The sequence below is a fragment of the Paenibacillus sp. FSL L8-0436 genome (assembly GCF_038593025.1).
Classification (GTDB): Bacteria; Bacillota; Bacilli; order Paenibacillales; family Paenibacillaceae; genus Paenibacillus_AQ.
In genome coordinates, this window is record NZ_CP151955.1 from 7,141,350 (window position 1) to 7,198,286 (window position 56,937).

Annotated in this window: 59 protein-coding genes (2 of these 59 running past the window's edge); 21 read left to right on the top strand and 38 right to left on the bottom strand. The window is 49.0% G+C overall.

The window, feature by feature from the left end; translation table 11 throughout:
• The 4 genes from NSS79_RS32960 to NSS79_RS32975 form a co-directional block, all read right to left on the bottom strand.
• Window positions 1-393: the 5' end (the start) of an ABC transporter ATP-binding protein gene (locus tag NSS79_RS32960; protein WP_342437649.1), read on the bottom strand. The gene continues 522 nt to the left of window position 1, outside the view; 393 of the gene's 915 nt are visible here — the first part of the coding sequence; the start codon lies at window positions 391-393; the stop codon falls past the left edge of the window.
• Window positions 378-1,472, bottom strand: coding sequence for a radical SAM protein (locus NSS79_RS32965; RefSeq protein WP_342437650.1), 1,095 nt, complete (start codon window positions 1,470-1,472; stop codon window positions 378-380). The genes NSS79_RS32960 and NSS79_RS32965 overlap by 16 nt, the downstream gene beginning before the upstream one ends.
• Window positions 1,462-2,883, bottom strand: a complete 1,422-nt coding sequence (locus tag NSS79_RS32970) for a radical SAM protein (RefSeq protein WP_342437651.1) — start codon at window positions 2,881-2,883, stop codon at window positions 1,462-1,464. Before NSS79_RS32970 ends, NSS79_RS32965 begins: the two co-directional genes overlap by 11 nt.
• 131 nt (window positions 2,884-3,014) lie before the next feature.
• Window positions 3,015-3,206: a hypothetical protein gene (locus tag NSS79_RS32975; RefSeq protein WP_342437652.1), complete on the bottom strand. Its 192-nt coding sequence runs from the start codon at window positions 3,204-3,206 to the stop codon at window positions 3,015-3,017.
• A 274-nt stretch (window positions 3,207-3,480) separates the two neighbouring features.
• Here NSS79_RS32975 and NSS79_RS32980 point away from each other — a divergent pair, with 274 nt between their 5' ends.
• Both NSS79_RS32980 and NSS79_RS32985 read left to right on the top strand, forming a co-directional pair.
• Entirely contained in the window at window positions 3,481-4,233 is a 753-nt protein-coding gene (locus NSS79_RS32980; protein WP_342437653.1) for a LytTR family DNA-binding domain-containing protein, read from the top strand.
• Window positions 4,234-4,678: 445 nt separating this feature from the next.
• A complete protein-coding gene (locus NSS79_RS32985; protein WP_342437654.1) occupies window positions 4,679-5,506 on the top strand; it encodes a GHKL domain-containing protein in 828 nt (275 codons plus the stop codon).
• 109 nt (window positions 5,507-5,615) lie between these two features.
• Here NSS79_RS32985 and NSS79_RS32990 read toward each other — a convergent pair whose 3' ends face one another.
• On the bottom strand, window positions 5,616-6,482 hold the full coding sequence (locus NSS79_RS32990) for an SDR family oxidoreductase (RefSeq protein WP_342437655.1): 867 nt from the start codon (window positions 6,480-6,482) through the stop codon (window positions 5,616-5,618).
• 636 nt (window positions 6,483-7,118) lie between these two features.
• Window positions 7,119-8,102, bottom strand: a complete 984-nt coding sequence (locus tag NSS79_RS32995) for an IS110 family transposase (RefSeq protein WP_342437656.1) — start codon at window positions 8,100-8,102, stop codon at window positions 7,119-7,121.
• 257 nt (window positions 8,103-8,359) lie between these two features.
• Between NSS79_RS32995 and NSS79_RS33000 the strand changes: the two genes are divergently transcribed.
• Window positions 8,360-8,908: a hypothetical protein gene (locus NSS79_RS33000; RefSeq protein ID WP_342437657.1), complete on the top strand. Its 549-nt coding sequence runs from the start codon at window positions 8,360-8,362 to the stop codon at window positions 8,906-8,908.
• Between the two features lie 68 nt (window positions 8,909-8,976).
• On the opposite strand, the gene NSS79_RS33005 is transcribed toward NSS79_RS33000, so the two are convergent.
• Window positions 8,977-9,564, bottom strand: a complete 588-nt coding sequence (locus NSS79_RS33005; protein WP_342437658.1) for an NAD(P)H-dependent oxidoreductase — start codon at window positions 9,562-9,564, stop codon at window positions 8,977-8,979.
• A 120-nt stretch (window positions 9,565-9,684) separates the two neighbouring features.
• Here NSS79_RS33005 and NSS79_RS33010 point away from each other — a divergent pair, with 120 nt between their 5' ends.
• Together NSS79_RS33010 and NSS79_RS33015 are read left to right on the top strand one after the other, a co-directional pair.
• On the top strand, window positions 9,685-10,113 hold the full coding sequence (locus NSS79_RS33010; RefSeq protein WP_076113526.1) for a MarR family transcriptional regulator: 429 nt from the start codon (window positions 9,685-9,687) through the stop codon (window positions 10,111-10,113).
• 95 nt (window positions 10,114-10,208) lie between these two features.
• Window positions 10,209-11,255: a stalk domain-containing protein gene (locus NSS79_RS33015; protein WP_342437659.1), complete on the top strand. Its 1,047-nt coding sequence runs from the start codon at window positions 10,209-10,211 to the stop codon at window positions 11,253-11,255.
• Between the two features lie 151 nt (window positions 11,256-11,406).
• Here NSS79_RS33015 and NSS79_RS33020 read toward each other — a convergent pair whose 3' ends face one another.
• Both NSS79_RS33020 and NSS79_RS33025 read right to left on the bottom strand, forming a co-directional pair.
• Entirely contained in the window at window positions 11,407-11,556 is a 150-nt protein-coding gene (locus NSS79_RS33020; RefSeq protein WP_342437660.1) for a hypothetical protein, read from the bottom strand.
• A gap of 77 nt (window positions 11,557-11,633) precedes the next feature.
• Complete coding sequence (locus NSS79_RS33025) at window positions 11,634-11,900, bottom strand: hypothetical protein (RefSeq protein ID WP_342437661.1); 267 nt, start codon at window positions 11,898-11,900, stop codon at window positions 11,634-11,636.
• 317 nt (window positions 11,901-12,217) lie between these two features.
• Between NSS79_RS33025 and NSS79_RS33030 the strand changes: the two genes are divergently transcribed.
• Window positions 12,218-13,426 carry a MerR family transcriptional regulator gene (locus tag NSS79_RS33030; protein WP_342437662.1) on the top strand — a complete coding sequence of 403 codons (1,209 nt, stop codon included), beginning with the start codon at window positions 12,218-12,220 and terminating at the stop codon, window positions 13,424-13,426.
• A gap of 39 nt (window positions 13,427-13,465) precedes the next feature.
• Complete coding sequence (gene nudK, locus NSS79_RS33035) at window positions 13,466-14,428, top strand: GDP-mannose pyrophosphatase NudK (protein WP_342437663.1); 963 nt, start codon at window positions 13,466-13,468, stop codon at window positions 14,426-14,428.
• Window positions 14,429-14,447: 19 nt separating this feature from the next.
• Here nudK and NSS79_RS33040 read toward each other — a convergent pair whose 3' ends face one another.
• Together NSS79_RS33040 and NSS79_RS33045 are read right to left on the bottom strand one after the other, a co-directional pair.
• Window positions 14,448-14,993: a methyl-accepting chemotaxis protein gene (locus NSS79_RS33040; protein WP_342437664.1), complete on the bottom strand. Its 546-nt coding sequence runs from the start codon at window positions 14,991-14,993 to the stop codon at window positions 14,448-14,450.
• Window positions 14,994-15,013: 20 nt separating this feature from the next.
• A complete protein-coding gene (locus tag NSS79_RS33045) occupies window positions 15,014-15,151 on the bottom strand; it encodes a hypothetical protein (RefSeq protein WP_342437665.1) in 138 nt (45 codons plus the stop codon).
• Between the two features lie 252 nt (window positions 15,152-15,403).
• Here NSS79_RS33045 and NSS79_RS33050 point away from each other — a divergent pair, with 252 nt between their 5' ends.
• Window positions 15,404-16,363 (top strand): catalase family peroxidase, encoded by a 960-nt coding sequence (locus NSS79_RS33050; RefSeq protein ID WP_342437666.1) that lies wholly within the window; start codon window positions 15,404-15,406, stop codon window positions 16,361-16,363.
• Window positions 16,364-16,431: 68 nt separating this feature from the next.
• On the opposite strand, the gene NSS79_RS33055 is transcribed toward NSS79_RS33050, so the two are convergent.
• Window positions 16,432-17,190 carry a MerR family DNA-binding transcriptional regulator gene (locus tag NSS79_RS33055; protein WP_342437667.1) on the bottom strand — a complete coding sequence of 253 codons (759 nt, stop codon included), beginning with the start codon at window positions 17,188-17,190 and terminating at the stop codon, window positions 16,432-16,434.
• A gap of 225 nt (window positions 17,191-17,415) precedes the next feature.
• On the opposite strand from NSS79_RS33055, the gene NSS79_RS33060 reads away from it, so the two are divergent.
• Both NSS79_RS33060 and NSS79_RS33065 read left to right on the top strand, forming a co-directional pair.
• Entirely contained in the window at window positions 17,416-18,273 is an 858-nt protein-coding gene (locus NSS79_RS33060) for an alpha/beta hydrolase (protein ID WP_342437668.1), read from the top strand.
• A 101-nt stretch (window positions 18,274-18,374) separates the two neighbouring features.
• Entirely contained in the window at window positions 18,375-19,271 is an 897-nt protein-coding gene (locus NSS79_RS33065) for a YegS/Rv2252/BmrU family lipid kinase (protein ID WP_342437669.1), read from the top strand.
• Window positions 19,272-19,304: 33 nt separating this feature from the next.
• On the opposite strand, the gene NSS79_RS33070 is transcribed toward NSS79_RS33065, so the two are convergent.
• Window positions 19,305-19,847 (bottom strand): hypothetical protein, encoded by a 543-nt coding sequence (locus NSS79_RS33070; protein WP_342437670.1) that lies wholly within the window; start codon window positions 19,845-19,847, stop codon window positions 19,305-19,307.
• A 96-nt stretch (window positions 19,848-19,943) separates the two neighbouring features.
• On the opposite strand from NSS79_RS33070, the gene NSS79_RS33075 reads away from it, so the two are divergent.
• Window positions 19,944-20,858 (top strand): phosphatidate cytidylyltransferase, encoded by a 915-nt coding sequence (locus NSS79_RS33075; protein ID WP_038601130.1) that lies wholly within the window; start codon window positions 19,944-19,946, stop codon window positions 20,856-20,858.
• A 68-nt stretch (window positions 20,859-20,926) separates the two neighbouring features.
• Here the strand turns inward: NSS79_RS33075 and NSS79_RS33080 are convergent, their stop codons facing one another.
• The 3 genes from NSS79_RS33080 to NSS79_RS33090 are packed head-to-tail and all read right to left on the bottom strand — an operon-like array spanning window position 20,927 to window position 24,480.
• Entirely contained in the window at window positions 20,927-23,038 is a 2,112-nt protein-coding gene (locus NSS79_RS33080; protein WP_342437671.1) for a carbohydrate-binding domain-containing protein, read from the bottom strand.
• Window positions 23,039-23,060: 22 nt separating this feature from the next.
• Window positions 23,061-23,744 carry a DUF4956 domain-containing protein gene (locus tag NSS79_RS33085; protein WP_038597940.1) on the bottom strand — a complete coding sequence of 228 codons (684 nt, stop codon included), beginning with the start codon at window positions 23,742-23,744 and terminating at the stop codon, window positions 23,061-23,063.
• On the bottom strand, window positions 23,737-24,480 hold the full coding sequence (locus NSS79_RS33090; RefSeq protein WP_342437672.1) for a polyphosphate polymerase domain-containing protein: 744 nt from the start codon (window positions 24,478-24,480) through the stop codon (window positions 23,737-23,739). Before NSS79_RS33090 ends, NSS79_RS33085 begins: the two co-directional genes overlap by 8 nt.
• A 254-nt stretch (window positions 24,481-24,734) precedes the next feature.
• On the opposite strand from NSS79_RS33090, the gene NSS79_RS33095 reads away from it, so the two are divergent.
• From NSS79_RS33095 to tlp, 3 genes are all read left to right on the top strand, one after another.
• Window positions 24,735-25,412: a response regulator transcription factor gene (locus NSS79_RS33095; RefSeq protein WP_076113538.1), complete on the top strand. Its 678-nt coding sequence runs from the start codon at window positions 24,735-24,737 to the stop codon at window positions 25,410-25,412.
• Entirely contained in the window at window positions 25,412-26,704 is a 1,293-nt protein-coding gene (locus NSS79_RS33100; RefSeq protein ID WP_342437673.1) for a HAMP domain-containing sensor histidine kinase, read from the top strand. The genes NSS79_RS33095 and NSS79_RS33100 overlap by 1 nt, the downstream gene beginning before the upstream one ends.
• Before the next feature lie 139 nt (window positions 26,705-26,843).
• The gene (tlp, locus tag NSS79_RS33105) at window positions 26,844-27,068 is read left to right on the top strand and encodes a small acid-soluble spore protein Tlp (protein WP_342437674.1); all 225 of its coding nucleotides are present in this window, start codon (window positions 26,844-26,846) and stop codon (window positions 27,066-27,068) included.
• A gap of 66 nt (window positions 27,069-27,134) precedes the next feature.
• Here the strand turns inward: tlp and NSS79_RS33110 are convergent, their stop codons facing one another.
• On the bottom strand, window positions 27,135-27,506 hold the full coding sequence (locus NSS79_RS33110) for a RidA family protein (protein ID WP_342437675.1): 372 nt from the start codon (window positions 27,504-27,506) through the stop codon (window positions 27,135-27,137).
• 705 nt (window positions 27,507-28,211) lie between these two features.
• Window positions 28,212-28,646, bottom strand: a complete 435-nt coding sequence (locus tag NSS79_RS33115) for an Lrp/AsnC family transcriptional regulator (protein ID WP_342437676.1) — start codon at window positions 28,644-28,646, stop codon at window positions 28,212-28,214.
• A gap of 158 nt (window positions 28,647-28,804) precedes the next feature.
• Here NSS79_RS33115 and NSS79_RS33120 point away from each other — a divergent pair, with 158 nt between their 5' ends.
• The gene (locus tag NSS79_RS33120) at window positions 28,805-29,260 is read left to right on the top strand and encodes a VOC family protein (protein WP_342437677.1); all 456 of its coding nucleotides are present in this window, start codon (window positions 28,805-28,807) and stop codon (window positions 29,258-29,260) included.
• 5 nt (window positions 29,261-29,265) lie between these two features.
• Here the strand turns inward: NSS79_RS33120 and NSS79_RS33125 are convergent, their stop codons facing one another.
• The 12 genes from NSS79_RS33125 to NSS79_RS33180 form a co-directional block, all read right to left on the bottom strand.
• Window positions 29,266-29,925, bottom strand: coding sequence for a response regulator transcription factor (locus tag NSS79_RS33125; protein ID WP_038597966.1), 660 nt, complete (start codon window positions 29,923-29,925; stop codon window positions 29,266-29,268).
• Window positions 29,903-32,278, bottom strand: a complete 2,376-nt coding sequence (locus NSS79_RS33130) for an ATP-binding protein (protein WP_342437678.1) — start codon at window positions 32,276-32,278, stop codon at window positions 29,903-29,905. The genes NSS79_RS33125 and NSS79_RS33130 overlap by 23 nt, the downstream gene beginning before the upstream one ends.
• Window positions 32,279-32,304: 26 nt before the next feature.
• On the bottom strand, window positions 32,305-32,478 hold the full coding sequence (gene comX / locus NSS79_RS33135) for a competence pheromone ComX (protein ID WP_342437679.1): 174 nt from the start codon (window positions 32,476-32,478) through the stop codon (window positions 32,305-32,307).
• A gap of 177 nt (window positions 32,479-32,655) precedes the next feature.
• Complete coding sequence (locus NSS79_RS33140) at window positions 32,656-33,573, bottom strand: polyprenyl synthetase family protein (protein ID WP_340896000.1); 918 nt, start codon at window positions 33,571-33,573, stop codon at window positions 32,656-32,658.
• A 249-nt stretch (window positions 33,574-33,822) separates the two neighbouring features.
• Window positions 33,823-34,023 carry a DUF4177 domain-containing protein gene (locus NSS79_RS33145; protein ID WP_342437680.1) on the bottom strand — a complete coding sequence of 67 codons (201 nt, stop codon included), beginning with the start codon at window positions 34,021-34,023 and terminating at the stop codon, window positions 33,823-33,825.
• Complete coding sequence (locus NSS79_RS33150; RefSeq protein ID WP_342437681.1) at window positions 34,024-34,761, bottom strand: hypothetical protein; 738 nt, start codon at window positions 34,759-34,761, stop codon at window positions 34,024-34,026.
• A gap of 95 nt (window positions 34,762-34,856) precedes the next feature.
• Window positions 34,857-35,699 carry an SDR family oxidoreductase gene (locus tag NSS79_RS33155; RefSeq protein WP_342437682.1) on the bottom strand — a complete coding sequence of 281 codons (843 nt, stop codon included), beginning with the start codon at window positions 35,697-35,699 and terminating at the stop codon, window positions 34,857-34,859.
• A 13-nt stretch (window positions 35,700-35,712) separates the two neighbouring features.
• The gene (locus tag NSS79_RS33160) at window positions 35,713-36,948 is read right to left on the bottom strand and encodes an ABC transporter permease (protein ID WP_342437683.1); all 1,236 of its coding nucleotides are present in this window, start codon (window positions 36,946-36,948) and stop codon (window positions 35,713-35,715) included.
• Window positions 36,945-37,841 carry an ATP-binding cassette domain-containing protein gene (locus tag NSS79_RS33165; protein WP_342437684.1) on the bottom strand — a complete coding sequence of 299 codons (897 nt, stop codon included), beginning with the start codon at window positions 37,839-37,841 and terminating at the stop codon, window positions 36,945-36,947. The genes NSS79_RS33160 and NSS79_RS33165 overlap by 4 nt, the downstream gene beginning before the upstream one ends.
• Window positions 37,842-37,978: 137 nt before the next feature.
• Window positions 37,979-40,435 (bottom strand): hypothetical protein, encoded by a 2,457-nt coding sequence (locus NSS79_RS33170; protein ID WP_342437685.1) that lies wholly within the window; start codon window positions 40,433-40,435, stop codon window positions 37,979-37,981.
• Window positions 40,436-41,371: 936 nt separating this feature from the next.
• Window positions 41,372-42,700 (bottom strand): Imm51 family immunity protein, encoded by a 1,329-nt coding sequence (locus tag NSS79_RS33175; protein ID WP_342437686.1) that lies wholly within the window; start codon window positions 42,698-42,700, stop codon window positions 41,372-41,374.
• 16 nt (window positions 42,701-42,716) lie between these two features.
• Window positions 42,717-43,175, bottom strand: a complete 459-nt coding sequence (locus NSS79_RS33180; protein WP_038597981.1) for a RidA family protein — start codon at window positions 43,173-43,175, stop codon at window positions 42,717-42,719.
• A 139-nt stretch (window positions 43,176-43,314) separates the two neighbouring features.
• Here NSS79_RS33180 and infC point away from each other — a divergent pair, with 139 nt between their 5' ends.
• Complete coding sequence (infC, locus tag NSS79_RS33185) at window positions 43,315-43,830, top strand: translation initiation factor IF-3 (RefSeq protein WP_342437687.1); 516 nt, start codon at window positions 43,315-43,317, stop codon at window positions 43,828-43,830.
• Between the two features lie 107 nt (window positions 43,831-43,937).
• On the opposite strand, the gene NSS79_RS33190 is transcribed toward infC, so the two are convergent.
• The 3 genes from NSS79_RS33190 to NSS79_RS33200 all read right to left on the bottom strand — a co-directional run bounded on the left by NSS79_RS33190 (window position 43,938) and on the right by NSS79_RS33200 (window position 46,234).
• Entirely contained in the window at window positions 43,938-44,693 is a 756-nt protein-coding gene (locus NSS79_RS33190; RefSeq protein ID WP_342437688.1) for a sugar phosphate nucleotidyltransferase, read from the bottom strand.
• A 149-nt stretch (window positions 44,694-44,842) separates the two neighbouring features.
• On the bottom strand, window positions 44,843-45,553 hold the full coding sequence (locus NSS79_RS33195; RefSeq protein ID WP_342437689.1) for a DUF421 domain-containing protein: 711 nt from the start codon (window positions 45,551-45,553) through the stop codon (window positions 44,843-44,845).
• A 99-nt stretch (window positions 45,554-45,652) separates the two neighbouring features.
• Window positions 45,653-46,234 carry a TetR/AcrR family transcriptional regulator gene (locus NSS79_RS33200; protein WP_342437690.1) on the bottom strand — a complete coding sequence of 194 codons (582 nt, stop codon included), beginning with the start codon at window positions 46,232-46,234 and terminating at the stop codon, window positions 45,653-45,655.
• 310 nt (window positions 46,235-46,544) lie between these two features.
• Between NSS79_RS33200 and NSS79_RS33205 the strand changes: the two genes are divergently transcribed.
• Entirely contained in the window at window positions 46,545-47,699 is a 1,155-nt protein-coding gene (locus NSS79_RS33205; protein WP_342440488.1) for an MFS transporter, read from the top strand.
• A gap of 62 nt (window positions 47,700-47,761) precedes the next feature.
• On the opposite strand, the gene NSS79_RS33210 is transcribed toward NSS79_RS33205, so the two are convergent.
• Complete coding sequence (locus tag NSS79_RS33210) at window positions 47,762-48,889, bottom strand: nucleotidyltransferase domain-containing protein (RefSeq protein WP_340895982.1); 1,128 nt, start codon at window positions 48,887-48,889, stop codon at window positions 47,762-47,764.
• Between the two features lie 473 nt (window positions 48,890-49,362).
• Window positions 49,363-50,232 (bottom strand): SMI1/KNR4 family protein, encoded by an 870-nt coding sequence (locus NSS79_RS33215; protein ID WP_342437691.1) that lies wholly within the window; start codon window positions 50,230-50,232, stop codon window positions 49,363-49,365.
• Between the two features lie 190 nt (window positions 50,233-50,422).
• Between NSS79_RS33215 and NSS79_RS33220 the strand changes: the two genes are divergently transcribed.
• Both NSS79_RS33220 and NSS79_RS33225 read left to right on the top strand, forming a co-directional pair.
• Window positions 50,423-51,310, top strand: a complete 888-nt coding sequence (locus NSS79_RS33220; protein WP_256718234.1) for an AraC family transcriptional regulator — start codon at window positions 50,423-50,425, stop codon at window positions 51,308-51,310.
• A 35-nt stretch (window positions 51,311-51,345) separates the two neighbouring features.
• Window positions 51,346-51,903 carry a DUF5823 family protein gene (locus NSS79_RS33225; RefSeq protein WP_342437692.1) on the top strand — a complete coding sequence of 186 codons (558 nt, stop codon included), beginning with the start codon at window positions 51,346-51,348 and terminating at the stop codon, window positions 51,901-51,903.
• Window positions 51,904-51,998: 95 nt separating this feature from the next.
• Here the strand turns inward: NSS79_RS33225 and NSS79_RS33230 are convergent, their stop codons facing one another.
• On the bottom strand, window positions 51,999-53,705 hold the full coding sequence (locus NSS79_RS33230) for an ABC transporter ATP-binding protein (RefSeq protein WP_342437693.1): 1,707 nt from the start codon (window positions 53,703-53,705) through the stop codon (window positions 51,999-52,001).
• A 419-nt stretch (window positions 53,706-54,124) separates the two neighbouring features.
• Between NSS79_RS33230 and NSS79_RS33235 the strand changes: the two genes are divergently transcribed.
• Window positions 54,125-54,922 (top strand): AIM24 family protein, encoded by a 798-nt coding sequence (locus tag NSS79_RS33235; protein ID WP_076113567.1) that lies wholly within the window; start codon window positions 54,125-54,127, stop codon window positions 54,920-54,922.
• Window positions 54,923-55,018: 96 nt separating this feature from the next.
• On the opposite strand, the gene NSS79_RS33240 is transcribed toward NSS79_RS33235, so the two are convergent.
• Both NSS79_RS33240 and NSS79_RS33245 read right to left on the bottom strand, forming a co-directional pair.
• Window positions 55,019-55,825 (bottom strand): anti-sigma factor, encoded by an 807-nt coding sequence (locus NSS79_RS33240; RefSeq protein ID WP_342437694.1) that lies wholly within the window; start codon window positions 55,823-55,825, stop codon window positions 55,019-55,021.
• On the bottom strand, window positions 55,818-56,396 hold the full coding sequence (locus NSS79_RS33245) for an RNA polymerase sigma factor (protein WP_076113569.1): 579 nt from the start codon (window positions 56,394-56,396) through the stop codon (window positions 55,818-55,820). Before NSS79_RS33245 ends, NSS79_RS33240 begins: the two co-directional genes overlap by 8 nt.
• 157 nt (window positions 56,397-56,553) lie before the next feature.
• Between NSS79_RS33245 and NSS79_RS33250 the strand changes: the two genes are divergently transcribed.
• On the top strand, window positions 56,554-56,937 hold the 5' portion of the coding sequence (locus tag NSS79_RS33250; RefSeq protein ID WP_342437695.1) for a copper amine oxidase N-terminal domain-containing protein. Its footprint extends 1,221 nt past the window's final position; 384 of the gene's 1,605 nt are visible here — the first part of the coding sequence; the start codon lies at window positions 56,554-56,556; its stop codon lies off the right edge, out of view.

Sequence of the window (56,937 nt, forward strand, 5' to 3'; positions counted from 1 at the left end):
CGATCTTTTATCATACAAGTCAACCTTTTTCAGCAGCCGTCCTATTCTTTCTGATCTTTCCGGATATTTTGCCGAAGGGTAGTAAATACGATCAAAGAACTCCAGATTATCCCAACAACTCAGATCTTTAAACAGGCCTATATTGTCCAGCAGGAAACCTATTTTTTTTCTGACTGAAGTATATTCCTTAGAAGAAACATCAACATTATTAACCAGCACTTTACCCTCGGTTGTGTTGTACAAATTTAAAATCATTCTAATAATCGTTGTTTTTCCTGCGCCATTTGGCCCTACAATAGAGAATACGGACCCCTTATGAATGTGAAGATTAATTTTGCTAATAATCTCTTGTTCGCCTATCCTTTTTGTAACATCTATTAATTTGACTTCCATAGTCCAGCCTCCAAATTGTACTCGCAGCTTTTTTCGATATTTACTTTATTGCATGCATTGCATGCGTATTTAAACTCACATCGAATGCACTTGCCAGATGTATCCTTGGTATAAACCGGCTTATTCCAGTATTCTTCTACTAGTATCTTTAATATGCTTGATATGCCCATTTTATTTACATTTCCAACCACCTCATCTTGTTTGCCTAAACAGCTTATGACATCCCCATTATGACAAATGGTTACTCTGCCGCTTAAGCACCAGTCATTCATTTTCTTTATGAAAAATTTATTCATGCCCGTTTTAATAATGGAGCTCTCTTTAATCACCGGATTTTGTACGGAAGTTCTCACACTCCTCCATGATTGTTTGATGGCCACCGGCAAAAAATCTATATCTATTAATGCAATAGTGACGTTGTCATAGGAATCGTAATTAGTCATGACTTGCCCAAGGTCTGCTGAATCAAACAAATTAATATATAAATGGGTCTCCAGTGGCAGTTCATTAATTTTAATCAGGCCATTGGTACTTATGGTGATATTGATCTGTTTATTCAATCCGTAATTAACAATGTCAACCACCTGAGGAAAAATAGCCGGTTCTCCGCCTGTTAACACTAAATTCGTTACTCCAAAAAAGTTAAGCTCGTCAATGAGTTTATACCAATCCTCAAGCCTCATGCTGTTGGTATTATTTTCTAATTTTATACACATTGGACAAAAAGCGCTACTACAAAAACTGCAGTCAAGATTACACTGATTAGTCAGTTGTAATACTGCAGAGCTGATTACCGGAGTGTCCTTCCAAAACTTCTTTTGATTAAAAACATTAACCGTTCTCAATTTATCTATAAAAATTTTGGTATCTGAGAAAAACCCCCAGCCCATATTGCTTAATTCCTTAACCAGTTTCTCATCGGTGCTAACCAATTCATTTTTTTCACATTTCAACAGTAGCTGGGTACTCTCTTCATCCAGCACTACCATTCTTTCTTGCAATAGATTGTGAATGACTGAGTTCTTCTCCCCTACTTCCAAGTAACATTCAGGGTACAAATTAAAATATTTATAGTTCAATTCGTTCTCCTCCCTTCTCATAAATTGTGTTGAAATAGTCAACAGTTATATCTTCAAAAATATCCGGTCTCTCTTCCAGGATGTTTAAAAAATGGGTCAGTCTTTCCCGGACAGAACGTTCAATGTTAGTACATAAGGATGGGGATTTCACAAAAGCTGTATCCGTTGCACACTGTACAAAGCACATGCTGCAGAACCGGGTAAAATTGCAATCCTCACAATGATCACAAATGTTCTTGTTGTATTCATTGATGATGGAAGTGATTTTCCCATAGTCCAAGCCGTCATCAACATTACCAATCCAATGCTTCTCATTAATTTTTTCGCACATGTGTATTTTCCCGTCTGCAGTCACATATATTTTTTCCCCGGGAACGCAAGTTGATGTAAATGGAAGGCACTCTGTACGTCTTTCATTAATAACTGAATGAAATGCCAGTTCAGAATAATTAATTCCGATTAGAGCATACAAAAATGAGTCCTTTTTAATCTTATTTTCGCTGGCCAAGTTATAGAATTTGTTCTGCAAGCCTGCCATCATATCATCGAAATCATTCAAATCACAGGAGGAAAACTGCTGATAGTATGTAGAATTAACCGCTTCAACCCGAGCAAGCTTAACCATGAACAGATCTTCCTCATCCAGAAACTGCTCATAGTCAAAGAGATTGCTCTTCAAGTCATAACAGGCGCTTATCCCAAATTTCGAATAATCCTTATAATCCTTTTTAAATTCACGGATGTTCGTAATTACTTCGTCAAAACTGCCTTTACCGTTAAGCTTCACTCTATTTCTGTCGTGGTTTTCCTTATTGCCATCTAAACTTACGATGATGGAAAATCCGTTTTCGACTAAAAACTTTTGTACTTCCTTATTAAAGAGCACTCCATTCGTCGTTACATTAAATAGTATTTCTCCATATTGAGTGTAAGTAGACTTTGTATATTCAACAATTTCCCTAATTGTTTTAATATTAATTAATGGTTCCCCGCCGTAAAACCCTATAACAGGTTTCCTGTTTGGATTTCTATACTGAATTGTTTTGAAATTTTCAAAGTAAAAATCTATTGCTTTTTTGCCAACCTCAAAGGTTAGCTGGGTGTTCTCATACCCTTTAGTGTATTGATAGTGGTCTGAGTATATGCAATATTTACATCTCAGATTACAACTGGAGGTGCTTTCTAGTATCAATTGTCTGAAACCATTGGCTTGCCGAAATAAATAGTCTTTCACTTGTCGGGTATCTACAGGGTATGATCTTAGATTCTGCTGAACAGGTATTATTGATTGATATTTATTGAAATGCTCTTCTTTTGTCCATGAGTCACCTATAATCGGATTAATAATGCCTGTTGTGTCGTCATAAAAATACCTGTTCCCTGCTTTACTTTCTAAAAACAAACCTTTCATTAACTACACTCCCCGTGAAACAAGATATGAAATTTAACGTTTGTGAATATTTACACTAAGGGAAGTAAACAAATTACTTCCCTCGTCAGCTACCGTCTATTATGGATATAAAAATTACGTTTAAGTATGTCCTAGCTGTTTGCTATACCGATTGCCCCGGCACTTGTAGTTGAACCGGCAATTTCCAATGTGGCTGCAGCTGTAGCAGCTTGTCCCAGAACAGGAATAATACAAGCCAAGCAAGCCAAACAAGCTATACAAGCGACACAAGCATAACAAGCTGCGCAACCAGCCATACTTTCTTCCGTTCCAATCTCCCGCATCCTTTTCGCCTCCTTTCCCTATTGCGATTAGCTCTTGTTTCAATGAGCAGCTCAATTATACTTCCAATACTTGTTAATAAATCACTTAGTGTCCCAATTGCAATAATTAGTGTCCGAGTGGCATATTATCTAAATTTTTTTAAGTGTTAACGTTTAATGGAATGAATGTAAAATCTTTAATTCTATAATAAATTTTATGTAAAATAATAGAATATTATTGTATACTATTTCTTGCCTTATTTTTGCGTATTCATTTGCAGGGAGGGATAATAAATTGATTAACATTGCAGTATGTGATGATGATATTAATGAAATTGCCCGTTTACAAAAGATGTTTGCAAGACTTGCTGTCTGCTCTTCATTTGACATACAAATACATTACTTCACGTCAGGCAAAGAACTGCTTCGAAAATACAAAGAACATACCCCCTCAACATTTCAGGTTTTATGCCTTGATATAGAAATGCCTGATATTAATGGCATTGAGTTGGCCCAAGAAATACGGAATTCCCCGGATTTTGATGTGCAGATCATCTTCCTGACAAGTTATCCGGCTTATATACTCGACAGCCTGGACACCCAGCCCTTTCAATATTTAATAAAGCCAGTTCTCTATGAGTTTTTTGAATCCAAAATGTTCAAACTGTTAAATTACCTGTATTCGCAATCCAAAAAGTATTTAACTATTAAAATTGAAGGAGAGGACTTTTTTTTTAGATATTCGGAGATTATAGCAATACAGAAAAGTAAGAAGGTAATTGGGCGAGACTATATGGAGATCATTACTACGGCAAAAGATTATTACACCACAAAAGGAATACTGTCGGAGATCCAAACAAAGCTAGAATTTCCGTTTCTGCAAGTTCACCGTTCAGTGCTTATTAACCTGGATCATCTCCGTAAGTTGACAGCATCATCGGTTATCATGATCAATGATTCTGAATTCCCTCTCAGCCGTTCTAAATCCAAGCTCGTCAAGGAAGCATTAGCACGAAATTTGGTTATGGGTCTTAAAGACAATGTATAAAGAACTTTCGATATGGTATATGGGGGCTTCTTTATTTTCCATTTTTATAGCCAAACGTTACTTTTCAACACATTTCCAGACGCTTCGGAATAACACGAGTATCCGATTATTTTGCCTATCTGTAGGAAGCATTCTATATACAATATCAAATTCACTCGTTCTCCCCATTACTTTTCACGCCTGTTTGATGGTTTCCGGGACCCTTCTATTTGCTTTTATTTATAGAGAAGAAACTTCCAGAACTCTATACTATTCATTCAAGTATCTATCTCTAATTGCCATAACATACATCGTATCAAGTTGCCTTTTTTTTCTATTCTTGAAATTTTCACATCTGTATTTATCAGAGGATGAATCCCATTTAATAGTTATCACACTGTCATTGATATTTTTATTTCTCCTCATAACTTTTAGCTCAACAATCAAAAAAAAATCTAAGCAGGGGTTGCCTAGATTACAATACTTCGTCTTTATTCTGATCCTTCTCAATAATACATTTGTCGCAGCTTATCTTTTAATCAACAACAAACACAACACACTCTATCTTCTCGCTACGATAGCAATATCATCCACTAGCTTATTTATCATTTACTATTCTGAGTTAGCTGCCAAAGCAACTAAGCTGTCTAAAATAAACACCCAACTAAATGAACAATTTCTAGCTCAAGACAACAATTTAAAACATATGACGAATACATTTAAGAATATCCAGAGCGTAATTCACGATGTCAACAAGCAATTAATATACATCGAAAAATGCATTGTTGAAAACTCATCACAAGATGCTGTTATACATATCAACCATACTCTTCAAACAGTTCATAATTCATATAACCTTATAAATACTGGGAATTTAATCATTGATGCGCTTGTTGGCTATACCCTAAATACCGCTAAACATAGAAAAATTGATGTTACCCATCAAATTCATGCAGTCCCGAATAACATCAGTATTGAACGGTATGATCTGTGTATTCTCATGGGGAATATTCTAGACAACGCAATAGAAGCTGTGGAGGGAGTTAGACAGAGAACGAAGTGGATTAAGATCAATATTCACTCTAAAAAAAATTTTCTAATTGTACAAGTGATCAATCCCTATGAAATTTCTCATGTTGAATCCAAATCCTGTAGGCACGATTGCAAAACACACGGTTACGGTTTGGATAACATTAGAAGTGTTGCCGATAAATACGGAGGAAGCATGAGCATATTAAAAAATGAATCAACCTTCGATATCATTGCTGTTTTGCCTTTTTCAAAAAGAATATAAAAGAGAAAAGAGTTCTTAATAAAAACTCTCTTCTCTCTTGGCCTTTACTTTCTAGAACGGCGGGCAAGAAACTACCCTGGCGTCCTGAACCCTTAAATGGTCTTACGTCTTACGCCTTCGCACCGTTCAACATTTCACTTACGCCTTCGCTAAGCGTCGTGAGCGGACGCTGCAGCAGCTTCCCGAAATCGTCGCTCTCGATGTCCAAAGCACCTTCGCGGATCGCGGCTTGAATCGCGACCACAATCGGGAGCGCTGCTTCCGGCACGCCCGCTCCAGCCATAACGCTGGAGTAGGTGGCATCATCCACCTGCTGCACAGCAACGTCCTTGCCCAGCACGCTGCCGACTGTTGCAGCCAGCTCTGCCTGGGTTGCCGGCTTGCCGGACAATTCGTACACGGCGTTCTCTGTACCTTCGCCAGCCAGAACAACGGCTGCTGCCTCTGCATAGTCGCGGCGGGTAGCCCAGCCAACCTTGCCTTCGCCGGCCGAAGTCAGCCAAGGGGCTCCGGCTTGAACGGCCTGAATGGAGCCGATCTCATTCTCCAGATACCAGTTGTTGCGCAGGAAGGCATAAGGAATGCCTGACTCAATAATGAATTGTTCCGTTGCACGGTGCACCGGAGCGAGGAACAGGGTACTGTTGTCGGCATGGCCAACGCTGGTGTACACGATGTAACCTACGCCTGCCCGCACAGCGGCATCAACTGCTGCCTTGTGCTGGCGGATCCGGGTATCATTGTCGCCGTCTGCTGATACGATCAGCAGACGGTCCACACCGGCAAACGCCGCATCCAGCGTCTCCGGCTGGTCGAAATCACCATGACGGACGTCGACTCCACGAGCGCGCAGGCTCTCAGCCTTCTCCGGGTTTCTTACACTGGCTACAAGCTTCTCAGCCGGTACGGATTTCAGCAAGGATTCTGCTACGATAGAACCAAATTGTCCTGTTGCTCCTGTTAATGCGATTGTCATGTTAAACCCTCCATTGGATATATTTATTTGAATGCCGTATTGTATTTCATGCTGTATTGAGGTTTTGTTGATCCTGTAACTATTGTAGTTACACGTAGGCGAAATGTCAAATATATTGTTTCCCGCCTTTATTATTTTCAAAAAAAGGGAACTACTCCGCTTTTATAGCGTCTGTATAAATAAATACTGAAGCTCATGCTTCCGAAGTGAGTTTTGTACAAAGTCGATTCAAGGATGTTATGCTCACAGAACTTTTGATGGGAAAATAACGCGGACAGACGAAGTGACTTTTACGGGTTCTTGTCCAAACGAATCGCTCCCTTGCGAGGTGACCGCTAAAAAAGGCAATAGGATGCCCGGGAGGCTTAAAAAGCTCCTTTTAAAAAGGGCTATAGGGAGGGCCCCGGCTTCTGAACGGTGTACCCGAGTCGTTGCAGTTGGCGGATTAAACGATCTTCGGAAGAAATCGCATTTCGCCCAAGTAAATAGTCGGTACCAAGCTCCCGGTAAGGATCATTCGTTCTCAAGATGTGATAGGCGATGACGAGTAATTTATGAGCGAGGGCAACAATGGCTTTGGGTTTACCCCGCCTGCGGGCGAGGGCCCAGAACTTTGCCCCTAAAAACGTTCGGGTTTTACTGGCGGCCCAAGCGGCTTCGACGAGTGCGCTGCGAAGTGCGGAGTTGCCTTTGAGGGTAGCCGAACTTTTTTTTACCGGCGCTTTCGTTACTGCCTGGACTGAGTCCGGCCCAGGAAGCAAGATGGGCAGCGGACGGGAACACAGACATATCGATCCCGAGTTCTGCGACGAGAATCTTGGCGGTATGGGGACCGAGACCGGGAACGCTCTGAAGGAGCTGAAGCTTCGGGAGATGAGGAGCAAAGGCGATGTCCATCTCAGCCTCCAGTTCAGCAATAGAGGATTCCAGAAAGGCCAGATGCTTCAAGGAATGGGAAATCATTTGGCGGTGGTGCTTGGTAACGCGCCCGTTCAAGGCGGCGGTCAACTCCGGAAGTTTGGCGCGAAGCTTGCCTTTAGCCAAGTCGGCGATCACGTCAGGTTCGAGGACCTCGCCATTGACAATGGCTTGAAGCATAAGGCGACCCGAAACACCAAAGAGGTCGGAGACAAAACTGGAGAGTTTGATATTGGCATCCTCAAGTACCTTGTGAATGCGATTGCGTTCGGAAGCCTCGTGGCCTTTGAGTTTTTTGCGGTAACGGGTCAAATCACGGAGGTTGCGGATCTCTTGAGGCGGCACAAAGCTGCTGCGAATGAGATCGCAGCGATGAAGCTGGGCCAGCCACTCCGCATCCTTGACGTCGGTCTTGCGTCCCTTGATATTCTTGACATGAGCCGCGTTGGCGACGGTCAAGGAACAGGAATCTTGAAGGACATTGAAGACGGGTTTCCAAAAGACCCCGGTACTTTCCATCGCGACGTCGGTGCAGCCTTCGTGCTCCAGCCAATCGGCGAGGGAGAGAAGACCGGAGAGGACGGTAGGGAATTCGCGAATCTGTTTGGTGGGTTTGGTGTCTAAAGGTCCTTTGAGAAGACAGGCGACAATCGTGGCTTGATGAACATCCAGGCCGGCACAGCATTGACGAATAGCGTCCAAAACAAAACATCCTTTCTTGGCAGGGCTACGGGCCGTCCGATGCAGTGAAATTTGATGGAGGTGCTCGGGGCAACAATACATTGTACTCGAAGACGGCCGTATTTCAATTTAGGTCGAGGTCGTACACACAATAAGTTTACCGACTTCACCTGTCCTGCTTAGTATCTGGTATGTACAGGATGCTTGTCGGTTAAACCTCAAGCCTATTTTCATAACACATTGTGCCCGCAAGGGCATTAAAATTTAGGAGGTTATTCATGAACAAGCTGATTGTTTATTCATTGGCTGGAATCTTAACAATTGGAATTATGGCATCTTGTGGTGATAAATCCGGCACAAATGCTGCATCGCCAGAGGTGAACACTGAAACTGAGATTTCGGCATCCCCTCAGGCAACGGCTCAACCAACCGCACAAGCGACTGATCAGCCCGCAACTACCCCTCAGCCCAGTCAGGGGAATTTTACTACAGGTGTGTTTCTAGATTTAGATTCGATCGAAGATCCCTTATTTAACGAGGAGATTAAGAATCTATTGAATACAACATTGGAGGCCTTGGCTAATAAAAAGGAGGAGGCCTTCCGCAGCGTGTTCAAAGACACTCGGTCCGCGGATGCATTTATGTATTTGTTCGGGAGAGATTATTATTTTGATACTATAGGTACCGTTGAACAAGATAAAGAAGGAAGAGTAATCGTAGAAATTAGAGGAAAAGTTAAAGACAGCGGTGAAATAAAAGAGCCTAATTCGTTCTACTATTTCATGAAGGACGCGGACAATCACTGGAGTTTGCGGGCGATTGATTAATCGCCGGCTCCCGTGCCCGCCAAATGACCGGCGGGCACGGGGAGTAATCTTTCAGAACAGAGAGCGGATTATGCACTGACCGTTTTGAAATAGCGGTACACCTGCTGAAGCTTCTTCGCGTGCTTGCCCCGCTGGCTCTCCATGCTGCCGAACTCGAAGAATTTCACCTTGCGGATACCCACGTAGTTAAACAGCGCTTTACGCATCAGGGCTTTGTGCGAATTATTCAGCCACAGCAGCGGATAATGCGCCGGACCTTTCATGCTGGATACACATACCACCGATTTCCCCTTCAGCAGCCCTTCCGGCAGAAGCCCGCCCTTATCCTTGTACGCAAATCCCGAAGCAAATATCTGATCAATATAGCCCATGAGCATTGCCGGAGGCCGTCCCCACCAGATCGGGTAGACCAGCACGATTTGGTCTGCCCAGATCAGCTGTTCCCTATACTTCGCCAATGCCGGCTCACTATGCATATCCCTCCTGCGTTTGTTCTCATTAAAGACCAGCACCGGGTCAAAACCCTCCTCATATAAATCCAGCACCTTAATTTCCTTGATCTTGCCATTCTCCTTGCTTCCCCGGATCACTTCCTGCAAAAAAGCATAACTGAGACTCTTGTGATTCGGATGTGTATAGATAACCAGTGTGTTCATATGCGCTGCCCCTTTACTTATCATTTGATAACAAAAGAGTAACACATCTTGATTTTAGTTGTCAAATGATAATTGTTTTTTGATAATTATTTTGCTATGGTGTCATGTAGAGGTGATCCTATGGACCAGAATAATTTATTCCAGAAATTCGTGACTTTCACCACCGCTGTCCATCAAATAACAAGCGATATTTCCAAAGACGTGAAATCCGAGGCGCTAACGCCTGTTCAGTATAAAATTCTTGAATACATTGCCGTCAGCCAGCCCGTCACGCTCAGCGAAATCAGCGAATGCATGCATATGTCCATGCCCAACACGAGCCGTGAGCTGAAGAAATTAAGCGAAAAACATCTATGTCACAAAATCACCGATCCCGCCGACCGGCGCAAGCAGGGCATCACCCTCTCTCCTGAAGGCGAAACCATGATGAACGAGGCCTTCCTGCACATCGCCGTCCGGTTTGCTGACCGCCTCGCACATGTTACAGCAGAGGAACGCAAAGAGATCGAGCACGCGCTCGATCTGCTGCAGGAGAAAGTATTTTATTAAGCGGAAGTTCCGTTACCAGCATTTAACACAAAACCATTTCGGCTTGTCATCGTCCAACTGTATAGAATTAAATCTATCAGTAAGGTGATGAATACATGACGAAAAGCAAAACAGTACTATTCTCTTTATTGGGCCTGTCCCTCTTCTACTCGGCTTCTGCTCATGCAGACACGGTGACCCAGACGCAAATCACGCCCAAGAAAATCTCCATCTATTTGGACGACAGGCAGCTCCAAGCCGAGGTTCCGCCGGTCAGCCTACGTGGCGCTGTGCTGGTTCCAATGCGCGGACTGTTCGAAGAGCAAGGGGCCAAGCTCAATTGGAATAACACGGCAAAGATCGTTACTGCCACCAAAGGTGACAAGAAGCTAACCTACCGCATCGGGGATACCACCGCCCAGTTGAACGGGCAATCGCTCCAGCTGGATGTTCCTGGCAAAATTACGGATGGCTACACTTTGATTCCACTGCGCTTCGTCAGCGAAGCCCTCGGAAGCAGCGTAACATGGGAGCCGGTTACCCAGTCAGTGCGGATCTTTTCTCCAATAACCTATGAGACCTCCATCCTCTGGGGTGTCAACTTGCGGAGTACCCCTGACGCCCAAAGCGGCTCTGTCCAGTCAGAAATGCTGCCTAACGGTGCGAAGGTTCATGTGATCCGTGAGGTTAACGCTTTATGGCTGGAAGTGCGGACCGAAGACAACCAAAGAGGGTACATATCGGCGAAACCGAAATACAGCGATTATACCAGTGCTTCTCTGCTGGATAAGCAGGCCGATGCGCTGATATCTTACGGAAAGACCTATCTGGGCACCCCGTATGAATTCGGGGCTTCTCCGGATCAGACGAAAACCTTTGACTGCTCTTCGTTTGTGAAGCGATTATTCGGGGACACCCTGTCCATTGAGCTTCCGCGCGTATCCTACGACCAGGCCAAAGAGGGAAAGAAAGTCGGCATCGACTCCTTGCGCAAAGGTGATTTGCTGTTCTTCAGCGCACGGGGCCTCGATATCGGCCATGTGGCCATCTATGCCGGAAACAATCAGATTTTGCATACCTATTCCAAAGACCTGAATGTTCACGTTGAAGCCTTTGACGGCCAGTGGAGAAAACGGTTTGTGACTGCCCGCAGAATTCTATAAAACAATTAACACCCCCTCCAAGGCGCATGAATCAGATCCTTACTGCCCCCTTTGAGGGGGTGTTGTCCTTTCGGCCGCTCGCAGCACTAAGCGAACAAGATCACCCTATATAGATTGAACTAAAAAGTTTAGAGTAAAGGGTTAGTCGCAACTACGGTGAATATTTGGACTTCCGGCCGCTGTTGTCTTCCGATTCCTTGATTATGACCGCTGTTTGCGGTTGAAATCCGAAGACAAAGGCGGTCGCTATCGCTCCTACAGTTCCAAAATCCCCCTCCGTCGCTCCGCTCTCTTTCTTCAAGTTTCAAGTTCATTCTATATAACGGGTGAATACGCTGGTTCACTTGAGAGATAACGGCAACGGGACCTCTATTATTTTTAACCTCTTATTATATCCTCTAGCCCGCATACGGCCAATTCAAGTGCATCTTTACCTCTCATTCCGTCATCTAGCCCGCATACGGCCAATTCAAACGCATCTTTACCTCTCATTCCGCCATCTGGCCCGCATACGGCTATTTCAAACGCATCTTTACCTCTCATTCCGCCATCTGGCCCGCATACGGCCAATTCAAGTGCATCTTTACCTCTCATTCCGCCATCTAGCCCGCATACGGCCAATTCAAACGCATCTTTACCTTTCATTTCGCTTTAGCAACTTGTAGCGGATGTAAGGTTACTTTTCGTGCAATATTCCTCACAGTATTCACCATAACGCGAGCAGAAAGACAACGCGCCTACATATCACCAAGTTTATCTACAACCCTTCAGCGTGCACAATTTATACAACAAAAAGCGCCTTTACAGAAGCCTTACAGCTGCTAAATCAAGACTGTGGGTGGCACCATTCCAGCCATTTTCTTGATTCCAAATGAATTTATCTCTTGCAGGTGACGTTGCGTCACCCGTTATACTTGAAGTAATGATTGTTATTCTGCCGCAAAGTTGAGGTGATGGACAGGATGCACAAAGGCTTAACCACCGGACAAATCTCCCGGATAACCGGGGTAACTGTCAGGGCGCTGCGGTATTATGACCGGATCGGACTGCTGAAGCCCTCCCATTTCGAAGGAAACACCCGCCTGTATAACGAGGAGGATATCGCCAGGCTCCAAAAGCTCTCTGTGCTTAAATTCATTGGGCTTTCCCTGGAAGAACTGAGCACCGTGATGGAGATCGGCAGCGGGAGTGATCTGCGCAGCGCTCTACAGCTCCAGAAGCAGCTTATCCGCCAGAAAATAGATCATATGGAGAGTGTGGTCCAGGCCATCGACGCCTCCATGGACTATATGGAGCAACAAGAGCAGGCAGCGGACTGGGAAGAGCTGGCCCGGATCATCCACATGATCCGCACGGAAAGGGATTGGGGCCGGCAGTATCAGAATGCCGCCCGGCTGCAGGCGCGAACCCGGCTGTATGATGAGTTCAGTACGAATCCGCAAGGGTGGCACAGCTGGTTCTTTGAATACATGCTGGAGGCAACGCAGGAACTGCGTTCATCCTCTACCCGTCCTTTGCGGGTGCTGGATATCGGCTGCGGCGATGCGGCTCTTTGGGTTCGAAACCGGGAGCGGATTCCGCCCCGCTTGGAGATTACGCTTGCTGATGTCTCCCCCGGGATGCTGGAAGCTGCGCGCAGCGCACTTGGGGCGGCGGCTGGAAGATTTCAGTTCCGCCAAGCCGATGTTATGGCCATACCTTTTGCGGATAACGAATTTCAGATCGTGATTGCCAATCACATGCTGTACCATGTGGAGCAATTGACGCCGGCATTCACGGAAATTTCCAGAGTGCTTAGCCCCCGGGGAAGCTTCTTCGCCTCCACGATGAGCAGCCGGCACTTACGGGAGATGGAAGAACTCGCCCGCGAATTCGATCCAGCCCTCCGGGTACTGGATGACACACTGGAACAATTCAACCTGGATAATGGCGCAGAGCTATTGCAGCCCTGGTTCCCGGCTGCACGGGTTGAACGTTATCCTGATTCTCTTGTTGTGACGGAAACCGGTCCGCTGATCAGCTATATGACCTCTACACCCATGAATGCGGGCAAGGTGCTGCAGGGGGAGACGCTGGAACAATTTATGGCTTTTGTAGAGCGAAAGATGGCGGACCAGGGAAGCCTGGTGATTGCCAAGGATATGGGCGTGTTTACATGCCGCAAACTATGACGGAGCGGCTGGATCCAACAAAAAAAGGAGGCTTCACCTATGAATCCTAACGTGCGAATCAAGCAAATTGACCTGCTATCTGACAACTGGTATACATTGAAGAAATACACCCTGGATTACCGGAGCAGCGACGGCAGCTGGGAAGAGCAGCAGCGCGAGGCTTATGACCGCGGCAACGGCGCAGCCATTCTGCTCTACAACCGCAAGAAGCAGACGGTTGTCCTGACCCGGCAATTCCGTCTGCCGACCTATATTAACGGCAATGCATCCGGCATGCTGATCGAAGCCTGCGCTGGACTGCTGGATCAGGATAGCCCGGAAGAATGCATCCAGCGCGAAGCCGAGGAGGAAACCGGATACCGCCTGTCGGAGGTGCACAGCATCGGCGGAGTGTATATGTCGCCGGGCTCGGTAACGGAGATGCTGCATTTATTCGTCGCGGAATATTCCGACGAGATGAAGACGGGGCGGGGCGGCGGACTGGATGAGGAACAGGAGAACATCGAAGTGCTGGAGCTCCCTTTTGGCAAAGCGATGGAGCTGGTGGAGAGCGGTGAGATCAGGGATGCCAAGACCATTCTTTTGCTGCAGCATGCGAAGCTTCACCGGCTGGTCGAACCGGAGGAGCCGAAACCACTGCACATCCTCATTGCCGGTCCCTATCGCTCGGGAACCGGAGACGATCCGGCATTAATTGCAGCTAATCTGCAAGCCATGAATGAAGCTGCCTTGCTGGTGTACAGGCTCGGCCATCTGCCGGTGCTGGGCGAGTGGTACGCATTGCCGCTGATGGAGGCGGCAGGCTCAACAGCCATCGGCGACGAGGTGTTCAATGAAATGTTCCACCCTTCCTCCGTGCGGCTGCTCAGCCATTGCGATGCCGTCCTGCGGATTGGCGGGCCTTCTCAAGGCGCTGATGAAATGGTGCGGATTGCCAAGGAGAACGGGAAAAGAATCCTGTATGGGTTAGAGAATGCGAACACTTCCTTATGCCATATGTAAGATGCTGTCCTCCTAAGGCCTACAGTTTCTTAGCGAACTCATTCAGCTTCTCAGACATTCCCTGAATCTCATCAATGAACGCGGACATCTGCTCGGAGGACTCCGCCTGCTCCTGAATAATTGAGGCAATGCGTTCAATGGAAGTTCCCATTTGCGACGTTGCCTCTTTGAACGACAGCAATGTGCCTTGAATCCGTTTGGTAGAATTCACGGTTTCATTCGACAGCTTGCGGATTTCACCCGCGACAACACCGAATCCTCTGCCTTTATCTCCGGCATGGGCGGCTTCGATAGCCGCATTAATGCCGAGCAGGTTCGTCTGGCTGGCAACATTCTTGATAATGGAGACCACCTGATCAGTTTCGTTCACCTGCTCCCCGGTGCGGAGTGCAAGCCCCAGCAGCTTTTGGGTGAAACCCGCCAGCTCATTGGAACTTTCCGCTACCTCACCAAGCCTTGCGGCGGCCGTCCCCGTGAACTCAAACCCGTAAAACTCCGCAGGCACCTCGGCTCTCAGCGGGATATTGCTCTGAATAACCCCTGTCAGCGGCTCTTCCGGATGCAAAGATTGCCCTACTTTAATATTCAGATTAATATCCTCCCCCGGCCAATAAGCAATAATTTCTCCAGATCGCATATTGCGATAGACAGGTCCGCCGGAACGGCTGCTTTGAGCACCGGAATTAACGCTACAATATTCTCAAGTGAATCCACCTTATTCATTTCCTATGCCCCCCTAATTGCTGAACCCGGGCTCAATGCAAATACTGCTCCCAAGCTATATTCATCCTTACTTTTAATATATCGAATTTTCATTAGTTTTTTTTAATTATTCAGCCCTACCGATCCCAGTCATGTGTACAAGAATGAAAGACATCTTGATTGATAAGCTACTCCGGGTTTAAGAAAAAAATAATGTGGTAATAATTGAGAGGCTGATTAGACCGTGAAATGATACGAGGAGGGACTACGAACATGAAAGAGACGAATTCATCAAGTGCTCTTCCTGATAATGAGTTACACCCGTCCGGCCTGGCTGCACAAGCGGTAGATGCCATCGAGGATCTGTCCGGCGTCCATCCCGGTTACCGCCGTGCACATGCCAAGGGTATCTGCTGCCGCGCCGTGTTCCGCCCGAGCGGTCTGGCTGCGTCATTCACTACGGCTGCCCATCTGCAGGAGCAGGAAACAGCGGCGATTGTCCGTTTCTCAGGCAGCTCCACCGATCCGGTTCTTGCGGATGTGCTGTCTCCGGCTAAGGGAATGGCTGTTCAATTCTCCCTGCCGGACGGTGGCGTCACGAATTTGGTTGGTGTGACGATACCGGTGTTTTTTGCCCGTACTCCGGAATCGTTCCTTGATATCATCCGCTCCGCACACAAGGCACAGGCAGGCAATTTGGGGGTGGTGGAATTGATCAAGGAGATCACCACCCATTTCTCTGAGAGCAGAGAAAGCTTAATGGCCATCAAACGGTTGAAACCTCCAGCCAGCTACGCTGAATCCCGTTATTACTGTATCCATGCCTACTTCTTCATGGACCGGGAAGGAACGTCCCGGCCGGTGAAGTTCGAATGGGTGCCGGATTCAGGAGAACGCACACTGACAGCTGGCGAGGCCGCACAGCAGCCCGATGATTACTTGCAGGATGAGCTGGAGCTGCGGCTCAAGGATCATCCTGCCGTCTTCCAGCTGTCAGCCGTGTTTGGAGAAGAAGGCGACCCCACCGACGATCCCACCCGTGCCTGGGCGGAAGATCGGCGGCGGATTGAGCTCGGCCGCCTCTATATTACAGACCTCATTGACGAGCCGGAAGGGCTGGTCATGGACCCTACCGTCATTACTGAGGGCATGGCCTTGTCGGATGATCCCATCCTGAATTTCCGCCGCACCGCCTACGCTGATTCCCATCAGAGACGCAGCAGGGAATTATAAATCTGTGCCCTCCACAACAAAGAAGCGTCAGAGACACCCTTTGGGGCTTCGGCGCTTCTATTTATTCCTTAATGATCTTTTGTGTAAGTCGGCCTGGGCAGCATGAGCGAAACCTCACTCCCGTCCATGAATCCGGCCTCTACACATAACTCCACCAGTTTATGCACTCCGTTAAATTGCTGACGGTTGCGCCGGTCAATTTTGACCATTGCCTCCACTGTAACCTCCTTCAGCTTCTCCACACTGTTCTGCTCCAGGGCTTGCACCAGCTCTTTCATCTTATCCAAATAATACACTGTGGTTCTAAGCGTTCGAATCAGCATGATTTGCCTTGCGTGTACCGGAGTGTACAGGCGGTAGCCGTTCTCCGGATTTCTCTCCGGGGACAGCAGCCCTTCCTTCTCCCAGTGCCGGATGGCGGAGGTCTGCACATTCGTGATAGCCGCCACTTCTCCGATGCTCATCTTATGCTTCATTCCTTTGCCCATAACCGGATGGAGTCCGGGGTCCTGCAGCAAAGCAAGCGTTCTGCCCGCGGTGACTTTCTCTTCCTGCAAACGGGCCTGCTCGGCGCTTACCAGCCATAAGGCGGTGTCCAGCTCCCCTTTCTGAATATGCCGAAGCACCTCATAGGTCAGCGGGTAGCCAAAGCCGGGAACCATGGACCGAAGACAACGGAAATACGCCATATGCAGCCCGGTGTACAACCGGTAGCCGTTCGGAGCCCGTTCCGGTGGCGGAACCACGCCCCAAGCCTCGTAATGTCTTAATGCACTGGTGCTGATGCCAAGCGCCTTGGCGATTTCAGCCGGTTTGTATATAACCATCTGCCGTTCACCTCTCTGCATACCTGATGATTGTAACAGTAGCAAAACTGCCCCGTGATGGCAAACCTTCAATCATAACCTTAAAGTGCTATGATAGCCTTCGGGAATATTTTAACCTCTGGGGGCAAGGGGCCTTCCGCTAAAGCTTCTCTCTTGCATCAATGTTGTATATTGGTTGATGTAATAGATTATGCAGTAACAAATAGCTGAAATGGAGGGCTGATCATGCTTACAGCAAAATTGCATGATGGAAGTAAAATCGAGGTCGTAATTACGGGTGACGGACCGAACCTGCTGCTGCCGGTTAATCCGTATCCTGTTATAGATCCCCAGGCAGCGGAAATGCTCAAATGGGGGGCCGATCCGGCACTGGGACGTTCACTGATCGACGCGCTCAGCGGTAAGTACCGGGTCATTGCTTTTGACTATGAAGGGCATGTCCAGAGCAAGCCGAAGCCGGATACGCTGACCCCCGCCAACGTTGCCAAGGACTTTCTGTCCATTGCCGATGCTGCGCAAGCGCCGCAATTCGCCTATTACGGCTACTCTTGGCTGGCGCTTAGCGGACTGCAGCTGGCTCTTCGTACAGAACGCATCACCGCGCTTGTCATGGGAGGATTCCCTCCCATCGGCGGACCCTACAAGGAGATGCTCCGGGTAACGATGGCTGCGCATGAGCTGTCTCAAGCCTCACATCAGCATCCGGCCCCTTCGCCGGAGAGCCAGAGCGAAACCTGGGAAGACTTCGACTGGTCCACAGTGGAAGTCACCCTGAACGAAGCCCAGACGCGGCAGTTCGTCACGTTGTATGAGGCGCTGCAGCCATTCGATGACCGTGCCGCGCAAACCGCGCTCAGCTGTCCCCGGATGTGTTTTGCCGGGGCTGCCGATACTATTGACTATGATGAACGCTGGGGAGGTGTGAGAGTCGACATCGCCGGCCCCTTTCTCCGGCAGCGTGAAGAACTCGAAGCGCTGGGCTGGAAGGTCTCGGTGCTGCCGGAGCTCGACCATACCGGGGCCATGCTGGCGTCATACGTCCTGCCCATCCTGATTCCCTGGCTTAACTCCAAGCTGCTGTAGCCATGCGGAAATAAATGATTTGAGTGTAGGATCAAAGCTTGTATTTTCGGGTAAAGGTATGCAACGAATCCTATATCAGCTGGACAGAAAGGATGTTGTGCATGCAGCAGGCTATGATCATCATTAACCCCTCCTCCGGCAAGGAGGACGCGCTCGAATATATTAGTCAGGCAGAAGAGATTCTACAGAATAACGGATACATGGTTACGGTCAATGAGACGGCAAAAGAAGGCGATGCCACCCGTTTCTGCATTACTGCATGCCGGGAAGGTTATGAGCTGGTCGTTTCCATCGGCGGCGACGGCACGCTCCATGAAGTCATTAACGGGCTGATTGATCAGGAGCACCGCCCGCGGCTGGGTATAGTTCCGCTTGGAACGGTCAATGATTTTGCCCGCGCCTTGCAGGTTCCCCTGGATCCCGGACAGGCTATCGCTGCACTCACCTCCTCCAGGATTCAACCAGTCGATGCCGGCCGCCTAAATGACCGGTTATTCGGAAACGTCGTCGCCGCCGGTTCACTCGCCGAAACGCTGTCAGGCGTATCGTCAGATGACAAATCAAGGCTGGGAGCCTTTGCCTATTTCAAGGAAGGCTTCAAAGAGCTTGCCGGAAGCGGCAACCCAGCTCATTCCTTGACCATCCAGTATGATGGCGGGATATGGGAAGGCGAATCTCCGCTGTTCGTCGCCGCTCTTACCAACTCCGTAGGCGGATTCGAAAAGCTGGCGCCGGGTGCGCAAGTTGACGATGGCCTGCTTCACTGCTTTATCATCAAAGACCTCAATATCTTCAATACGCTTACAGTCAGCATCTCTTTGCTGCTGGGCAACCTGAAGGATCATAAGGATGTCATTTATTTCACGGCCAGCCATGTCACCGTAAGCTCGCCCGCCCCCGCCCGGACCAATGTGGATGGCGAAGAGGGCCCGGCTCTGCCGATCCGGTTAAGCACCCTTCCCCGTTATGTTCAGGTAATCGTGCCTGAAGGGGAGTAGCGGGCACTCCCAGGGGAATACCCTATCCCCTCCTCATACTCTAGGCTTATACTGGTTTAATTTCCCTTCGTAAATCAACTGCAGCCGGTCGCTCTGCCGAAAATCATCGGGCGTAACGAGCGCTGGCAGCTTGTTCCACAGCTTGATGCCGGAACGGTCCAGAATTTCCGCAACAAATTGTGAGCAAAAGTAGGAGTTGCTGAATTCGACCGGCTCCTTCAGTGCAATACCGATAACACCGAGGATGTTATATAGATACTTCTGCTGGCTGCGGATAAAGATATGCAGCACGCGTTTCATTTTCTCAACCTCGCGGTCCGTGACCTGAAGCTCGTAGATGACGCATGTTGTATTCGGATATTTGCTGAATGTGCCGGTCTGAACATCCTCCTTCACAAATCCGCCGTTCAGAGGATTGCTTGGATGTTTTCTCCCGAAGCTGTACATTTCCGAAAGCCCGCGGTCAAAAGCGATCGAGGCGTGATTATACGGCGCTTTCGTGTAGCCTTGAATGAGCTTCGTAAATAACGTGCCGGTATTCGTAAGCAGGATAAAGACCGATGGATTACCTGTCATTTACAAAATTTCCCCTTATCAAGTTTGGAAGTTTCCTTCATAATAACATATGATTCCTTTAATGGAATCCTACCCTGCGACAAGTTGGTGATAGCTATAGACCGCTCCTTATTAACATTAGTGCTTATTTTCGCTGCCCTTTCGGCCATCCATTTAATTTATGTTGTAGTGAGCAGACTCCAGAAGAACAAGGACTATACCGGCATCGGCTTCCGCATCAAAACCTGGTGGGGCATGCTCCTTATCTTCTGCCTGGCCACCTTGTTCAATCCGGTCGTCTCGCTGCTGTCGCTGATGGCGCTCACTTTCTTCGCCCTAAAGGAATATTTCTCGATGATCCGGACCCGAAAAGCCGACCGCCGGCTGTTCCTCTGGGCGTACCTGGCGATTCCTTTGCAGTTCTATTGGATTTATATTGAGTGGTACGGGATGTTTATCGTCTTCATTCCCGTGTATGTATTTCTGCTCCTGCCGCTCCCGCGGCTGATCAACAAAGGCACGCTCGGCTTTCTGCGCAGCGTCAGCTCTACCCAATGGGGACTTATGCTAATGGTGTTCGGGCTAAGCCATCTGGCCTACTTCCAATTTGCCACCCCGGAATACGGAGCCGGACTCGTCCTGTTCCTGGTCGTATTAACCCAGCTTAATGATGTCATTCATTATCTGGCCTCGATCTATTTCGGCAAACACAAGGTGGTTCCGACCGCCAACCCCAACCTCACCTGGGAAGGGTTCATCTGCGCATTTGTGGTAACAACAGGGGTATCCTATCTGATCTATCCCTACCTGACGCCGCTTAACCCGACCTTCGGACTTTTGTCCGGCATGCTGATCAGTCTCAGCGGTTACTTCGGCAGCTTAACGGTTTCCGTGCTAAAACGGGATTTGCTGATCGGAGATGATGACAAGTTCGATGCGCTCAAAAAAAGCTATTTAAGCCGGGTCGACAGCCTGACTTACACCTCGCCGGTCTTCTTCCATGTCATCCGTTATTTCTTCGATTTCATGTAGGAGAAACAGCAAGCAGCACGCCTCCGCTGACCGGAGACGTGCTGCTTGCTGCATTATACTACCTTCTTTTACTGCTGAACTTCGCCCTCAGCTCCGGTCGGTGGAGTACCTCCGCCGCCAAATCCGCCTTCAGGTCTCGTTCCGCCGCCTCGGCCGCCACCCATGCCGCCGCCCATACCGCTCGTGGCAGTGGTTACTCCGGATTCATTCAACCAGGTTACGCTGCTGGAGATGTCGAAGGATACCACTTCGCTACCGCCGCTATAAGCGCCGTCGTTGTACAGGCCCTCCACTGCCGTACCTGTCGAGCTTCCGCCGGTGGAGAGGGTGTACGACCCGCCTTCTTTAAGATCCGGCGAGCTGATGACTACTGATCTGTAGCTCTTCGATGGAGCGAACGTAGCAATCGTATTGCCGTCGCTGTCCTGCAGATGAACCAGTTGGCCAGCCTCCTGCGAATCCGTGAACGTCATGGCGATCGAGTATTGGCTGGATGCATCACTTGGAGCCTGAAGCATACCCGCACTTCCCGCTACTACCAGATATCCGCCGGTGATCTCGAAGGTTCCGTCATAATCCAAAGTGCCATTGCCATCCGCAGTTGGACCATTGGTGATCACAGTACCGCCTGTCATCACGACCGATCCGTTCGAATCCAATCCGTCCCCTGCAGCATCAACGGTTAGTGTGCCTCCGCTAATCGTGAGCAGGTTGTTTCCGGAGCTGGTGAACTGATCCTGTCTCTGTGTTCCTTCCGCAGAATTATCGTCATTGCCTCCGGCAACATTCACACCGTCATCGGACGCAGTCACATCAATCTCACCGCCTGCTATGGTGATATTCGCACCTTCAATTCCTTCATAGCTCTTTGTAATATTAACCGTTCCACCCGACAGGCTGGTCAGGCTGTCCGCATGAATACCGTCATCTCCTGCAGCAATCTGGAGTTCTCCATCTGTGATGGAGACATTGCTGTTGCTGTGCACCGCATCATCGGCGGAATCAATCGTGAAGCTTCCGCCGTTCACCGTAAGATCTCCTCCGGCTTTCAGCCCTTTAGCGCTCGTGGATTCGGTTTCTGTTGCAGTCGTCGCAGCGGTTCCAGCGGTTGCGGCAGATTCGGCTGCCTGATCTGCCGGTGCCTGACCCGAACCCGTACCGGCTGCGGGAGCCTGAGTACCTCTCATACCCCGGCCGCCGCCCATTCCCATGCCTCCTCCTTGATCGCCCGTCTTCACTTCAGCGTTAGCATTGCCGCCGCCCGTCAGGAGGTTAAATGTTCCTCCATCAGCAACCAGCGTTGTCTCGGCCTGGATTCCGTCGTTGCCGGCCACAATATCAAACGTTCCAGCCGTAATGGCAATGAATCCTTTGTCGGCATCCTCATCGTTGGTCGATTTGATCCCGTCTCCCTCGGCATTGATAGTCATTGTGCCGTCTTGAATGGCGATCAGATCTTTGCCGACAATCCCATCATCGGCTGCCTGCACTTCAATCGTGCCCGACACAATCTTCAGGTCATCCTTGCTGGTGATTCCGTCCTTGTAGCTGGCGGTAACCGACAGCTTGCCTGTTCCGTTAATCGTCAGGTCTGCCTTGCTGAAGATAGCCGCACTTGGCTCATCGGTAGTGTCATCAGCCAAGATATAGGTGGTGCCGTCGGTAATCTTGTTGTCTGTACCTTCCTGCAGGGTCATAATGACCTTGCCTGCTTCCTTAATGTAGACCGGTGCGCTGCTGCTGTTGTGAAGCGTAACGCCGTTCAGCACGAGATGAACACTTCCTTTATCCTGAACATCAATAATGATCTGCCCTTCATTCAGCGTTCCGCTGACAACATAAGTACCTGCCGCTGTAATGGTCACTACTCCCCCGGAGGCCGCTGCGCCGGAACCGCTAACGGTTGCGCCCGTACCATTCAGCGCTATCGCGGTGGAACTGTCCGCGCTCCATGCTATAGCGGTATCTTCTTCGTCAAAGGTAACCAGATCCGCCGCCTTGACACTTGCCAGCTGTACACTGGAAGCCGTTGTACTCTGCGCGGATGCCGTCGTTACGGCTGCTGATGTTGCAGGGGGCGAGGACGATTGTGTTGCGGAACTGGTTGCACCGCAAGCTGACATTACAGCAGCGAGCAACAGCACCAATCCTACTTTACTTCCCATGATAAATTTATTCATATTAATCAATCCCTTCATTCCTTTAGTATTCTGTGAGAGTCGGGCTCATCGTCAGTGACAGATCCAGGTTGCCGTTGCGGCAGCGGATCGCATCCAGCAGTTCCTTCTGGCTCGTGTGCTCATCAATCGTCACGGCGTAGACCAGTTCATATAAGCTGCCAAGCTCAGTGGTACGGATCTTTTTCAGTTCATAAGCGACATTGAATTTGGCAAAAACCTCTGCGAAAGCTTCCTCGTAACCCAGGTTCTCGGGAATGGTCACTTTCAGCGTTTTTTGCATTGTTTTTCTAACACCAAAACCTGTGCGGTTCAGGATAAACATAATAATGCAGAGAATAATGGTAAATAGTGCAGCGTAACCGAATGCGCCTACGCCGCAGGCAAGGCCGGAGGCCATGGTGAACAGGACAAAGGTGATATCCTTAGGATCACCCGGCGCACTTCGGAAGCGGATGATCGAGAACGCCCCGGCCAAGCTGAAGGCTCTGGCGACATTGCTGCCGATCAGCAGGATGATGATAGCCACAATGACCGGCAGCAGCACCATCGTGAGTGTAAAGCTTTGCGAATATCCCGTCGGGCTTGTTTTCATATAGGTCAGACTAATAATCGCGCCCAGGGCGATAGCGGTCAGGATGGTTAGAATAGCGTTTGTGAACGTTAATTCTGTACTCGTCAGAGCCGCCGAAAAGAGGTTATCAAGCATACAGGACACTCTCACTTTCTGTTTTACTGTTTCTTAGCATTTTTTTATATTCATTGCCGTATTTGGAGAAGCTCGTGCGGTACATTTGGTGCTCAGAGAGCATTTTAGAGAGCCATACCGGGATCGTTTTTTCCGCCTTCACTTCCATTAGCCATTGGCCCGGTTCCATCAGCGGTTCGCCGTGAGTGCCATGCTCCATCTTGAGATCGTACCGCCGGCTGCGGATATTCGTGTCGAACGTGATGCGGAGATCGCGGTTATTTTTGCAGAACATCGCTTTGCGGTCATAGGACAGATACACCATAGGCTGCAGATCAAATCGTGTCAGGAAGTATTTGATTTCCTCAATAACCTGCTTGTTCATGTAATCCTTGTACTCCGGTTCGACTCCTGTGCGGACAAAATCATATGCCTCGTGCAGTGTCAGCGAAGTTCTTCTTTTGTTGACCAGACCGAACACCTTTTTCTTAATCTCCAGATACACCTTCGTCTCTCCACTTGGTATCCCGTAAGCTCTTAACCTAAGCTTTTCCTTGTATTTCGGTTTAGCCAGGCTGTTGCGGATCAGCGTATGGTGCGCCGTGTCATAATACAGATTGGTGATGGAGTAATATTCATGCTGCTTGTTGTAATCGTCAGGCTCCATATATTGAAGCAATTCATTGTAAAGGTGTTGGTAGGCTTCATTGTCGAACAAATACTTGTTCTCATATCGGTTGAAAACTTCGATCGCCATGGGGTTCAGATCCTTTCTTATTCGAATATTTCGTATGTCCCGCTTGCTTATGAATGTATCTTAGTCCCCGAACCTTTAGTGAAGCTTAAATGGTTTTACACAGGTTTGATTTTTTTACACAGGCTTAACAAAAGGGGACATAGCAGCGTTTGCTATATATGAAGAAGGAGATTCCATTAAGGTTCGCTAAAGGTAATCTTGTTATAATGGCGTAAGCAGCAAGCACATAATTTATGCAGAGGATGTTTAACCCTATGAGAATATTAATAGTAGAAGACGAGGTGCATCTGGCGGAGGCTGTCACGCAAATCTTGAAGAAACATAATTATTCGGTAGACGCCGTGCATGACGGCAGATCGGGACTTGATTACGCGTTAAGCGGGATCTATGATTTGCTGCTGCTCGACATCATGATGCCGGAGATGGATGGAATCAGCGTGCTGAGGGCGCTCCGGAATAAGGAAGTGGCTACCCCTGTCATTTTTCTGACCGCCAAAGGCGAAATTACGGATATGGTAACCGGGCTCGATTATGGGGCTGATGACTATATCGCCAAACCTTTTTCATCAGAGGAACTGCTGGCCCGGATACGGGCGGTGCTGCGGCGCAAAGGCGAGGTTCTGCCGGATGATGCGCTGAAGTTCGGGGATTTGGAGCTGAATACGACCAATCTGCGGCTTACGGTGAACGGCAAGGAAATGAAGCTGAACCTCAAGGAAAGCGAGCTGCTGGAGCTGCTGATCATACGGAAACAATCCGTAACCTCCAAGGAGCAGATTATTGAGAAGCTGTGGGGATTCGATTCCGAGGCGGAGCATAACAATGTGGAGGTCTATATCTCTTTTCTGCGCAAAAAGCTCACGTTCCTGGGTTCGGCTATACGCATCAGCACAATCCGGAACGTCGGCTATGTATTAGAGGTGAATACCTGATGTTCAAAAAGCTCAGAAACCGGTTCCTGATCGTCAATCTGGTCACGATCTCCGTGATGATGCTTGCCGCCTTCGCCACCATCTACATCATTTCCTACCTGGATGTGCAGGCTAAGAATGAAATGGAGCTGCACCGGAGTGTAGAGTTGTACCAGAAAGGGAAGGGTAACAATGCTGACGGGCCGCGGGATAACGGCACTGTCACCGGAATTCCGCGGCCGGATGGCGGGGACATGGGCAGCATGGGCGGCGGAAATCCCCCGCCGGAACGTTCCGTGTCCTTCATGATTGAAACGGATGATCAGTGGAACCAAACAGGGACGCCAAAATCACAATTCACCATGGAAGACGAGTTCTATCAGCAGGCGCTGCAGGAAGCGGTATCCACAGGCAAAAATACCGGGCGCTTCACCCTCGACGGCAGCGACTGGACCTTCGAGATACAGCCAACCACTAACGGGCATATGCTGGTCTTCCTCGACATCACCGCCCGGCAGGAGATTCTGACCAATCTCAACTATACTTTTACTATCGTAGGCGTGGTCATGCTGATTATTCTCTATTTCACCAGCCGGTATTTTGCCAACCGCTCAATCCAGCCGGTCAAAGAAGCCTTTGATAAACAGAAACAGTTCATCGCCGATGCCTCCCATGAGCTGAAGACACCGCTCGCCATCATTAGTACCAATACCGATGTGCTGCTCTCCAATGGGGAGGACACGATTGACCAGCAGTCGAAGTGGCTGCACTATATCAAGTCGGAGACAGAGCGGATGGCCAAGCTGACGAATGACTTGCTCTATTTAACGGAGATAGATGATTCGCGGACGGGCATGATCCATACCCCTTTTGATATCAGCGAAGCGGTCGAGAATATCATTCTGACGATGGAAGCTGTAATCTTCGAGAAGAACGTTGCTCTGGAGTATGATATTGAGCCTCATCTGACCGTTCAGGGCAACAGTGAGCAGATCAAGCAGGTGGTCATGATTCTGCTGGACAACGCTGTGAAATATACCGGGCCGAAAGGTGAGGTGAGCCTATCCTTGCGCAAACAGCATAACGATGTGGTGCTGGCCGTTACCAATACCGGAGAGGGCATCGCCCCGGAGCATCTCCCGCGGATCTTCGACCGGTTCTACCGCACCGATGCTTCCCGGGCACGCAAGCAAGGCGGGTACGGGCTTGGCCTGGCCATTGCCAAATCCATTGTCGAGCAGCAGCATAAGGGCAAAATTTACGCCCGAAGTGTGATGGGAGAATCCACTACATTTTATGTCCAGCTGTCTTGAGAAGAAACATAGACTACGATTGTCCCTTTATGTCGGTGGTCCAATTTTTTAGCTTCCCATGCATGAAATCATCCGGTAAAGGTCAACCTACTGGTTAGCGTTCCTATGGGGCGCGTTAATAACAGGAGGCGATCAACCTATGGCAAAACCGGATAACCGGGCAGACAATGTTGAGCATTTACAACAAAGCATTCAGCATACAGAGCGGAATTTGAGGGAAGCGGAAGACTACCTTAACGAATTTTCCTCAGAAATCAGCAGTGAAGAACGGAACCAGATTGAAGAAAAGAATGAACGGCGCAAGGAAAGCATCCGGGGCTTCCGCGCGGAAGTTAAGGACGAGGCAGCTCATTCCCAGGAGTAGTTGACCGCAAACGGCGGCCCACCCGGTTTACCCGGGCGGGACCGCCGTTTGTATGTCGATATTTTACTATTTGCGGGGTTTATAGGCCACTGCGTCTATCTGTACCTTGAGTCCATCCGGACCCCCCACATGGGCAAACTCGGTGGAAATGGTTTTTCTGGCCGGATATTTACCTTTGAACCTGCGTTTGAACACCTCTTCCATGACCGGAATATCCCACACATCCCTAAGCAGGATATCCACCTTTGCGACAGCATCCAGCTGCAAATTCACCTGCTGCAATCTCTGGCTCATATCATTCAGCGCCCCTTCAACCTGCTCCGCTGGCGATCCGCCCACATTGCCGACACAGAAGCTGAGAAAGATAAAATCCCCCGCTTCAACAATGCCCGAATAGGCATACTCTTCATTTACATCAAGTCTAACGATTTCGCTCATCTAATTGTCATCTCCCTATACAAGATACACCGATTATATAGGGGGATATCGGACAACAGATTGTCGCAGATCGCAACTATATAGTTTGAACTTAAGATCTTTCTGGTTTGGGTTATTGTCGTAACTGCGGAGAATGTTTGGACTTCCGGCCGCTGTTGTCTGCAGATTTCTTGATTTTATTCCGCTGTTTGCGGTTGAAATCCACAGACAAAGGCGGACGCTATCGCTCCTCCAGTTTCAAACTTCCCCTCCGTCACTTCCACCCTTTTTAAATTCCAAGTTCAATCTGTATAGCAAAGAAATAATTACTCCAGGCTGATCTAGGGCGTGTCTTCAAACCGCTTCCCCGCCAATACCTGCTGCTGTATGCCCTAAGGAATCATGGGTACAGTACCATTTTCTGATCACACGCGGAGAAAGGCGTTTACAAACGGACCGAGTTGCACTTATTTGGGGTTTTTATCCTGTTACAGGAGGACAACGGACTCCAGCGCAGTTATTTCTCCCTGCTGGCCGTTTTTAGATAGAATGCAGAGCAGATAAGGTCGCCTGGGTCCGCAAAAGAGAATAAACAGGTGTTTTACTCTCCATAGCGCCTCCTGAGTCCGTTACGAGTATACGAACCCGCTGCGGGCTTTTAGGAGGACCCTACTTTCAATACTAAATCCCTGCTTCCCCAGAGCTCTTCCAGTTTGAAGACATGCTCTAGAGCAGAATCCGGTTTTCCAAAATATTTTTCAGGCTGATATGCGACTTGGAGGGTCCGAGCTTCATCAGGGAGTCCTGGAATTCCGCCACTTCGCCGATGGATGCCGTCTGCACTTTGATAAGGTAGTTGTATTCTCCGCTGATGCGGAACAAGTCCGTCACCTCCCAGGCTTGTTCGCAGAAATCAACGAGTTCCTGGCAATATTCTGTTTTGAGTAGGATGAACGTAGTCGTGCCCCGGTTCAGCTTATTTAAATTTAATGCCGCAGTATACCCGGAAATGATGTTCCGCTCTTCCAGCTTGATGATCCTCTCCTTTACGGAGGGTTGGGACATGGAAATTTCTTTACTGATCTGGGACACGGGCATCCGCGCGTTGTGCTGCAGCAACTGCATAATCTGTTTATCAGTTTCATCCATTGGATACTCCATATTGGCACCTCCTGAGCAAGTTTTAACAAAATAACGCTTTCCAGCTGAAAAACCTTATAATAAATAATCATTTTACTATAAAACCCTTATTATTCGTATGTAATTCAATGTTTCTTTTCCCTATAATTAATTGCATCTTAGTTAGGGGGAGATTAGACGTGAGTATTAAAGGCCTTGCCCATGTGGCAATCCAAGCGAAGGATTATCAGGCAACACTTGCTTTTTATACAGAAGTATTAGAGTTCAAGGTGGCGCATCATTGGAGCCTGCCTGCTTTCAAGATCAACGAGGCTTGCATGCTGCTCTCACCGGATCAAAGAACCTGCATTGAGCTTTTTGACGATGAAGCGGTTATTGCGGCTCAGGGAAAAAAAGCGAAGCGTGAAGAGGATGTTGCTCACGGTGCACTGCTGCATCTGGCCTTCTATGTCGACAATGCCCGGGAAACATATCAAAAAGCCCTTGCTCATGGAGCAAAGGCCTGTATAGAGCCCGACGAATTGTCGCTCGGTGAACCCGCGCTCATTGTGCGAAATGCGCTCGTTCACAGCCCGAACGGGGAGATCATCGAATTCATTGAAGAGGTGGATTGGACTCGCTCCGCTGAGGGATGATCCCCTTACATAAAATCATTGAAATTGATCAGCTTCAGCCGCCGGGCTTCCACAACCGCCTCGGCGCGGGAACGGACGCCCAGCTTCTCAAAGATACGCGTCAGGTTATATTCTACCGTCCGCTGGCTCATCAGCATCTTGGATGCGATATCTTTGTTGCTGTTCCCGTTGGACACTTCCTGCAGTATCTCCTGCTCCCGTTCGTTAATGGATACTTCCTCCAGCATTTTCTCTTCCTTGGACTCATTGAGACGGATATCCCTGCGCCGCAGCTGCCGCAGCAGGGAGACCGGGATGATCGCTTCATCCCGGAGAACGCAGCGGATCGCGTTAAGGAGCTGCTCGCGGGTAACCGTCTTGCTCACGAAGCCGGATACGCCGGAGTCAATCAGCAAGTTGAAGTTGGGGCTGATCTCATACCCTGTATAGATTAACACCCGGCTCTCGGGCTGGACGCTCATCATCCGCTTGGTCAGCTCAAGACCGCTGATCACCGGCATATTCAGATCAAACAGCATGACATCGAAGCTCTCCGACTTGACCAGCTCCAGTGCCTCCATCGCTGAGAGAATCACCGTGACCTTCATGTCCGGGTCCTGTTCAATCATATTTTTGGTTCCTTCACCCACGGAAGGATGGTCATCAACCAGCAAGATTTTTATCATCTAAATCGTCCCCACCCTCTCTTGTCATACTTGCTGACTCCAGCGGCAGCGTGATGCAGACCTCAAGTCCTTCACCGACTACCGATTGGAAGAAGATTTCGCCCTCCAGACTGCGCACTCTCTCCTTAATGCCTGACAGACCCATGTGCTGGTAGGAATCATTCAATTCACCCAATTCCATCCCAACCCCGTTATCTTTATACATCAGCCGGATCGACTCCCGTTGCTCAAGTCCAATCTCAACCACTGTAGCTTTGGCATGCTTATTGGCGTTGCGCAGCAGTTCCTGAACGATGCGGAACAGCGCCAATGTCTGTTCATCACTTAATTCTGTGATATGATCCGTCACCTGGAAATTGATCACATAATTTGAACGGATCTGAGCCTGCTCGAACAATTGCCCAAGTGCTTCGACAATGCCCATTTCCTTAAGCAGCGGCGGTCTCATCTCATTGCAGGTCTCGCGAATCTGGTGGATAACATCCAGCAGGCCTTCCCGTACAGTCTCAAGCTCGTGATAGATATCCTCCGGCATCTGATGGTCAAGCATGACCGTTTCCAGCTTGCGGTACCAGATCAGCTGGTCCTGCAGCGCCGAATCATGCAGGTCGGAAGCCAGCCTGCGCCGTTCCGTCTCCGAGAGATTAAAGATCAGACGCATCACCCACGGTGAAGCTCCCTTTTGCTTCTGAAATTCCTGTTCAAGATCTTCAATCAAATTTTCGATCAGATATAGATTCTCGTACACGATGGCACTGTAATTAGCCAAGGTTTTCAGCCAGCTCAATTCATCCAGATTATATTTGGTGCGATTCTCCTTATCCGCCAGCCAGAGGACGTGAAAGGTAGAGCCTTTCTGCCCCATAACAACGCATAATCCTGAAGGAACGGCCACAATCTCTCCAACGGCCAGTTTATGAGCAGCATCCCGCAGGGCAGAAATTACGGAGATAGGCACCTCACCTGTATCTGGCTTCGAGCTTCCCCGGGGACCCGATTCTCGGTTCACCTCCAGAAAGGCCACTTTCTTGACCAGTAATATGGAGAGGACCTCCTGTACCAGCAACCGCTCTAGGTCGGCCCGCTTCATCACCCGTGAGATACGGGTAGAGAACCGGTCCAGGCTTCCCTGGAAGCTGTACAGGTTCTTGTTAAAACTTGGTCTGAACCGAAAATCAGCATACTCCTTGCTGAATAACAGAATCGTAACAATAAAATACACCATCAGAAATAACTGTACCCATCGAATCCACGTATAATTGTGCTGCTGGGTAATCAGAATCCCGAAAGTGGTAATTAGCGAAGTTGGGATAAACGCAATAATAATATGGTAAAGAAAACGGCTCAGAACAAAATCAATATCAAACAGCTGTCTTGTAGTGAACATATACAGGTACACTACGGGAATTGCCAATAGAAAAATAGAGGCCACCTGCGGAGTAAGCAGGGTTATACCAAATAATCTCGGCACGCCAAATAACAGGATAAACGGCATAAATCCAAGCAAATGACCCAGCAAGGTCAGCTTAAATAAATTTCGCAGTGAATCCCGGCGGTGTACCACAAATTTCTGAATCAATTTATAAATAGTGTAGAGATTTGTAAAGATAAAAAAGGGTAACGAAGGCCGTGCTACTAAGAAGAAAAGCAAGTTATATCCCGTTAATATTGTGATGATCTGCACAATGAGAATCGCACCTGTAATACAATAAAAGCCAATAAATACGCTTTTGGGAACCAAAGGCTCTTGATACTGTTTTAAATACCGGTTGAGAAATTGCAAGAAAAATACCGGGACCAACGAGAAGGAGGCAGTAAAGATTATGTTGCCCAAGCCATCAGTTCTCCCCGAAGAAGCCGCGCTGAAATAGGCAAAACCCGTCGATAAGAAAAACAGGATCAGATATATAGCCGCCTTGTCTTCTTTCTTGCGCTTATAAACAAACAATGAGAATCCGGCGAATAACAGTAAGGAGGATACCGGCAAAATAAATTCCAGCAGCAGATTCTCAGATCCAATTCCTTTTGCTACAACAAGCGTGATTCTCTCCTGAACGCCATCAGGCTGATTCCGGCTCAGAGTGATGGTGGAAGCCCCTTCTATTACATCAAATCGCTTAACCGAATGAAATGAAGAGGCGGAGCTTCCATCTATCTCTTCTATAATATCGCCTGGAAGAATCTTTCCATATCCCCAGTAACCAGCAGTTGTATCTGCTACCACGTAACGTCCCTGGCCATCCTTTTCGATATCGGTCCCAATCATTCTCTGCTGCAATATGCTCTGAGATAGATAGACGGCAAGGATAATGACAATGACTGAGAAAGCGGCAACGTTCATTCTTCTAGACAATCCAGTTTCCTCCAAATAGGGCTAGATTAGCTCCAATAAAATGCCATGCGTGGTTCAGCTTTACCTTCTTTGCTGCCCAGCACGTCAATTAATGCTCTATGTTCAGTTTCACTCATTCCCGCCAATTGAAGTTGTCCAGTCTGTACACGGGCCCAAGCACTTGGATCTGCCATCAACTTTTGAACCATTTCCTTCAACATTTAACATTCCCCCAATCGGTTTATAAGAGATCTTCCTCTTGAATTCAATATATCAGGTGTTGTCCCAACTGGAAACGACAACCATACTAGTACTTTCCGCAAATATAATTGCGGGGTGATTGCGGGCTTTTGCGGTGATTTGTGGCGGTTTGTAGCGGGCTTTACGGTCCCCTTGATTCAGTCTGCCATCGCAAGCATTTGTTCCTGCCAGACGGGGGCAAGCCCAAGCTTGCCTACTAAATCCAGATAATTATAATAGTGAGTTCTCATCCGGATAGAAGAATACAGGAACGTTCCCGATTGCTCGATAATACGCTCAATCTCTTCTTTGCGGTGGGCCACCTCCTCCAATTCCAGGCGGGCCTCAAAATAATCGGTGATCCAGCCCTCTCCCTCCGGGATGGACTGAAGCAGATACAGTGTCGGCAGTGTTTTTTTGCGGTTCCAGAAATCATTTTTGTTGTCCCAGTTCAGCAGGTCACGGATATCATTTTTCATTTGAGCTGCTATTCCGAGCTCCTCCGCATACTTCCTTACCTCTTCATGGATTTCGCCGGTTGCCAGCAGTGTTCCAATCATACAGGCGGCCACAAGCAGACCGGCAGATTTCTGCCTTACCATCTCTATGTATTCCTCTTCGCTCTCAATATCGTTCAGCAGATCTGTTGTTTGGCCATTAATGGCAGAGAGCACCTGCTCATTCATCAGCCGCGCGGCACCGCTTGCCCGCTCCTCCGGGAAATCGCTGGTCAACAGCATCTGCTGGGAAAGCGTCAACAGCCCAAGGGCAATATTCAGGGCGATTTCCGGACTCATCCGGCTCCATACCGTTTCTTTGTTATCCTTGTCCTGCAGATCATCAATGATATCCAGACTCAGGATCATCAGCTCCACAGCGGCGGCGGCCCGGTAAATCGCCTTACCGCTTCCACCAAACGCCCGGTAATGAAGCACTGTCATTCTGCTGAACAGCAGTGATTCCCGCAGCTTCTCTTCCACACAGGCTGTTCCTTGCTCCAATAAATGCGGCACGGTAAAAAACGACCGCAATCCCGCTCTGATTTCCAGCTCTATCATTTCTGCACAGCCATCCATCCTCAGAAGCCCCCAATCAATTTCGGTCTCCTAAACGCATCACGGGGTACGTCAAAGTTGCTGGGCGTCAAGCAGATTCCTCTAATAGAAGGGTATTCTATATTCCCTTAGTATTTCCTTCTTCTGGGGTATAACATGGGATGTTATTATCAAAATCGCCCTGCTGCCACTGTCACACAATAAGGACCCGGCCATTATGCGGCCGAGCCCGTAAACCCGGTTACCGGTTCAGGAATATGCCTCAAAGCTTCAGTGATAGTCAGTGATCGGACGTTCAAAAATCAATTCCAAAAAGGCGGAAGTTCCAAATCCATAGGTATTCGGAGCGAAAATTTGAAACAGCTTCCACCCCTCACGGGCATGCTCATGAATAAGTTCGTGATAATCCTCCTCCGGCTTGCTTTGCAGGATTCCTTTTAAATCAACTTTGACAAATTTGTATTGGTACATCTATTTCACCTCCTCCAGAATCAGACAGGAAAGCACCACTTCAGAATGCCCGTCTATTTCTAGCAGCTCCTGAACGGCCCGGTCATAAAAAGTGGCAACCGGCTGGAACTTCCATCCGAATTTATGGGTGCACTGTGATAAACGCTCCGTTAACCGCCCGCCTTCCAGCAGGCTGAGCCGGTACCCCCGTTCTCCGAACAACTTCATGGAGCTTTGGATTTTAGCCGTTACAAATACGGCTGCCTCCGCCGTTCCCTGGATCTGATCGGAATGGAACAGCCGGTTCCAAATGCCGGGGTCTGTCTCCTTCACTCGCTGAACCACCATTTCTGCCGGATTGCAGTAGAACAGCTCATGCCTGCCGGATACCGGACTTCTCGAAAAGATATACAGCTCCGGACCGTCCAGCTTGGCCCCGCCCAGCTCTCTTAAGGGTTCATAATCCAGAAACGGTCTGGACTGGACCTGAAGCTCCTGCAGATGGACAAGCAATTTCATCATGAACGGATGTTCTGCCAGCTCGCCCTTCCGCAGTCCGACGGAAGGGGAAGAGAAATAACGTTTTGCGGGCTTCACCTCAACATTCCTCTGGGCAAACAGTTGATTCAGCATTTTCATCCGCGAGCGGGTCAGCACCTCAAGCTGCGGATTCACATTGGAATTGGAATGATACTTCAGCGCCAGCCGCTCTTCCTCAAGTTCATGCTCCGACCGCCAATCCATAGATTTAACCTGCATTCTTAACACATCCTCGTAATAGATTTGGTCCTGGAGTCTGATTGAAAAGGATGGGGGAGAGATCAGGCGCTGAGAGGGTCCAGGATAATCACAGGTTAAACTACAGTCCAACCGCCATCGACCACCAGATTATGCCCGGTGATCATGCTTGCGGAATCTGTGGCGAGAAACAGTACCGAATTCGCAATATCCTCCGGTACCGCAAACTTGCGGAGCGGAATACGCGGCAGGTTCGTACGCCGGAACTGAGGATCATCCATCACCTGCTCATTGGCCTCGGTAATGACAAAGGTTGGGGACACCGCATTGACTCTAATCCCGTGTTTCGCCCATTCAGCAGCCAGGGACCGTGTTAGATGAATCAGTCCTGCCTTGCTAACGCTGTAAGGCGCATGGTTCTCACTGCCTACTACACCGTCATGGGAAGCAATCATGATGATGGAGCCCCGCTTATGGCGGACCATCGTCTTCGCGACCTCTCTGGTCAGGAAGAACGTGCCCTTGAGATTAATATCTACGACGAAATCCCATTGCTCCTCGCTCAGACTCAGCGCAGGCGACAGCAGATTCACGCCTGCATTGTTGATCAGAATATCGATGCTCTCCACCTGTTCTTCGATAGAACGCACGCACCGCTTGATGTCCTCCACGCTGCGCAGGTCAAGGGGCTTGCACAGTACCTCAACACCGTATAAGCGCTGAAGCCGTTCAGCCTCATTCTCGGCATTCTCCAGAAATTCGGGCAGCTCCGTAAGCACTATAGAAGCGCCGGACTCTGCAAAATGCTCAGCGATTTCCGCCCCTATCCCGCTTCCGGCACCGGTCACCATCACCCATTGTCCAAGCAGCTTCTTGCCTTCAACGGCACGGATCGGGCGCTCTTTCCACTGTGCCTTGCCCGGTTTCAGCTTCTCCGGTTTCATTGCATTTCTCATCATCTCATCCCCCCCTCTATAAGGCCTTTATAGCTTTGTAGAGCAGTTTAGGATTCAGCTTCTGTCCATACAGGAGGACACCCACCTGATAAATCTTCGCCGACAGCCAGCAAGCAGCCAGCGTAGATACGAACAGAATCAGCGTCGGAATTACAATCTCCAAGGCTGTCAGATCTGAGGCGCCAATTCTTGCGAACATAACGAACGGGGTAAAGAAAGGAATGTATGAGCCTACCACTGCCAGTGTGCCGTCAGGGTTCAGCATAGCTAACATAGCAACAATGAGTCCTGCCATAAGCAAAATCGAGATAGGCAGCGTCACCTGGTTGATTTCCTCGCTGCGGCTAACCATCGATCCAGTTGCCGCGAACAAGGCAGCAAAGAAGAAATAACCGAGAATGAAAAAGAGAGTTAACAGCATAATTGTGGTTCCGCCCAAAATGGAGAAATCCACCGGCATGCCGAACAGCTCCAGCACCCCGCCCGTACCCGACACCGTCAGGATGAGGTAAACCGCGCCAACAATAATGGCAAATTGCAGAATGCCTGCCAGACCGACGCCAAACACCTTGCCGAAAAGAAGCTGTACCGGCTTAACCTTCGTAATCAGGATCTCCTTGACCCGGGAGCCTTTCTCTACGGATACAGATACTGCTACATTGCTTCCGAACATGTAGATTAGAAGATACAGCATGAACGTCAACATATAGACCGGCCAATACGTGGCAGTTAAGGATTTGCTTCCGGCTTCCATCTCCTGTATTTGCATTTGAACTGCTGAGGTCAGCTGCTTCTGCTGCTCCTGTTCCAGGCCCAGCTGGTGAATTTGAAATATCGTATACTGATTCTGAACGTAGCTGTTCAGTTCACGGATATAAGGAGCATCATCCGCCTTGTTTACGGTTAAGGAAAGAACCGGCTGGCTGCCTTGATTCTCAATCTGAACAATCCCAAGAAGTGTTTCCTTCTCTGCCAGACGCTTCAGCTCACTAGCCCTTTCATTCTCTGTGATCATCCGCCAGTCATAGGAAACTGATACATTCTCCTTGAAACTGTCTGCGTTCGGGATGGCTCCTGTCCTATCCAGCACATCAATTTCGCCCTTCGCGGAATTCCCGTCATTCTGAGTTAATTTAGGAACTAGTACAAGTGCAGCCACAACCACAATCATAATCAGTGTCAAATAGGTAAAAGCTTTGGAACGCAAGCGTTCCTTGAAGGAGTAAGCAAATACCAGAGCAAAATTCCTCATGACACTTCACCTACCTTTTCCACAAATATCTCATGCAGTGTTGGCTCTTTAATCTCAAATTTCAGCAGCCGGATGCCCATCTGGGTTAAGCGCAGCAATAACTCATTGGCCTCATCCTCATCCCGCACCTTCATCTGCCATTCCTTTGCATCTGCGGTAAGCGGCTGAAGATGTGTTGCGACCAGATGCCGGCTGAGATCTTCATCACTTCGCAGCAGCACGTTGCAGCGCTCATAGGAGCGTTTAATGTCTGCTATGCTGCCTGATACTATCATTCTTCCACGCTTAAGAATGCATATATCCTCGCAGAACTGTTCTACATGTCCCATCTGATGGCTGGAGAAAATCATGGTCTTTCCCAGAGACAACTGCTCTTTCACGATCATCGACAGTATATCCGAGTTAATGGGATCGAGGCCGCTGAATGGCTCATCGAGAATGATCAGCTCAGGGTCATGCAGCAGGGCAGAGATAATCTGCACCTTCTGCTGGTTCCCTTTGGACAGCTGCTCTACGCGTCTATGTTCATGCTCTGCGACTCCGAGCCGCTCCAGCCAATGCTTCATGGCCTTTATAGCCGCCTGCCGCGTCATGCCCTCCAGTCTGGCGAAATAAACCAGCTGTTCACTAACCTTTTCCTTAGGATAGAGGCCCCGTTCCTCCGGCAAATATCCAACGCTCGGACGGTTGCCGAGGATCGGTTTTCCTTCCCACAGAATGCTTCCCGCATCATAATCCACTAATCCGAGGATGGAACGGATGGTCGTTGTTTTACCTGCCCCGTTTCCTCCCAGAAGTCCAAAAGCCTTGCCGGTAGGCGCCTCAAGGGTAATATCGTGAATAACCCGATTGTTCCCGTATTGCTTCATTAATCCATTAATCTGTAGTCCCATGCTGTTTCCTCCATTACATCATTTTAATTCGGGTTAGATTTGCTAGTCCATGTATGTATAACTAAGAAACTGTTATTTTCGGATTTATGAAAGCCTACAGCCATAGGGCTGTAGGCTTGTGAGGTGGCAAGCTACGTTCACAAAACTGCGACAGGATGTTTCAGGCATCCCTCCTGCATAAATAAATCTGTAGCCTGGGATATGATATGGTCAGCTTGCTCTTCTTCGACTTGGTAGCGGTCCCTAAGGGCCTGCTTCAATTCAAAGCGATTGGCACCCGCCATCATTCCTTCCAGCAGCAGTGCCATGGGCTCGCTCAGCTTCAGTAATTTCTGGCTGGCAGTCTGGTAGACCGTCGGAGTTTCCCCGATGAAGAACAGAAATACGGTATCTGCGACTGCCGAGCGGACATTTCCTCTTCGCTCATTGGGGTATTTGTGTGTGCAGGTTGGCAGCGACATCCGGAAGTTGTCCACACTAAGACCGTCTAAAGCCTGCGAATATTTGTTAAGCCCTTTGAGCAGTTCAATGGTCTGCATATATAAGTGCATTGTGTTATGTTTTTTGCGGATATTACAATATTGCTGGCGGTTCATGTAGGCGGGCAGGAAACTGCATTTGGTGCAGGAATCACTAATTTCACAAGTCGCGCAGCCTCTTACTAGCTGCTCCCGATCCGAAACCACCGCAGTCTGCAGCAGCAACCTATCCATAGAATCATCCAGAGTGCCGATAGCGCCGCAGCCTCTGCACCCGGATACCGCCTGATTGCCGTCTACGAACAGCCTCGGAAGCTGCTTCACTGTGCAAGTCTGGGCTCCTGACCAGCGGCAGCTATCCTCCAGATACGACTGGATTTCATATCCGTGCCGGAAGCTCCCTGTTCGGCTGAAATGGTCCACATCCTCCAGATAGGCCTCCAGATCTTCTGTGGATGTTATTCTTAGCATCTGGAACTCCACGTTGTTCTTATCCCATTCCCTGGTTGCCGCTTCTGAATAGCCCATTTGCCGGATGCGGATCGGCTCCACCTGGAGAAAGTCATTCAGCTGCAGAATATATTCAGTTCCTTCCGTCTGCACCACTTGGTGAGCATTGGATAAATAGTATTCTTCTTTGTCAGCAGCCTCCGACAATTCCTCAAATCTCCGGTTGCTGCGCTTCCATACCCCATCGGAATCATAATAGATATAACTCGGGTTTTCTCCCCTGTATACTTGGTTATATTCGTATATAAGTGCGCTATTGAGGGCTGTGTACTCCCCAAAATAATTACTGGGCACTTCTTCCTCTAGTGGTTCTGTGAGCCCGATATGCTTGACCCCGCCGCCGATCGCCTGCTGCGGATAGTATCCGGTCATATAGGCTGTATACTCGTTTAAGAAGACCGGAGGCCGCTCTGTGGTCAGATGCTCAAGCATTACAGCGGCTATAGCTTCCGGGAGAATGACGGGCTGAATGGCTTTGGTCCGGTCCATCGGTTCTGCCCGTACAGATATCGCCTCAATCACTCCTTCAGTGATCCATCTGTGCAGCAGCTCCGCCGTAAGGCTGGGGTCTGCTTCCCGGTTTCCGTCATCGGTAAGCGTAACGGAGAAGGTCATCGGCTGACTGGTTTGCCTTTGCCATATCATATAATTAATTGCTTCATCTTTCGGGAAGGCATCCGGCATGATACCCAGCGGAACCTTGATCTGGAGCTGTTCTACGCCGCACTGTTTAAATCGCTCCAGCCTTGAATATGTGCAGGCTTCCAGCGGAACAGCCAGCTTATAGCCGGCCTTGAACTCCGCTTCCTCCAGAACCTCCAGAATCTGCTCTCTCTGCACCTCATCCCGGATCAGGTCGAATCCCTCAATAGTAATGGCGGGTGCCGTCTGTCTGGATGTCCGAACCGCAAGCTCCAGATCACGCTGCAGCCGCTCCGGAGAATGCCTCCGTATCCCTTGGGCAACATGATGAGGATTGCCGAGCTGATCCGCACATTTCACTGACAGCATCGCCGCCCGCCTCCGGTCTGACGTGTCCTCCCATACCCCGGTCAGCTCATCCAGCTCCATGACGCCTGCTGCAGCCGCGGCTTCCTCCTCCGCGGGAAGGGCCAGCGAATCTCCACCAGGCTTTCTGCCAACCATGGTCCGGGATGTAAATCCATTCACAGCAGACCAGCCCTCTACCCCTGTATTCACCAGCCGGGAGAGCGTCCGTTCAGGACTCCACCTTACCAAACCGTCCACTTCTGTTTCCCCGAACACTTCCTCACCGATAACCGCTGCCAGATTACCAAACCAAATGACCCGGTTCCGCCCCTCCTGCTCCTTAAGGGTGGAGGTCAACCGCTTACATAACCGGTAGTTTGACGGTGTTACATGAAGCGCAATAATCTCATTCCCCATTGCAGCAATATCTGCAGTTGTATCATATATGTTAGATAAATTAGGTTCGATATATTGAGTCGCCGTCATGCCTTGTCTTTTGAAGAAGGCTCTGATATACCTGCAATCCAGATGATCACCGGCAGTGAACAACCTGGGTTTCTGCTGTTCGAAGTGTATCAGCGTGATCCCGTTCCCGAAGGATAGTCCAAGCACCATTCATCTCTCCCCGCTGTCTTATGTAACTTTTGGGCCGTATTATTTTTCTTATGGACTAATCATAATTCATATTTTTAGGTTTTACACCGAAAAGCACCCTTCGTCATCCCACAAACATCTTGCGGAATGCAGCAGCAAAAAGCGCAACAGCTGGCAAAACTAAGCAGGTATAGAATTCTTAACTAGATAAGTTGAACTTTAGACTTACCGATCCGGCATAATATGCAACTGCGGTGAATGTTTGGACTTCCGGCCGCTGTTGTCTACAGATTTCTTGATGAATACCGCTCTTAGCGGTTGAAATCCGTAGACTGGTTATGCTTCCGAAGCGAGCTTTCCTTATCTCAATTATTCAAGTTGAATCTACATAGGTAGTTCTTTAGGGCGTGTCTTCAAACCGCTTCACCCGCCAAAACCTGCTGCTGTATGCCCTAAGGAATGATAGGTACAGTAGCATTTTCTGATCACATGCGGAGAAAGGCATTTCGCCACTAGGTGGTTTTTTCGGTGGAGGCTTACGTCTCGGTGTTTTAGAGACTTCGCTCTTCTTCCGAAGGCGTGTATGCGTCCGGAAAGTGTATTCCTGGCTCTGAGCATGAACGGACCGAGTTGCACTTAATTGGGGCTTTTAGCCTGTTACAGGAGGACAACGGACTCCAGCGCAGTTATTTCTCTCTGATGGCCGTTTTTAGATAGAATGCAGAGCAGATAAGGTCGCCCGGGTCCGCAAAAGAGAATAAACAGGGGTTTTACTCTCCATAGCGTCTCCTGAGTCCGAGTAAACGAACCCGCTGCAGGCTTTTAGGGACCCTGCTTTCAATACTAAATCCCTGCTTCTCCAGAGTTCTTCCAGTTTGAAGACACGCTCTAGTTCAACTGATATAAATAAAAAAGCCGCTTGGCAGCGGCTCTCTTTCCTTCTTAATAGTAGTTTAGCTAATCGAGTTCTGCACGGGAGAATAAGTCACGGATAAGAGCGTCGTCCTCACAAGCTGCTTTGAAGCCCGCCGTAAAGCTCTGCACAGCCTCTCTATTGCTGGAATACGCGCAGAACATATCCGCTTCAGGGTCAAAATGGATGCTGTCCGCGAGCTCGGGCATCTTCTCTTCCAGAAAGACAGAGGCCAGGGAAGCCCAGTCATAACCGCTCCCTTCGAAGCCCTCGTCTTCCCGTGTCTGAAATAGCTCTGCTTTATAAGAGCCTGCGTTTAAGATGACTGACATGCCGCCGTTGTCCTGCTCTACCAGAATAAAGGGTTTCAACTGGTCTCCTCCTTCAATTGCCTCCTGAGTAAGCCCCTCATCCCCGTCATCCTCAGACACGTCATAATCATATTCCTCATCATTCACCAATCCGCGGATAAAGGCCTCAAAGCTGCCGGCCAGAAACGTAATTTCATAATCGCCTTCCTGATCGACATGAATAACCGCAGGTTCGCCTTCTCTGCCGCATAAACGGTAATCCAGCATCACTACATCATGGCCTGCAGATGGGCAGTCGCAAATCACCACCCCAATATCCGGATACCCCCACTCTTCAATCATAAAGCGGCTGCCCAAATCTCCGCACAGTGAATAGCTTTTCTCCCGCCCGATTCCCATAATACTTGAAATGGCAATATGGTCTTCCGCCCATGACGTCGCTTCCCCGGTAGGAAAACAGGTGTTTTGCGGGATGCCTCCATTCTGCAGCTTCATCAGTTCGATATAGGAGGCCGGCAGCTTGTACCCCAGCTCCTGCTCCACTGAGGCAATCATCTCCTCCGTCGGCGGCTCGGATACATATTCTTTTAAAGCATAATCGCTGTTCTCCCAAAAGTCTGAGAAATCCGCTGGCTCAAAAGAGCTGCTATCACCGCTCTGTTCCTTGGCCATTTGTGCAGCCGCAAAACGCTTCTGCTCCCTTTTCTGCTTCTCGGCACCGCGCACACTCCAATTTAATAGCATTAGCGTATCCTGGTCTCCGGGATCCAGTTCGTCGGCTTTTTTAAAAGCTCTGGCAGCTTCCTCATATTGTTTCAAATAGTAGTAGGAATATCCCGCACGAAAATGCCACAACGGATCATTCGCTCCCTGCCCGGCAATAGCCAAAAGCTGTTCCAGCGCCTCTTCGTATCGCTCCAGATTATTCAGCGCTCTCGCCAATTGGCCGATGACCGCATAATCTCTGTCTTGTGCAGGAACCTCCATAATGCTGTCAACGATTTGTTGATATTCATCTGCCTCATGCCAAAGCGTTAGTTGGTTCATCCAATGATTGTCCATAGTTTACCCTCCCGGATTATTCTGCTATTTCAAAAATGGAATCGATGATAATCGGTAGATTCTCTCTCACGGATACCGCACCAAATACTGATCGCGCATGCATTCCCCGGTCACCGAAGACCTCAAGCATTAAATCAGAGCAGCCATTCAGAACTTTATGATGCTCTTCGAACTCCGGTGTGGCATTGACGAACCCCTGAATCTTGACCACTCTTCGCACAAGCTCCAGGGATTCCAAAGCCGACGACAGCACGGCCAGAACCTCAAGCCCGGCCTGTCTGGCGAATTGATAGCCTTCCGCGGTAGTAAAGGTATCGCCAAGTTTACCCTTGGGGTTCCCGGCAGGGCCCTTCCCTGACACAAACAACAGATTATTCACTTTGACATAGTTTGCGTATTTAGCGGCCGGCTCACTGACATTAGGCAACACGATCCCCAATAACTCTAATCTCTGGGCTACAGTTTGTTCAGACATGGCTGTTCCTCCCGCATAGAAGTGTTTAATTCTACTCTAACCGTTTAGATAATAAAATCAACCTTAGCGTATAGGTGAACCGCAGCCTCATTTCGTATAAAATAGGTTTAACATTGTTTACAAAGGAGGGCCTATTTCCATGGCCGTATTCATCAACGAGCAAATCAAAGCATCCGAGGTGGTGCTGACCGGCCTCAAGGGGGAGAAGCTCGGCACGTTATCGCGAGCGGAAGCGCTGGCGATGGCCCGCTCTGCCGGTGCAGACCTCGTCTGCACCTCGCTGATGAGCAGCCCCCCTCCCTGCAGCCTGATCGCTAAGGGCAAGGGAAAAGCGGCAGCGCAGAAGGAAGCCGCGTCCCGCAAAGCGGGCGCTGGACATGCCGCCGGCCAGAGCGGCAGCGGGAAGGTCAAGGAGCTTCGTTTCACCGCTCACATCGAAGAGCATGATTACGATACCAAGCTGCGTCAGGCAGACAAGCATCTGCGCTCCGGCAAGCCGGTGCAGCTGGTCGTGAAGGCGAACGGAGCGAAGGAGGCTGCTGCTGCCAAGGCAGTGCTGGAGCGGCTGCTGGGCGACTTGAAGGAAACCGGATTGAAGGAAAGCGGCATCCAAACCAGCGGCAAAGGCTCGCAGGTAAAAGTTAATCCGCGATAAGCGGTAAGCCCCCGTTCGGGGCTTACCCCCTAGAGCTGACGCCCATGCTGGGCGTACGAAAAAAAGCAGTCCATCCCCTACAGGATGAACTGCTTACAGCTTGAAGATTAACCTTGCTTCTCTTGGGCGTTCCCCAGTCTAGCCCGCATCTGGGCATAAGCTTCCGGGGTGCCCACATCATCAATCGTACCCTCCGTATAGTAGGCCCGCATCTCTTGGCGGGAATGCAGCCACTCGGGAAAATAACTCGGCGCATCCGGGTTGCCGCCTTCGGCAAGATAACGGGAGAATAACGGCAATGTAGATCGCTTGTAGATATAGAGTGCAAATACACCAATGTTCGTCTTGGGTGACTGCGGCTTTTCTTCTAAAGAAAGGACACGCCTCTGTGCATCCAGCTCCGCCACGCCAACACTCTGCAGTTCCTCGATATCGTCCACTGTCCGGACCAGAATGCAGTCTGTATCGACTTTATGAAAATAATTCAGATACCCCTCAAGGCCAAAGCCGAGCACATTGTCGCCCGCCAGCACCAGCAAATCCTCCTGCAGCTGTTCCCGCCCGATGACAAACTGGATATCGCCAATCGCTCCTAACCGCCCCTCTGGGGAGGAGGTACCGTCATTCAGAATACGAATCGGCTTCGGCCCCCTGTACTGCTGATGCCACTGCTCAAAAGCATGAAAAAAGCGGTCATTCGTCACAATCAGAATCTCCGTAATCTCCTCCAGTACCTCCAGACGGTCAATTAGCAGATCCAGAATTGTACGGTTTCCTTGAACCGGCAGCAGCGGCTTCGGCGTATCCCTGGTTAACGGATAGAGACGGGTCGCATACCCCGCAGCCAAGATTAATGCAATCATTCCCTGTTCGCTCCTCTACCTTGGAAAATGTCCCTCTACTATATACCACCGGCGACGGACAGCCAAGCGAACCTAGTAGAAATGGATTCATTTATAGTCTAAGCCCGCCAACTCTCTGGACAAGGAAATCTCCATCGTCTGTTCATCCACTACTCCTGATCCAGCGGCTGCTGTATCCCGTCCTCATAGAAATCGAACACCACCTGCTGCTGCGTGCCTCTTACCGCATAGAACACATCAGCCAGCGACTTCCCTTTCTGCTTCTGCCTCAGCTCATTCTCCAGCCACTCCCGGGTCAGCCCGTTCCGCTTCAGATTGTCCTCCTCCACCACGCCATCCATAATCAGCTCCACGGGAAAAACCTGCGATTGCAGCGCCAGCCCCAGATCCTGCTTCGTGACGAACTGATACGCTTCCTTCTTCAGAACAGAGACCTGTCCGTTATCCTCAAGTACAGCATATTCGACCTCTTCAATATTAAAAATATCCTTCTCTCTCAGCGCCTGATCCAGCGAATCCAGCGTATAGTGGATCTTACGCATGTTGGCCTCCATGATTTTGCCGTCCTCGATCAGTACGGTGGGGGAGCCGGAGATCCAGCTGCGCAGGCTGCGGCTTTTGAGCGCAATGAAGGAGAGCAGGAACGAGATGGCTGTAATCACAACCAGAGACAGGACAAGATATGAGGATTTCAGGCTAATATTGAAGGCCAGGTTGGCCGCCAGGGAGCCCAGCGTAATGCTGGTCACGAAATCGTTCGACGTCATGCTCGAAAGGGTCTGCTTGCCTAAGATTCGGGGAATGAGCAGCAGCAGTCCCACTGCGAGAATGGTCCGCATAAGAATTTCTACATAGTTCATCTTCAAGCCTCCTCCCCCCATTATTTCCAAACGGGTTCAAAAGAAACAGCAGGGCTTGAGAATCCTCACCTGTAGGGATGCGCTGCGGGACCTGGTTGATTATTTAAGCAATGTAAGGATCTCCTTCACAAAATTATCGACGAATGACCGTTCAGGACGGGATTTCAGCATTACCGTGAGTCCTATCAGTGACACGACCAGTGTCTGTGCCAAACTTTTGGCGTTAATAGAGGCATCCAGTTCGCCTGAACGCACCCCTCGTTCAATTGTTTCCTGAAATATTACCGAAAGATACATCTGGTGCTCCCTCGTCAGGATTTCAAACTTCTCATCATGAGGTGCAAGCTCCACCATTGAATTGATGCAGAAACATCCCCAATTCGTGCCGTTTCCATATTCTTTTGCCACCAGAGCATCAAAAAAATCACGGAATGCCTCTCTAACCGTTACATTCCTTTGAAGGCTGGCACGAACATCAGAAGCGTGGGCACTTGTGTATTTCCGCAAAGCTGCCTCAAATAGTCCTTTTTTATCTCCAAAGGCCGAATAGATGCTTGGCCGCTGAATGCCCATAGCCGATGTTAAATCGCTTAATGAGGTCGCTTCGAACCCCTTTTCCCAAAATAGCTGCATAGCTGCATCCAGTGCCTTTTCCTCATTAAATTCGCGAAGCCTAGCCATAATGCACCCCTTTACGTATCGAACGGTATGTTATTCATCTATAATACCATAGATTACTTATCAATAATCCACATTTTTTAGCTCGACCCCCGCATAATTTCGCTTTAATTCCTTGACAAAAAGCATTTTATAGCAGTATATTTCCTAAGACTAATTATGTACCAATTGGTATGTTATTAATGAATTGCTCAATACTAAATTCATGGAGGTATAAGCTTTGAAGAAGCTTGATGCAGAAACGAAGTTCATTGCAGTAGAGGATACAGGCACCGGATTGGAGCCAGCTCAAGCAGAAGCACCCCGCTCTGCAATGCCCCGTTATGTGCCGCTCTTGTTTGCCATCGCCTGCGGGCTTGCTGTCGCCAATATTTATTACGCACAGCCTTTGCTTGACGCTATTGCGGATGAGTTCCGCATCCCTCATTCATCCGCCGGAATCGTTATTACAATCACACAAGCATGTTACGCCCTGGGACTGCTGCTGCTGGTTCCGCTCGGTGATCTTCTGAACCGGCGCTCGCTGATCGCCGGACAGATGCTTTTATCCGTCCTGGCTTTAGTTGTGGTGGGAACTGCCTCTTCCAGCATCGTATTGTTCATAGGTATGGCCATTGTTGGCCTGCTCGCCGTAGTGACGCAGACGCTCGTTGCGTTCGCGGCAACCCTTGCGGCGCCAGCCGAACGCGGACGTGTCGTCGGTCTCGTAACCAGTGGAATCGTCATCGGCATTCTGCTTGCACGGACGTTTGCCGGCCTATTGACGGATTTAGCCGGCTGGCGCTCTGTTTACGTAGTCTCTGCTGGATTATCGCTGCTTATGGCTGGCGTATTGTTCCGGGTACTGCCTCATGAGGAGCATGAAAGAGAGTCATTATCCTATTTGCAGCTGCTGCGCTCTACACTCACCTTGTTCTTGCAGGAACGAGTCCTGCGCATTCGTGCTGCTCTCGCCCTGATGATTTTCACTGCTTTCAGTATCCTATGGACCTCGCTTGTGCTGCCGCTTAGTGCTCCGCCGCTTTCTCTTTCACACACTGCAATTGGAGCGTTTGGCCTAGCTGGAGCCGCCGGGGCGTTAGCGGCAGCGCGGGCAGGGCGGCTTGCAGATCGGGGATTAGGGCAGCGGACCACCGGCGCGGCACTGATTCTGCTGCTTGTGTCATGGCTGCCTATCAGTTATACCGAACATTCGCTTTGGGCCTTAATCGCTGGTATCCTCCTGCTTGACCTGGCCGTGCAAGCGGTACATGTCACCAACCAGAGCATGATTCTCTCTGTGCGGCCTGAAGCGCGAAGCCGGCTTACCGCCGGTTACATGATTTTTTATTCCATCGGCAGCGCCACCGGGTCCATTGCATCGACCACGATCTATGAGCACATGGGCTGGAACGGAGTATGCTTGCTGGGCGCAGTGGTCAGTGCATTGGCCCTGCTCTTCTGGGCATTGACACACCGATTGTACTGATTCCAACATCACAAAAAGCACCCATCCCTTTAAGGATGAGTGCTTTGCTCCCGCAGAATAAATTATGCTGTTGCGTATTTCCCCTTTAGAAATGCTTCAAATTCTTCAATATCCGCGAAGCGGTTGATCTCCACTCCCTTGGAGCGGAAAAGCCCTTCCAAATCAGCGTTTAACCGTTCCACAGCGGTTTGTAACGGTGATAGGTCATCCGGGTTCAGCAATCCAGCCAGCTCCGGGAATCCCAACCGCCGGTATACGTTCTCATAAGCCGAATGAAGCATCAAATCGCTGGGCCAGATTCCCGTCTCGGCAAGAAATAAAAAACTGGCGATCTCCTCCTGTGCCTGTATGGCGGAAAAGAATGCCGTATCATAATCATTCCTTTCGCAAGCGGTAATGATTTTGTCCAGAACGCCCTTCACCTCTTCATAGCAACCCTTCATCCGGTCGGGGTAAGAAGGTGCGTCATAACCCATTTCCTGCTCCGCTGACAGAATAGCAAATATACCCGCTACCAGTTCCTCACAAGCTTCTACAATCTCGCTTGTTACGCTGCTGCGCATAATGGTTTCCATCAGCGGCTCCAGGCGGGGCGGTTGTAACGGAAGACTGAGAACTTGCTCCCGGTTTTTGCCGAAGCCGCTTTTATAGTATGTTCCATTCAGCAACGCCAGGCTTTGCAGCCCCCTCGTTAATAAGCCGTACGCTTCTGTTCTGTAATACGCTATATTCTCGGATGCACCGGTGCGGCAAAGGTTATACAGATGTGTGTATACATTGCAGAACTCGGCTTCTGCTTTTCCGACCCTGTTGCGTCTATTTTCCGGGGATTGCATGCTGGAAATAGGTTCACGCAGCTTCATGAATCTTTCCCTGTCTTCCTCTGAGCGCACGTACAGCAGCTTGCAGTCAGCGATAATCGAAGTTTTGAATTCCTCAAATGAGGCCATGCTTGCCGCACGTTCCCAACTGATTGGCCAAAAGTCGAAACTGATGTCATCAATAATAAACTGAATGCTTGCCCCGTAACCTTCAGGCGTAGCCGGAATGAAAAAGAAGTCCAGGTCCGAGCGTTTAGTAGCCGTCCCTTGAGCATATGACCCGTAATAAGCAACCAGCGCGATATCTTCGGAATAAACTTTTTCAATTTGATGTACAAGCGTCTTGGCAACATCAAACACATTCAACATTTTATTTCCTCCCGTTGTGTAAGCCTTGCCCCGTCATCATATCAAAGTTTAATCCACCCGTTTAGGCAGAGTTCAGCTATAATTTTTGTCTACTGTCCAGAAGAACCGGCTATATAGTTTGAACTTTAGATCTTTTATTTTGGGTTATTATCGTAACTGCGGTGAATGTTTGGACTTCCGGCCGCTGTTGTCTGCAGATTTCTTGGTTTTATTCCGCTCTAAGCGGTTGAAATCCACAGACTGCCTATGCTTTCGAAGAGAGCTTTCCTACGGAAAGCTTTCAGGCGGACGCTATCGCTCCTACAGTTCCAAACTTCCCCTCCGTCACTTCCACCTTTTTTATTTTCCAAGTTCAATCTATATATGTCCCTTCTTATCAAATGCAAAAAGGCCCTCCTTATAGAGAGCCTTTGCATTACAACTATTCAGCATGACGTCCTTACACTGAACTGCACGATTCTATCCGCGGCAACTCAGTTCTCCGCACTCACCAGTCCGCGAATAAAGGCCTCAAAGTTATTGGCCAGCTTCGTGATCTTGTAGTTATTGTCCTTGTCCACATGAACAACCTCCGGTTCGCCGTCATTGCCGAATGAGCGGTAATCCAGCATTACTACTTCATGCTCTGCGGCAGGGGTGTCGCAAATGACTACGCCAATCTCAGGGTATCCGCCCTCTTCAATCCTAACCCGGCTACCCGCAGCTCCGCACAGCGATTGACTCTTATCCCGTCCAATGCCCAGAAACCCGGAAATTTCGAGATCCTCTTGTCCTAAAGGAACACGAGTGTTGTGTGGAATTCCTCCGTTATGTAATTTCATCATGGAAGTATAAAACGCCGGCAGTTTGAAGACCAATTCTTCCTCTACGGAAGCAATCAGCTCATCCGAAGGCGGTGCTGATACGTAGGTATCGAGCGCATACTCGCTGTCATCCCAAAAGTTCGAGAAGTCGAATTTCTGTACAGGCTTCTTGACAGTGGACTTCTTCTTAGCGGCTTTACGGCGGCTGAGTGTCAGAAACTCCAGGGTATCTTCATCTTCAGGGTCCAGCTTGTCAGCGATTTCAAACTCTCTGATGGCTTCATCATATTGCTTCAGATAGTAATGGCAGAAGCCTACGCGGAAATGCCACAGCGGATCCTCTTCACCCTCTTCGGCGATTTCCTCAAAAAGCTCCAGTGCCTCTTCATAACGTCCGAGATTATTCAGCGCTCTGCCCAAGTGGCTATTCAGCACATAATCCCGTTCCTCCGGATCAATCTCTTCAATCGCATCGACGATCTCCTGAATCTCATCTTCTTCATGCCACAATTCCAGTTGTTCCAACAGATTTTCACTCATTATTTATGCCTCCCAGTTCGATAACTACTACCTATAGGAATTATACCATTTCCAGCCTGATTCCAGCCAACCAAGGACGAAGTGGAACTTTATGCTGCACCGGAAGACGCACAAGATGATGTTTAAATCATAGCAAGATTCATCAAAATCGGTTCAGATGTATGTTATATAGTATTACTTGCCGGAAGGGGTGAACACACTGTACTACCATTTGATCCATACGAGCATTGAGTATATTGAACAGCATCTCGAAGAGGAGCTCAGCCTGGAACGGATTGCACAAGAAGCGGGGTTCTCCAAGTATCACTTCCACCGGATTTTTCGTAAATATGTCGGCAAAAGTGTGTATGATCATATCCGCACCCGCAGGCTAAGCTGTGCGGCAAATCTCCTGCTTTATTCGGAGGAACGCATTCTTGACATCGCACTGCAATATGGATTTGAGAGCCAGGAAGCCTTTACCAGAGCTTTTAAAGAAATCTATGCTTTACCGCCTGCCCAATATAGAGCGCAGATGAAACTGCTGATTCAGGAAAGAGAGGTCTACACAATGTCAGAAATTAAAGGCTGGAAAGTTACCGGAACGACTCCGGAGAAGTATAAGGTGACGCTGGATACCCGAATCCACTATAAGACCACCCCCTCTGTCTGTCTGCAGTCTACGGCCGGAGAAACATTTGAGTTCAATGATTTCGGTACGGTGATGCAGCAATTCCAAGCCCAGCCGTATGCGGGAAAGCGGATGCGGTTTTCCGGCTTTGTCAGTACGGAGAGTGTCACCGACTGGTGCGGTTTATGGATGCGGATTGATGATAAGCTGCAGAACCTGTTAGCCTTCGACAACATGCAGCACAGAAGCATTCGGGGGACCACGGAATGGAACCATTACGCTTGTGTGCTGGATGTACCTCCCGAAGCCGTATGTATCAATATCGGAATCCTGTTGACAGGCCCCGGGAAGGTATGGCTGGGAGATTGTGAATTTGAAGAAGTAGGCAAGGATATCCCGGTAACGGATGGTCTGGTGGATGCAGAAGTCTTTCCGCCGGAACCGCAAAATCTGAAATTTGACCAATAGTTTCTTATACGGCATAGGTTTGGGGAGGCTGTAATTTGTTTTCCATCATTAGAGAAGTATTAAAGACAGGCATTAAACTTCTGACAGAACTGTTTTCAGGGGAATTACCCGGATATTTATATACATGCTGCATCGGACTTGCCCTGTATATCCTCATCTATTCCTATTGGGAGAACCGGGCGCAGTTCACTGCAGGAAGCTATTTGAAAAATCTTCTTATAGAGACAGCTTCCCACCTGATCGCCTGGATCGTGGCCATGCTTATAGCAAAGTTTTTTGCAGGTATTATCGACCAAGGGGTTGCTCCGATGGAGGACCGCACCTACTATACTGCCGGTATGCTTATGCTGATCACGTATGATCTGTCCGTAGTTTTGTCACTGATTACCCGGAAATTGAACATCAAAAGAGATGCCGGGGAAATAAGCTCCTTTCTCTTCGGTCTGGGTCTGGCTTATGTTATCTTCCTGCTGGCCGGGGAGTATTGGTTTGCGGAGTTGACGATGTCACAGCCCTATCTGATCACCTTATCCATTGCCACCGCCATTTTTGCTGCACTGTTCAAGATCTCGCAAAGGGAAGAGTTTGGTTAGATACCCGGCAGCATCATGCTGGCGGAAGAATCCAGTGTTATTAGAGAGAAACGGCTACTGTTCTAATAAGAACGGTAGCCGTTTCTTCGATCCTTTTACTCCACAATTCCCCTGCCATTATTCCACAAGGCTCTGAAGGGAGCGCACTGTTCCATTAAGGACCCGAAATCTCCTTCGCCCGCAAGACAGCCGTTCTCCATCACAAGAATCTTGTCGACCTCTTTAATAAAATTCAGCCTATGGGCTATAATGATCACCGTTTTGTGCTGAAATTCGCGGAAGACCGTTTCCATGATGCTTTTCTCCGTAATATTATCGAGGGCTGATACCGGTTCATCCAGAATGACAACATTTCTCTTCTGCAAAATAGCCCGGGCAAAGGCTAACCGCTGTCTTTCCCCACCCGACAATTTGAGGCCTTTCTCCCCTACCAGGGTGTCCAGCTTCTCCGGCAGCTGCAGCACCTTCTCCTTCAAATGAACTTTGTCCAGTACAGCATACAGCTCTTCATCCGGAAGGCTCTGCTCGAACACCATATTCCCCCGGATCGAATCGTCAAAAATCGGACTGTCCTGGGAGAGATAGGAGATATGTTCGTAATAGCTGTTCAGGCAAACTTGATCCAACTCCATGCCGTCGAGCAGCAGCTGGCCTCCGCTCTTTTTCAACAGTCCGGCCATTAATTTGATGATCGTCGATTTCCCGCTTCCGCTCAGTCCCACCAGAGCAACCGATGTTCCGGGCGCAATCGAAAAGGATAATTGCCGCAGAACCGGAACCTCTCCATATCCAAAAGACACATCTCTGAATTCAAAAGCACCCCGCAGCTCCGTAATTGCTGTTCCGGCCTCCAGATTCCGGTCCTCCGGCGCGTTGATGAACTGCTCAAACCGCTGGTAGGTTACCTTATTCAGCCGATAATTCACGAACAGCACATTGAAAATGGCAATCGGCGTATAAATTTTATCAATAAACATAAACAATGCGACCATCACCCCAAGGGAAGCCTGACCTGATACCACGTTCCTCACCCCGTAGATCAGTACAATCACTTTGATGACGGTAATAAACAGTTCGAAGATTGCAAAAAAGGACTCATGAATCATCTGCAGCTGAGCGCTTTTATGAATGATATTTCTTGCGGTATCACTTATTTTGCGGATTTCCTGCTCATACTTTCTGTTCGTCCGGAAGACGACCAGCTCCATAAATCCACGAATGGAATATCTGGACATCGCTTCTTGCTCTTGAAGTATGGTCGACTTGATCCGGTACAAAACTTTGAGCAATACGTTTGTGATCAGGAAGATCACGACATAGCCGGCAGCAATCACCAGCATGATCCGCATATCGTAGAAGCTGATGAAGATCAGGCTGAAGATTATCGTGGGCAGCAGCTCATGCAGGGTTTTGAGGAAAAAGGAGTATATAATGCTGTTGCCGGCCGCTGCGCCGTTCTCAATCACTTTGATCATTTGGCCTGTACCCATCTCCTGATAGGCCAGATAATCGATTTTGGATATTTTGGACAGTGCCAGGATCTTCAATCGCTCCGTGATGCTGTTCGACAGATGGGCGCTTGGATATTCATCCACATAGTTAAGGACGACCACCAGGCCCAGCATTACCCCATAGCTCACAATAAAACCCGATATTTCTCCTAAAGATGTTCCTTCCACAGCCCTATCCAGGATCTTCTGAAAGACCACAATCCCCAGACTGCTTAAGAATTGAATGGCAAAACCTAAACTGATATACAGCACAATCCACCCTTTCAGATGGACAAGACATTTTCTCAACATCACAGCTATCCCCAATCTTTCAAATGAAGTATATAAAAAAGCCGGGACTTCCCTCGCCGTTCAACTCCAGAGAACCCCCACAATTCAAAAATGTGTGGCCCAAAGTTAAACCGCTTAGTGTCCCGGCTCCGTAAAATGACTGCCCGACACCATTCCGAATGCTAGTAATAGTTGATCAAAGAGACAGACCGCCCCCTTGATAGCTGGTACGCGTGTTACCCAGCCCGATTACTAGTTCCTCGGAACGATACGGAAAGACATCCATTCACCTCATTTGTCAGATTCTCCATATTATATATTTCGTATTGTTATTATTCAAGAGTGAAAAGCAAGGATACTGCCCTTTCTTGTCGAATACCTATGCCTTGAAGGCAACTGCGTATTGTCACAATATCTGCGAGGGTGGAGGAGTGTATATTATGGCTTACACGATTAATAATCTGAAAGATAACAGCAATGTGGTGATTAAGGAGCAGCTTGGCGGATTTACGGTCATCGAATATAAAGAGGATCTGAGCAGCACCACACTGCTGGAAGCCCAAACCAACTTCTTCATGAGCAAAAGCAATATGCGCAACAAGCAGCTTATGATTGAACTGAGCAACAGCGAGGTTATGCTGAGCGCAGGGGCGATGCAATATATGATTGGCAATATTGAAATGACCTCCGGGGTTAAGGGTGTTGGAGGGCTCATGAGAAACATCGTCTCCAGTGCGGTGACCGGCACCACGGCAATCAAACCGCTTTACAAAGGTACGGGAACGATTCTGCTGGAGACCACCTATAAATATTTATGGCTGATTGATGTCGACAACGACCATATCGTCATTGACGATGGCATGTTCCTGGCTTGCGAGTCGACACTGGACATTGCTGTCACTGCGCGTAAGAACGCATCCTCTGCCGTACTCGGAGGAGAAGGACTGTTTAATCTAAGCGCCAAAGGAAAAGGCATCCTGGCACTGGAAGCACCAATTCCTTCCGAAGAAGCCGTCGTCATCGAATTGCAGAATGATGTACTGAAGGTGGATGGAAACTTTGCGTTAATGTGGTCCAATTCCCTGGACTTCACCGTCGAGAAATCCGGCAAAACCCGGATGGGCTCTGCGGCCTCCGGCGAGGGTCTGGTCAATGTATACCGGGGCACGGGTATGGTGTGGCTGGCACCGCTGATTCAGTACAAAAACAGTCTGTTCCAAGCGAATCCCACGTCTTGATCCGTAAACTAACTTATATTTTGAACAAGGGCCATCCGCTTGGATGGCCCATTGTCTTCTTCGGTATGCAGGGATTTAACTCCTATTCCTTCCCTGTTACCCTTTTTTTATCGGTGAGGTAAGGACCATCTGCCCCCGTGGTGTTTCTCCACCGGCGTCTGGCTCAAGGGTGATCGCCACTGTATCGTATTCCTGCGGTTTGAATGAATAATAGAGCGCGCCACTCCCCTCACTAGATACAAAGGTTCCTGCATTCTGCGGGGTATCTCCCTTGATCAGCCATACCTGATACACTTCCGTTCCTGTCAGCTCCGGCAGATTCTCCGCTTGAACGACAAGATGTGTGCCGCTGCTGTCAACGACGATCGTTGCCAAACCGCTGGCCACAATATCCTTGGCCGCCGGACTCAGCGCGACCGACTCATCAACCTTAAGCTCCTGTGCCGGCTTTGTGCCGCCGGAAAGCTGCTGCTGGAGCTGGTCCACATCCTGCCGCAGCTGTCCCGCATAGATCATCATAATCAGCACCGCTGCGGCAAGACCCAGGCTTACGTACCGCCAGAACGGGATTTTTTTGGCGGGCGCTGCCGGGGGCACTGTCTTCACTTCCCGTTCTACAGGAAGTGCCTGGACCGGCTCCTCTTCTATTGAACGTTTGACCTGTGCCGGAGCATCCGCTACCAGTACCCGGGACATTATCCGTGACTTCATTCCCGAGGGCGGCTGAACAGGCTCGGAGGCAAGAGGAAGCATGTCCATCACGTTGCGATATTCCTTCACCCGCTTGCTACAATCTGTGCACTCCATTAAATGAGCTTCGAATTTCTGCATTTCATCTTCCGGCAAGGCTTCCAGAACATACAATTCAACCAGTTCACATCTATCGTTCGTCTCTTCAGTCATGAACATGCTCCCTCCTTCCCCAATGGCTCAATCGCTTCTGGAGCTGTTTCATCGCCAATCTTACCCTGCTCTTGACCGTGCCCGGCGGAATGGATGCAAGGTCTGCTGCCTCCTGCTGGGTTAAGCCCTGATAATAGATCATATCCAGAACCTGCTGCTGATCCCTGCTCAGCTCTCTCAGTGCTGCCCTTACCTGCTCCCCGGCCATCAGCAGCCTGGCCGTTTCCTCGGTCATCGTCGCCTGATCCTGGATCAGCTCCAGACTCTCCGATCCGGCTTGCTGCGGAACCCTTGTGCTCCGCTTGCGAAGATGGTCTATGGCAATATTGCGGGTCACCGTGAACATCCAGGTGGTGAGCTTCCCCTTGGCCGCATCAAAGTGCTCTGCATTCTTCCAAATACGCAGGAACAGCTCCTGCATCACTTCCTCGGCCGCCATCGAGTCCTTTACTATCCGGTAGGCAAAGCTATAGATCACCTGTTCATATCGGTCGTAAAGCCTTTCGAGGGCATCCGGGTCTTTTTGCATTATGCGCTCAATCAATTGCCCATCGTCAGCTGTATCAAACAATCCCAGTCCTCCTTTTTCCCAGCGTTCCTCTACACTCATTCATTCAATTTTTCGCAAAAAGTTTTCTCACCCTGTGATCCAACTCTCAATATCCTGCGTTTCACTGAGTATAACCGCTTTTGATAAGCGGCTCAACTTTGATTGAAGGGGTGAGAAGATGAAAAGATTACAAAGTAAAATGGTCATTCTTATGTTGTGTTTAAGTTTATTCATACCGGCGCTTGCCAGCGCCCACGAAGTTAATACCACAGGTCCTGCACCGGATTTGCGGGCCGGACTGGGCCAATTGCTTGGTGAACACGCGCTGCTCGCGGTGATCGCGATGCAAAAAGGCTACGATGGCGCCGCCGATTTCGGTGATGCCGCCGCCGCACTATCCCAGAATACCGATGATCTGACAGCAGCGATTGCTTCAGTCTACGGCAGAGCGGCTGGCGAGGCGTTCAAACCGATCTGGTCCTCCCATATCGGCTATTTCGTAGACTATGTGAAGGCAACAGCAGCTAAAGACGAAGCCGGACGCCAAAAAGCCATTGCGGAG

Excerpts from the sequence above, each read along its gene's own strand:
- NSS79_RS32970 (WP_342437651.1), bottom strand. The coding sequence starts at position 2,883 with ATGAAAGGTTTGTTTTTAGAAAGTAAAGCAGGGAACAGGTATTTTTAT.
- NSS79_RS32975 (WP_342437652.1), bottom strand. The coding sequence starts at position 3,206 with ATGCGGGAGATTGGAACGGAAGAAAGTATGGCTGGTTGCGCAGCTTGT.
- NSS79_RS32990 (WP_342437655.1), bottom strand. The coding sequence starts at position 6,482 with ATGACAATCGCATTAACAGGAGCAACAGGACAATTTGGTTCTATCGTA.
- NSS79_RS33000 (WP_342437657.1), top strand. The coding sequence starts at position 8,360 with ATGAACAAGCTGATTGTTTATTCATTGGCTGGAATCTTAACAATTGGA.
- NSS79_RS33005 (WP_342437658.1), bottom strand. The coding sequence starts at position 9,564 with ATGAACACACTGGTTATCTATACACATCCGAATCACAAGAGTCTCAGT.
- NSS79_RS33010 (WP_076113526.1), top strand. The coding sequence starts at position 9,685 with ATGGACCAGAATAATTTATTCCAGAAATTCGTGACTTTCACCACCGCT.
- NSS79_RS33015 (WP_342437659.1), top strand. The coding sequence starts at position 10,209 with ATGACGAAAAGCAAAACAGTACTATTCTCTTTATTGGGCCTGTCCCTC.
- NSS79_RS33025 (WP_342437661.1), bottom strand. The coding sequence starts at position 11,900 with ATGAAAGGTAAAGATGCGTTTGAATTGGCCGTATGCGGGCTAGATGGC.
- NSS79_RS33030 (WP_342437662.1), top strand. The coding sequence starts at position 12,218 with ATGCACAAAGGCTTAACCACCGGACAAATCTCCCGGATAACCGGGGTA.
- nudK (WP_342437663.1), top strand. The coding sequence starts at position 13,466 with ATGAATCCTAACGTGCGAATCAAGCAAATTGACCTGCTATCTGACAAC.
- NSS79_RS33045 (WP_342437665.1), bottom strand. The coding sequence starts at position 15,151 with ATGAATAAGGTGGATTCACTTGAGAATATTGTAGCGTTAATTCCGGTG.
- NSS79_RS33050 (WP_342437666.1), top strand. The coding sequence starts at position 15,404 with ATGAAAGAGACGAATTCATCAAGTGCTCTTCCTGATAATGAGTTACAC.
- NSS79_RS33055 (WP_342437667.1), bottom strand. The coding sequence starts at position 17,190 with ATGGTTATATACAAACCGGCTGAAATCGCCAAGGCGCTTGGCATCAGC.
- NSS79_RS33060 (WP_342437668.1), top strand. The coding sequence starts at position 17,416 with ATGCTTACAGCAAAATTGCATGATGGAAGTAAAATCGAGGTCGTAATT.
- NSS79_RS33065 (WP_342437669.1), top strand. The coding sequence starts at position 18,375 with ATGCAGCAGGCTATGATCATCATTAACCCCTCCTCCGGCAAGGAGGAC.
- NSS79_RS33070 (WP_342437670.1), bottom strand. The coding sequence starts at position 19,847 with ATGACAGGTAATCCATCGGTCTTTATCCTGCTTACGAATACCGGCACG.
- NSS79_RS33080 (WP_342437671.1), bottom strand. The coding sequence starts at position 23,038 with ATGAATAAATTTATCATGGGAAGTAAAGTAGGATTGGTGCTGTTGCTC.
- NSS79_RS33085 (WP_038597940.1), bottom strand. The coding sequence starts at position 23,744 with ATGCTTGATAACCTCTTTTCGGCGGCTCTGACGAGTACAGAATTAACG.
- NSS79_RS33090 (WP_342437672.1), bottom strand. The coding sequence starts at position 24,480 with ATGGCGATCGAAGTTTTCAACCGATATGAGAACAAGTATTTGTTCGAC.
- NSS79_RS33095 (WP_076113538.1), top strand. The coding sequence starts at position 24,735 with ATGAGAATATTAATAGTAGAAGACGAGGTGCATCTGGCGGAGGCTGTC.
- NSS79_RS33100 (WP_342437673.1), top strand. The coding sequence starts at position 25,412 with ATGTTCAAAAAGCTCAGAAACCGGTTCCTGATCGTCAATCTGGTCACG.
- tlp (WP_342437674.1), top strand. The coding sequence starts at position 26,844 with ATGGCAAAACCGGATAACCGGGCAGACAATGTTGAGCATTTACAACAA.
- NSS79_RS33110 (WP_342437675.1), bottom strand. The coding sequence starts at position 27,506 with ATGAGCGAAATCGTTAGACTTGATGTAAATGAAGAGTATGCCTATTCG.
- NSS79_RS33115 (WP_342437676.1), bottom strand. The coding sequence starts at position 28,646 with ATGGAGTATCCAATGGATGAAACTGATAAACAGATTATGCAGTTGCTG.
- NSS79_RS33125 (WP_038597966.1), bottom strand. The coding sequence starts at position 29,925 with ATGATAAAAATCTTGCTGGTTGATGACCATCCTTCCGTGGGTGAAGGA.
- comX (WP_342437679.1), bottom strand. The coding sequence starts at position 32,478 with ATGTTGAAGGAAATGGTTCAAAAGTTGATGGCAGATCCAAGTGCTTGG.
- NSS79_RS33140 (WP_340896000.1), bottom strand. The coding sequence starts at position 33,573 with ATGGATGGCTGTGCAGAAATGATAGAGCTGGAAATCAGAGCGGGATTG.
- NSS79_RS33145 (WP_342437680.1), bottom strand. The coding sequence starts at position 34,023 with ATGTACCAATACAAATTTGTCAAAGTTGATTTAAAAGGAATCCTGCAA.
- NSS79_RS33150 (WP_342437681.1), bottom strand. The coding sequence starts at position 34,761 with ATGCAGGTTAAATCTATGGATTGGCGGTCGGAGCATGAACTTGAGGAA.
- NSS79_RS33155 (WP_342437682.1), bottom strand. The coding sequence starts at position 35,699 with ATGATGAGAAATGCAATGAAACCGGAGAAGCTGAAACCGGGCAAGGCA.
- NSS79_RS33160 (WP_342437683.1), bottom strand. The coding sequence starts at position 36,948 with ATGAGGAATTTTGCTCTGGTATTTGCTTACTCCTTCAAGGAACGCTTG.
- NSS79_RS33165 (WP_342437684.1), bottom strand. The coding sequence starts at position 37,841 with ATGGGACTACAGATTAATGGATTAATGAAGCAATACGGGAACAATCGG.
- NSS79_RS33170 (WP_342437685.1), bottom strand. The coding sequence starts at position 40,435 with ATGGTGCTTGGACTATCCTTCGGGAACGGGATCACGCTGATACACTTC.
- NSS79_RS33175 (WP_342437686.1), bottom strand. The coding sequence starts at position 42,700 with ATGGACAATCATTGGATGAACCAACTAACGCTTTGGCATGAGGCAGAT.
- NSS79_RS33180 (WP_038597981.1), bottom strand. The coding sequence starts at position 43,175 with ATGTCTGAACAAACTGTAGCCCAGAGATTAGAGTTATTGGGGATCGTG.
- infC (WP_342437687.1), top strand. The coding sequence starts at position 43,315 with ATGGCCGTATTCATCAACGAGCAAATCAAAGCATCCGAGGTGGTGCTG.
- NSS79_RS33190 (WP_342437688.1), bottom strand. The coding sequence starts at position 44,693 with ATGATTGCATTAATCTTGGCTGCGGGGTATGCGACCCGTCTCTATCCG.
- NSS79_RS33195 (WP_342437689.1), bottom strand. The coding sequence starts at position 45,553 with ATGAACTATGTAGAAATTCTTATGCGGACCATTCTCGCAGTGGGACTG.
- NSS79_RS33200 (WP_342437690.1), bottom strand. The coding sequence starts at position 46,234 with ATGGCTAGGCTTCGCGAATTTAATGAGGAAAAGGCACTGGATGCAGCT.
- NSS79_RS33205 (WP_342440488.1), top strand. The coding sequence starts at position 46,545 with ATGCCCCGTTATGTGCCGCTCTTGTTTGCCATCGCCTGCGGGCTTGCT.
- NSS79_RS33210 (WP_340895982.1), bottom strand. The coding sequence starts at position 48,889 with ATGTTGAATGTGTTTGATGTTGCCAAGACGCTTGTACATCAAATTGAA.
- NSS79_RS33215 (WP_342437691.1), bottom strand. The coding sequence starts at position 50,232 with ATGAGTGAAAATCTGTTGGAACAACTGGAATTGTGGCATGAAGAAGAT.
- NSS79_RS33230 (WP_342437693.1), bottom strand. The coding sequence starts at position 53,705 with ATGTTGAGAAAATGTCTTGTCCATCTGAAAGGGTGGATTGTGCTGTAT.
- NSS79_RS33235 (WP_076113567.1), top strand. The coding sequence starts at position 54,125 with ATGGCTTACACGATTAATAATCTGAAAGATAACAGCAATGTGGTGATT.
- NSS79_RS33240 (WP_342437694.1), bottom strand. The coding sequence starts at position 55,825 with ATGACTGAAGAGACGAACGATAGATGTGAACTGGTTGAATTGTATGTT.